This window comes from Haliea sp., from assembly GCF_041395985.1.
Lineage (GTDB): Bacteria > Pseudomonadota > Gammaproteobacteria > Pseudomonadales > Halieaceae > Haliea.
The window spans coordinates 327940-383498 of the sequence record NZ_JAWKZJ010000002.1 but is presented as its reverse complement, the minus strand read 5'-3'; the positions used below and the strand labels follow the sequence as shown (position 1 = coordinate 383498).

At 62.2% G+C, this 55559-nt stretch carries 56 protein-coding genes and 3 tRNA genes (1 of these 59 running past the window's edge); 26 read left to right on the top strand and 33 right to left on the bottom strand.

Annotated elements, in window-relative coordinates; genetic code table 11:
- Positions 1-9: 9 nt before the first annotated feature.
- The 3 genes from R3E49_RS05375 (at position 10) to R3E49_RS05365 (ending at position 2521) form a co-directional block, all read left to right on the top strand.
- A complete protein-coding gene (locus R3E49_RS05375; RefSeq protein WP_371294090.1) occupies positions 10-729 on the top strand; it encodes a VacJ family lipoprotein in 720 nt (239 codons plus the stop codon).
- Positions 730-852: 123 nt separating this feature from the next.
- A complete protein-coding gene (locus R3E49_RS05370) occupies positions 853-2037 on the top strand; it encodes a PP2C family protein-serine/threonine phosphatase (protein ID WP_371294089.1) in 1185 nt (394 codons plus the stop codon).
- A 1-nt stretch (position 2038) separates the two neighbouring features.
- Complete coding sequence (locus tag R3E49_RS05365) at positions 2039-2521, top strand: STAS domain-containing protein (RefSeq protein WP_290738918.1); 483 nt, start codon at positions 2039-2041, stop codon at positions 2519-2521.
- A gap of 6 nt (positions 2522-2527) precedes the next feature.
- On the opposite strand, the gene R3E49_RS05360 is transcribed toward R3E49_RS05365, so the two are convergent.
- From R3E49_RS05360 to dusA, 3 genes are all read right to left on the bottom strand, one after another.
- Entirely contained in the window at positions 2528-2971 is a 444-nt protein-coding gene (locus R3E49_RS05360) for a TerB family tellurite resistance protein (protein ID WP_371294088.1), read from the bottom strand.
- Positions 2968-3921, bottom strand: coding sequence for a transaldolase (tal, locus tag R3E49_RS05355; RefSeq protein ID WP_371294087.1), 954 nt, complete (start codon positions 3919-3921; stop codon positions 2968-2970). The genes R3E49_RS05360 and tal overlap by 4 nt, the downstream gene beginning before the upstream one ends.
- 91 nt (positions 3922-4012) lie before the next feature.
- The gene (gene dusA, locus R3E49_RS05350) at positions 4013-5026 is read right to left on the bottom strand and encodes a tRNA dihydrouridine(20/20a) synthase DusA (protein WP_371294086.1); all 1014 of its coding nucleotides are present in this window, start codon (positions 5024-5026) and stop codon (positions 4013-4015) included.
- Between the two features lie 97 nt (positions 5027-5123).
- On the opposite strand from dusA, the gene R3E49_RS05345 reads away from it, so the two are divergent.
- Complete coding sequence (locus tag R3E49_RS05345; protein WP_371294085.1) at positions 5124-5435, top strand: antibiotic biosynthesis monooxygenase; 312 nt, start codon at positions 5124-5126, stop codon at positions 5433-5435.
- Positions 5436-5439: 4 nt separating this feature from the next.
- Here the strand turns inward: R3E49_RS05345 and R3E49_RS05340 are convergent, their stop codons facing one another.
- The gene (locus R3E49_RS05340) at positions 5440-6591 is read right to left on the bottom strand and encodes an HDOD domain-containing protein (protein ID WP_371294084.1); all 1152 of its coding nucleotides are present in this window, start codon (positions 6589-6591) and stop codon (positions 5440-5442) included.
- Positions 6592-6775: 184 nt separating this feature from the next.
- Here R3E49_RS05340 and R3E49_RS05335 point away from each other — a divergent pair, with 184 nt between their 5' ends.
- Entirely contained in the window at positions 6776-7657 is an 882-nt protein-coding gene (locus R3E49_RS05335; RefSeq protein WP_371294083.1) for a phytanoyl-CoA dioxygenase family protein, read from the top strand.
- Here R3E49_RS05335 and R3E49_RS05330 read toward each other — a convergent pair.
- From R3E49_RS05330 to R3E49_RS05320, 3 genes are read right to left on the bottom strand one after another with little or no spacing between them, the layout of a single operon-like run.
- Positions 7654-8706: an ABC transporter ATP-binding protein gene (locus tag R3E49_RS05330; RefSeq protein WP_371294082.1), complete on the bottom strand. Its 1053-nt coding sequence runs from the start codon at positions 8704-8706 to the stop codon at positions 7654-7656. The genes R3E49_RS05335 and R3E49_RS05330 overlap by 4 nt on opposite strands.
- Positions 8703-10334 carry an ABC transporter permease gene (locus R3E49_RS05325; RefSeq protein WP_371294081.1) on the bottom strand — a complete coding sequence of 544 codons (1632 nt, stop codon included), beginning with the start codon at positions 10332-10334 and terminating at the stop codon, positions 8703-8705. The genes R3E49_RS05330 and R3E49_RS05325 overlap by 4 nt, the downstream gene beginning before the upstream one ends.
- Before the next feature lie 29 nt (positions 10335-10363).
- Positions 10364-11401 carry a Fe(3+) ABC transporter substrate-binding protein gene (locus R3E49_RS05320; protein WP_371294080.1) on the bottom strand — a complete coding sequence of 346 codons (1038 nt, stop codon included), beginning with the start codon at positions 11399-11401 and terminating at the stop codon, positions 10364-10366.
- A gap of 179 nt (positions 11402-11580) precedes the next feature.
- Here R3E49_RS05320 and gltX point away from each other — a divergent pair, with 179 nt between their 5' ends.
- The 4 genes from gltX to R3E49_RS05300 all read left to right on the top strand — a co-directional run bounded on the left by gltX (position 11581) and on the right by R3E49_RS05300 (position 15441).
- A complete protein-coding gene (gene gltX, locus R3E49_RS05315) occupies positions 11581-13077 on the top strand; it encodes a glutamate--tRNA ligase (protein WP_371294079.1) in 1497 nt (498 codons plus the stop codon).
- A gap of 5 nt (positions 13078-13082) precedes the next feature.
- Positions 13083-13820 (top strand): sulfotransferase, encoded by a 738-nt coding sequence (locus R3E49_RS05310; RefSeq protein ID WP_371294078.1) that lies wholly within the window; start codon positions 13083-13085, stop codon positions 13818-13820.
- A gap of 69 nt (positions 13821-13889) precedes the next feature.
- Positions 13890-15293 (top strand): L-serine ammonia-lyase, encoded by a 1404-nt coding sequence (locus tag R3E49_RS05305; protein ID WP_371294077.1) that lies wholly within the window; start codon positions 13890-13892, stop codon positions 15291-15293.
- Between the two features lie 72 nt (positions 15294-15365).
- Positions 15366-15441: transfer RNA gene (locus tag R3E49_RS05300), tRNA-Ala, on the top strand.
- A 62-nt stretch (positions 15442-15503) separates the two neighbouring features.
- Here R3E49_RS05300 and R3E49_RS05295 read toward each other — a convergent pair.
- The 13 genes from R3E49_RS05295 to R3E49_RS05235 form a co-directional block, all read right to left on the bottom strand.
- Entirely contained in the window at positions 15504-16520 is a 1017-nt protein-coding gene (locus R3E49_RS05295) for a hypothetical protein (RefSeq protein ID WP_371294076.1), read from the bottom strand.
- A gap of 117 nt (positions 16521-16637) precedes the next feature.
- Positions 16638-18326: a Na(+)/H(+) antiporter subunit D gene (locus R3E49_RS05290; protein WP_371294075.1), complete on the bottom strand. Its 1689-nt coding sequence runs from the start codon at positions 18324-18326 to the stop codon at positions 16638-16640.
- Positions 18319-18567: a hypothetical protein gene (locus R3E49_RS05285; protein WP_290738957.1), complete on the bottom strand. Its 249-nt coding sequence runs from the start codon at positions 18565-18567 to the stop codon at positions 18319-18321. The genes R3E49_RS05290 and R3E49_RS05285 overlap by 8 nt, the downstream gene beginning before the upstream one ends.
- Entirely contained in the window at positions 18564-20033 is a 1470-nt protein-coding gene (locus R3E49_RS05280) for a monovalent cation/H+ antiporter subunit D family protein (RefSeq protein WP_371294074.1), read from the bottom strand. Before R3E49_RS05280 ends, R3E49_RS05285 begins: the two co-directional genes overlap by 4 nt.
- A complete protein-coding gene (locus R3E49_RS05275; RefSeq protein ID WP_371294073.1) occupies positions 20033-21523 on the bottom strand; it encodes a monovalent cation/H+ antiporter subunit D family protein in 1491 nt (496 codons plus the stop codon). The genes R3E49_RS05280 and R3E49_RS05275 overlap by 1 nt, the downstream gene beginning before the upstream one ends.
- Positions 21520-21879, bottom strand: a complete 360-nt coding sequence (locus R3E49_RS05270; protein WP_371294072.1) for a cation:proton antiporter subunit C — start codon at positions 21877-21879, stop codon at positions 21520-21522. The genes R3E49_RS05275 and R3E49_RS05270 overlap by 4 nt, the downstream gene beginning before the upstream one ends.
- 6 nt (positions 21880-21885) lie before the next feature.
- Positions 21886-22863, bottom strand: coding sequence for a DUF4040 domain-containing protein (locus R3E49_RS05265; protein ID WP_371294071.1), 978 nt, complete (start codon positions 22861-22863; stop codon positions 21886-21888).
- Positions 22860-23195, bottom strand: coding sequence for a monovalent cation/H(+) antiporter subunit G (gene mnhG / locus R3E49_RS05260; RefSeq protein WP_371294070.1), 336 nt, complete (start codon positions 23193-23195; stop codon positions 22860-22862). Before mnhG ends, R3E49_RS05265 begins: the two co-directional genes overlap by 4 nt.
- Positions 23192-23494 carry a monovalent cation/H+ antiporter complex subunit F gene (locus tag R3E49_RS05255; protein WP_371294069.1) on the bottom strand — a complete coding sequence of 101 codons (303 nt, stop codon included), beginning with the start codon at positions 23492-23494 and terminating at the stop codon, positions 23192-23194. The genes mnhG and R3E49_RS05255 overlap by 4 nt, the downstream gene beginning before the upstream one ends.
- A complete protein-coding gene (locus R3E49_RS05250; protein WP_371294068.1) occupies positions 23494-23928 on the bottom strand; it encodes a Na+/H+ antiporter subunit E in 435 nt (144 codons plus the stop codon). The genes R3E49_RS05255 and R3E49_RS05250 overlap by 1 nt, the downstream gene beginning before the upstream one ends.
- A gap of 35 nt (positions 23929-23963) precedes the next feature.
- Positions 23964-24101: a hypothetical protein gene (locus tag R3E49_RS05245; protein WP_371294067.1), complete on the bottom strand. Its 138-nt coding sequence runs from the start codon at positions 24099-24101 to the stop codon at positions 23964-23966.
- A 136-nt stretch (positions 24102-24237) separates the two neighbouring features.
- Entirely contained in the window at positions 24238-24432 is a 195-nt protein-coding gene (locus tag R3E49_RS05240) for a transposase (RefSeq protein ID WP_371294296.1), read from the bottom strand.
- 613 nt (positions 24433-25045) lie between these two features.
- The gene (locus R3E49_RS05235; RefSeq protein WP_371294066.1) at positions 25046-25171 is read right to left on the bottom strand and encodes a hypothetical protein; all 126 of its coding nucleotides are present in this window, start codon (positions 25169-25171) and stop codon (positions 25046-25048) included.
- A 302-nt stretch (positions 25172-25473) separates the two neighbouring features.
- On the opposite strand from R3E49_RS05235, the gene R3E49_RS05230 reads away from it, so the two are divergent.
- Genes R3E49_RS05230 through R3E49_RS05220 form a run of 3 tightly spaced genes read left to right on the top strand, consistent with a single transcriptional unit; the run spans position 25474 to position 28457 of the window.
- Entirely contained in the window at positions 25474-26328 is an 855-nt protein-coding gene (locus R3E49_RS05230; RefSeq protein WP_371294065.1) for a PA4780 family RIO1-like protein kinase, read from the top strand.
- 3 nt (positions 26329-26331) lie between these two features.
- Positions 26332-27669 carry an MFS transporter gene (locus R3E49_RS05225; protein WP_371294064.1) on the top strand — a complete coding sequence of 446 codons (1338 nt, stop codon included), beginning with the start codon at positions 26332-26334 and terminating at the stop codon, positions 27667-27669.
- Positions 27670-27707: 38 nt separating this feature from the next.
- A complete protein-coding gene (locus R3E49_RS05220; protein WP_371294063.1) occupies positions 27708-28457 on the top strand; it encodes a transporter substrate-binding domain-containing protein in 750 nt (249 codons plus the stop codon).
- 3 nt (positions 28458-28460) lie between these two features.
- Here R3E49_RS05220 and R3E49_RS05215 read toward each other — a convergent pair whose 3' ends face one another.
- Entirely contained in the window at positions 28461-29366 is a 906-nt protein-coding gene (locus R3E49_RS05215; RefSeq protein ID WP_371294062.1) for a VOC family protein, read from the bottom strand.
- Positions 29367-29617: 251 nt separating this feature from the next.
- On the opposite strand from R3E49_RS05215, the gene R3E49_RS05210 reads away from it, so the two are divergent.
- The 4 genes from R3E49_RS05210 to R3E49_RS05195 all read left to right on the top strand — a co-directional run bounded on the left by R3E49_RS05210 (position 29618) and on the right by R3E49_RS05195 (position 33627).
- Positions 29618-31246, top strand: a complete 1629-nt coding sequence (locus R3E49_RS05210) for an acyl-CoA synthetase (RefSeq protein WP_371294061.1) — start codon at positions 29618-29620, stop codon at positions 31244-31246.
- A 31-nt stretch (positions 31247-31277) separates the two neighbouring features.
- Entirely contained in the window at positions 31278-32096 is an 819-nt protein-coding gene (locus R3E49_RS05205) for a crotonase/enoyl-CoA hydratase family protein (RefSeq protein ID WP_371294060.1), read from the top strand.
- A gap of 84 nt (positions 32097-32180) precedes the next feature.
- Positions 32181-32861, top strand: a complete 681-nt coding sequence (locus R3E49_RS05200) for a nitroreductase (RefSeq protein WP_290738998.1) — start codon at positions 32181-32183, stop codon at positions 32859-32861.
- A gap of 4 nt (positions 32862-32865) precedes the next feature.
- Complete coding sequence (locus R3E49_RS05195; RefSeq protein WP_371294059.1) at positions 32866-33627, top strand: enoyl-CoA hydratase/isomerase family protein; 762 nt, start codon at positions 32866-32868, stop codon at positions 33625-33627.
- Between the two features lie 13 nt (positions 33628-33640).
- On the opposite strand, the gene ribB is transcribed toward R3E49_RS05195, so the two are convergent.
- From ribB to R3E49_RS05180, 3 genes are all read right to left on the bottom strand, one after another.
- Positions 33641-34753, bottom strand: coding sequence for a 3,4-dihydroxy-2-butanone-4-phosphate synthase (gene ribB, locus R3E49_RS05190; RefSeq protein ID WP_290739004.1), 1113 nt, complete (start codon positions 34751-34753; stop codon positions 33641-33643).
- 42 nt (positions 34754-34795) lie between these two features.
- Complete coding sequence (locus R3E49_RS05185; protein WP_290739007.1) at positions 34796-35977, bottom strand: acetyl-CoA C-acyltransferase; 1182 nt, start codon at positions 35975-35977, stop codon at positions 34796-34798.
- Positions 35978-36077: 100 nt separating this feature from the next.
- The gene (locus R3E49_RS05180) at positions 36078-37136 is read right to left on the bottom strand and encodes a GlxA family transcriptional regulator (RefSeq protein ID WP_371294058.1); all 1059 of its coding nucleotides are present in this window, start codon (positions 37134-37136) and stop codon (positions 36078-36080) included.
- A 125-nt stretch (positions 37137-37261) separates the two neighbouring features.
- On the opposite strand from R3E49_RS05180, the gene R3E49_RS05175 reads away from it, so the two are divergent.
- Positions 37262-39109, top strand: coding sequence for a beta-ketoacyl synthase (locus R3E49_RS05175; RefSeq protein WP_371294057.1), 1848 nt, complete (start codon positions 37262-37264; stop codon positions 39107-39109).
- A 76-nt stretch (positions 39110-39185) separates the two neighbouring features.
- Here R3E49_RS05175 and R3E49_RS05170 read toward each other — a convergent pair whose 3' ends face one another.
- Positions 39186-41438: a TonB-dependent receptor gene (locus R3E49_RS05170; protein ID WP_371294056.1), complete on the bottom strand. Its 2253-nt coding sequence runs from the start codon at positions 41436-41438 to the stop codon at positions 39186-39188.
- Between the two features lie 327 nt (positions 41439-41765).
- Here R3E49_RS05170 and R3E49_RS05165 point away from each other — a divergent pair, with 327 nt between their 5' ends.
- Complete coding sequence (locus R3E49_RS05165; protein ID WP_371294055.1) at positions 41766-42323, top strand: NAD(P)H nitroreductase; 558 nt, start codon at positions 41766-41768, stop codon at positions 42321-42323.
- Positions 42324-42358: 35 nt separating this feature from the next.
- Complete coding sequence (locus tag R3E49_RS05160) at positions 42359-43174, top strand: crotonase/enoyl-CoA hydratase family protein (protein ID WP_371294054.1); 816 nt, start codon at positions 42359-42361, stop codon at positions 43172-43174.
- 24 nt (positions 43175-43198) lie between these two features.
- Here R3E49_RS05160 and R3E49_RS05155 read toward each other — a convergent pair whose 3' ends face one another.
- Positions 43199-43984, bottom strand: a complete 786-nt coding sequence (locus R3E49_RS05155; RefSeq protein ID WP_371294053.1) for a hypothetical protein — start codon at positions 43982-43984, stop codon at positions 43199-43201.
- Positions 43985-44047: 63 nt separating this feature from the next.
- Between R3E49_RS05155 and R3E49_RS05150 the strand changes: the two genes are divergently transcribed.
- Together R3E49_RS05150 and R3E49_RS05145 are read left to right on the top strand one after the other, a co-directional pair.
- The gene (locus tag R3E49_RS05150) at positions 44048-44818 is read left to right on the top strand and encodes an alpha/beta fold hydrolase (RefSeq protein ID WP_290739040.1); all 771 of its coding nucleotides are present in this window, start codon (positions 44048-44050) and stop codon (positions 44816-44818) included.
- 33 nt (positions 44819-44851) lie between these two features.
- A complete protein-coding gene (locus R3E49_RS05145; protein ID WP_371294052.1) occupies positions 44852-45178 on the top strand; it encodes a DUF3301 domain-containing protein in 327 nt (108 codons plus the stop codon).
- Here R3E49_RS05145 and R3E49_RS05140 read toward each other — a convergent pair.
- Positions 45175-45819 carry a LysE family translocator gene (locus R3E49_RS05140; protein ID WP_371294051.1) on the bottom strand — a complete coding sequence of 215 codons (645 nt, stop codon included), beginning with the start codon at positions 45817-45819 and terminating at the stop codon, positions 45175-45177. The genes R3E49_RS05145 and R3E49_RS05140 overlap by 4 nt on opposite strands.
- A 431-nt stretch (positions 45820-46250) precedes the next feature.
- Positions 46251-46607 (bottom strand): 6-carboxytetrahydropterin synthase QueD, encoded by a 357-nt coding sequence (queD, locus tag R3E49_RS05135; protein ID WP_371294050.1) that lies wholly within the window; start codon positions 46605-46607, stop codon positions 46251-46253.
- A 191-nt stretch (positions 46608-46798) separates the two neighbouring features.
- Between queD and R3E49_RS05130 the strand changes: the two genes are divergently transcribed.
- A tRNA-Val gene (locus R3E49_RS05130) sits at positions 46799-46874 on the top strand.
- A gap of 17 nt (positions 46875-46891) precedes the next feature.
- Positions 46892-46968, top strand: a tRNA-Asp gene (locus tag R3E49_RS05125).
- Between the two features lie 50 nt (positions 46969-47018).
- Here R3E49_RS05125 and R3E49_RS05120 read toward each other — a convergent pair.
- The 4 genes from R3E49_RS05120 to R3E49_RS05105 form a co-directional block, all read right to left on the bottom strand.
- Entirely contained in the window at positions 47019-48251 is a 1233-nt protein-coding gene (locus R3E49_RS05120) for an acetyl-CoA C-acetyltransferase (protein WP_290739051.1), read from the bottom strand.
- Between the two features lie 41 nt (positions 48252-48292).
- Complete coding sequence (locus R3E49_RS05115) at positions 48293-49060, bottom strand: crotonase/enoyl-CoA hydratase family protein (RefSeq protein WP_290739054.1); 768 nt, start codon at positions 49058-49060, stop codon at positions 48293-48295.
- A 107-nt stretch (positions 49061-49167) separates the two neighbouring features.
- Positions 49168-49575, bottom strand: coding sequence for a Zn-ribbon domain-containing OB-fold protein (locus tag R3E49_RS05110; RefSeq protein WP_290739057.1), 408 nt, complete (start codon positions 49573-49575; stop codon positions 49168-49170).
- Entirely contained in the window at positions 49572-50825 is a 1254-nt protein-coding gene (locus R3E49_RS05105; RefSeq protein ID WP_290739060.1) for a thiolase family protein, read from the bottom strand. Before R3E49_RS05105 ends, R3E49_RS05110 begins: the two co-directional genes overlap by 4 nt.
- Positions 50826-51120: 295 nt before the next feature.
- On the opposite strand from R3E49_RS05105, the gene R3E49_RS05100 reads away from it, so the two are divergent.
- Positions 51121-52113: an aromatic ring-hydroxylating dioxygenase subunit alpha gene (locus R3E49_RS05100; protein WP_290739063.1), complete on the top strand. Its 993-nt coding sequence runs from the start codon at positions 51121-51123 to the stop codon at positions 52111-52113.
- Between the two features lie 42 nt (positions 52114-52155).
- Here R3E49_RS05100 and R3E49_RS05095 read toward each other — a convergent pair whose 3' ends face one another.
- Complete coding sequence (locus R3E49_RS05095) at positions 52156-53559, bottom strand: MBL fold metallo-hydrolase RNA specificity domain-containing protein (protein WP_290739066.1); 1404 nt, start codon at positions 53557-53559, stop codon at positions 52156-52158.
- 167 nt (positions 53560-53726) lie between these two features.
- Here R3E49_RS05095 and lipA point away from each other — a divergent pair, with 167 nt between their 5' ends.
- Both lipA and R3E49_RS05085 read left to right on the top strand, forming a co-directional pair.
- Positions 53727-54722, top strand: coding sequence for a lipoyl synthase (gene lipA, locus R3E49_RS05090; protein ID WP_371294049.1), 996 nt, complete (start codon positions 53727-53729; stop codon positions 54720-54722).
- Positions 54723-54841: 119 nt separating this feature from the next.
- Positions 54842-55559, top strand: partial view of an NAD(+) kinase gene (locus R3E49_RS05085; RefSeq protein WP_371294048.1) — the 5' portion only. It continues 167 nt past the right edge of the window; the window shows 718 of its 885 coding nt (coding positions 1-718); its start codon is at positions 54842-54844; the stop codon falls past the right edge of the window.

Genomic DNA, 55559 nt, shown 5'->3' with positions numbered 1-55559 from the left:
GGCTCGCCCATGAGATTTCTGCGTCCGACATTGCTGTTGCTTTGCCTGCTGAGCGCCGCTCCTGTGATGGCCTCGGAACCTGTGAATCCGGATCCCCTGGAAGCCATCAACCGGCCGATCTTCATCTTTAACGAGCGCATGGACCAGTACCTGCTGAAGCCCGCGGCCCGCGGCTATCACGCGATCACACCGGATCCCCTGGAAGTCGGTGTCGATAACTTCTTCCGCAACCTGCGCGACGTCAATACCACCCTGAACTCTCTTCTCCAGGGCAGATTCGGCGGAGCCGCACAGGCCGGTGGCCGTTTCCTGCTCAACTCCACCATCGGCATCCTTGGCCTGTTCGATGTGGCAACGCGCATGGGCGTCGAGCCCTTGAGGACCGATTTTGGACAGACCCTGGCGGTGTGGGGAGTTCCCGAGGGCCCATACCTGATGGTGCCGCTTTTCGGCCCACGCACCATGCGCAGCGGCGTGGGCACCATCTTTGACGCCTATACCTCCGTGGAAGTGGCAATCGACGATGTGCGGCTGCGAAACTCATTGATCGGCCTGGAGTTGGTCAGCTCCAGGGTCGAGCTGTTGAAAGCGGAAGACCTGATTTCCGGTGATCGCTACATTTTCATCCGCGATGCCTACCTGCAGCAGCGGCGCGCCCTGGTCAACGACGGTGAGGTGGAGGACACCTTCTCCGACTTCGGTGATGAGGAATGGCCAGACGAACTGTAGCCGGATGAGGCGTGCGAAAGTTTGCACCAAAACTGTGAAATCCTGCCCAAACCCGGTGCAAATTGGTTGCTCCACCCATGCCAAGGGCGTACTGTCCCTCAGCACACGCCCCGCAAAAGCCGCATGATGAATTCCAAAGGTTATGTGTTGCTCATCGATGACGATGCCGCTCGTGCAGGCGAACTGGCGCAGACGGTCATCGGTCAGGGGTACCGTGTTGAGGTGTTTACCGATGTGCTTGAGGCCTACCATTTTCTCGCTGGTAACCAGGACCTCGATGTCATCCTCTGTGAACTGGATCTCGAGGAGGTCTCCTGGCAGGAGGCGCGCCGCTCCCTGCGCGAGCTGGACCTGCAGGTTCCCGCGATTATTTTCAGCGATCGCGCCGAAGTGGACAAAATGATGACAGCCTTGCGGTTGGGTGCCAGCGATTTTTTCGTGCGCCCGATCGAGGACGAAGAGGCGCTGTTCAAGTCCATTGAGCGCTGCGTACGGCAACGCCAGATGCGCCGCGAGTTGCGTGAGTCACGCCAGCGCCTGGAGCAGGCCAATACGGAGCTGCGCGGCACCGTGAAAATGCTTGAGCAGGACCAGCAGGCCGGGCGCCAGGTTCAGTTACGCATGCTGCCCGTCAGCCCCATGGTGCTGGAACCGTATGTGTTCAGCCATACGGTTATCCCCTCGCTGTACCTCAGCGGCGACTTCACTGATTACTTTACGGTGGGCCAGCATCACGTCGCGTTTTTCATGGCAGACGTGTCCGGTCACGGCAGTTCTTCCGCTTTTACCACGGTGTTGCTGAAAAATCTCTTTGCGCGCAAGCGTTCGGATTTCCTGCATCGGGACGATGATACCCTGCTGAGCCCGGTGGCCATGCTGAAGCGGGCAAATCAGGAGTTGCTCGACCTCGGTGTGGGCAAGTTTGCCACCATGGTCGTCGGCTTGCTGGATACCCAGGCGAATACCCTGCGCTACAGCGTGGCGGGGCATTTGCCGCAGCCGGTGCTGGTCTCCAAAGAGGGTGCCCGTTACCTGCGCGGCGAGGGTTCGGCTGTGGGCATCATGGAGGATGCGAGCTACGAGGAGCACCTGGTGGATTTGCCAGAGCGCTTCATGCTGGCGCTGTTCTCTGACGGCATACTTGAAATCCTCCCTCCCAAAAACCTGATCGAGAAAGAAAAGTATTTCCTCAAGGTGTTCGAGGAGTCGGCGGAGTCGCCGGATGAGATCGTCAACAGGCTGGGCCTGGACCGTGTCGAGACGGCCCCCGACGATATTGCTGCCCTGTTTATCAGCAAGCGGAGTTGAGATGGAAGAGGGCCGGATACTTGCAGCAAGCCAGGACGGAGCCTACGTCGTGCGCCTGACCGGGGACGTGCGGCTTACTCTCTGCACGACCATTGACGACTATTTGCAGCGCATGCTGAACAGCCCGGATTTCGCCAGTGTGTGGGTTGACCTCTGTGATGCCGAAGGCATTGACAGCACCACGCTGGGACTGTTGGCCAAACTGGCACTGGAGGTGCGCGCACGCTACGGTTTCATGCCGGCCATCTACTCCTCCAACCCCGGTATTACCCGGTTGATCAAGAGCATGGGCTTCCAGCGCCTGTTTGATGTGCACGAAGACGCCTGTGCCAATCCCGAGTGCATAGACTGCATACCGCTGGTAGAGGGCAGCGAGGCGGCTGTGCGCGACAAGGTGATTGAAGCACACCGGGTACTGATGGGATTGTCAGAAGAAAACCGCGCGCGTTTCAAAGACCTGATGGTCGTGCTTGAGCGAAGCTGACGACGCTCAGCGCTGCATCGCCGCCAGTTTGCAGCGTATGTAGTCCTGGTGCGGAACATAGGTGAGTTCAGCGACCTGGCGGATCAGGTGTTCTTCGTACTTGTCGAGATTGCCATCTGCGTAGGCTACCTGCCACATGCCAGCGATCAGCGTCAGCTTCTCTTCGGGCCCATAGTGGTCGTTGATCACGCGCGTGAATTCGTACAGGGATGTCGCCTCCTCGACGCGCGTGCTGGCCGCGTCGATCAATGCCCTGACCTCGTGCCGTGGTAGCCCCAGTGAGTTGCTCAGCATCTGCTCCAGGGCGGTTTCTTCACTGGCATCCTGGGTAAAATCCGCGCGTGCGGTTTCAATCAGAAGTGCCGCAGCCGCAAGGTGTACCCGCTGTTGCCGGCCTTCTTCCGAGTCCTCTCCAGGCAGGATGAACAGGGCTTTCAGTGCGTTGATCATGCGGCGCTGATAACCGCTTCGAGGCGGCTCTGGTCGGCGATAAAGTTGCGGATACCCTCGGCCAGTTTTTCCGTCGCCATCGCGTCTGCATTCAACGCGAGGCGGAAGCTGCCCTCGGTGTGCTGTGCTTGTGGATCATCTGAGCCGCCGTCTTGTGGGCTGAGTTGGCGTGGGAGAGCACCGTGGTCCGCTGCCAGCGATTCCAGCAGCGCGGGGCTGATGGTCAGCCGGTCGCAGCCGGCCAATGCCTCGATTTCGCCGACGTTGCGGAAGCTCGCGCCCATGACCACGGTCGGGTAGCCGTGGGTCTTGTAGTAGCGGTAGATACGGCGCACCGACTGTACGCCCGGATCGTCATCGGGGTGGGCGACCTGGGTTTCGGTGTTCGCCAGGTACCAGTCGAGAATGCGCCCGACAAAGGGGGAAATCAGGTACACGCCGGCATCGGCGCAGGCCGCGGCCTGGGCGAAGCCAAATAGCAGGGTCAGGTTGCAGTTGATGCCCTCACGTTCGAGGTTGCGTGCCGCGCTGATGCCTTCCCAGGTAGCGGCAATCTTGATCAACACCCGGTCCCGGCCGAGTCCGGCCTCCTCGTACAGGCGAATGAGCTTGCGCGCGCGCTCCATGGTTGCCTGGGTGTCGAAAGACAGTCGCGCATCGACCTCGGTGGAAATGCGCCCCGGGATGATACCCAGAATTTCGCGCCCGATGTCGACCGCGAACCGGTCGCAGCAGTTGGCCATCTGCTCCTCACTGCTGCCGCCGGCTTTGCTCGCCCAGTTCTGTGCCCCGGAGAGCAGGCTCTGGTAGTGGGGCAGGGCGGCGGCTTTCAACAGCAGTGATGGATTGGTTGTGGCGTCCTGGGGTTGAAAACGGCGAATCGCTTCGATATCACCGGTGTCGGCGACCACGTCAGTCATCGACTTCAGCTGGTCGAGTTTGCTGCTCATGCTGGAGAGATCCTTGTAAAGCGTGCGGCTGACGGACTGCCGCGAGGTTACGGATTGCGGCTACAAGTGTGCAGCATAATCAGCCCCTGTGCTACCCGCAGGCCCGTTCCCGCCCGGACGCGGCGCCCTCATCGTCGCCGACGACCTTTTGCAGGGCATCCTCCAGCACCGCAATGCCCGCGCCCTTGCGGTGTGCGTGCTCGCTCAGGTGGCGCCGGAACTGACGGGCACCGGGCACACCCTGATAGAGGCCGAGCAGGTGGCGCGTGATGTGGTTCAACGCAGTGCCCTGCTGCAGTTCCTGCGCCACGTAGGGCAACAGCTTGCGAAGGGCGTCGTGTTTGCTGGCCACGGGGTTGTCCGCGCCGAACAGTGCTGCGTCGACATTCGCCAGCAGCCAGGGATCATGATAGGCCGCCCGCCCGAGCATCACTCCGTCTACCTGCTGCAGGTGCTCATGGCAGCTCTCCAGGTTGGTGATGCCGCCGTTGAGGACAATCGTCAGCGCCGGCAGGTCGCTTTTCAGCCGGTACACCCAGGGGTAGTTGAGGGGCGGAATTTCCCGGTTCTCCTTTGGCGACAGACCCTGCAACCAGGCTTTGCGGGCGTGCACGATAAACACATTGCAGCCGGCATCGGCACTGGGGCCGATGAAGTCCAGCAGTTGCTGGTAGCTCTCCATGCTGTCAATGCCAATACGGTGCTTGACCGTCACCGGGAGGTCACAGGCATCACGCATCGCGGCAACACAGGCGGCAACCTGCGCCGGATGTGCCATCAGTGAGGCGCCAAAGGCCCCGGACTGTACGCGATCCGAGGGGCAGCCGCAGTTCAGATTGACCTCGTCGTAGCCCCACTGCGCGGCCCACGCGGCACAGCGTGCCAGATCCGCCGGGTCGCTGCCGCCCAGTTGCAGCGCAACGGGCGCTTCGATGGGGTTAAAGCGCAGAAAGCGCTGCCGATCGCCGTGAATCAGGGCGCCGGTGGTGACCATTTCGGTGTACAGGCGGGCGTGTCGGCTGAGCAGCCGCCAGAAGTACCGGCAGTGGCGGTCACTCCAGTCCATCATGGGGGCAATACAGAAACGGTGGCTGTTCACGATCATGCGCAGGGAATGTGGCGGGCGAAAGCCGCATTGTACCGGAGATAGAGGGTGAATTCGCTATACTGGCAGGCAGAGCAAGCGGCTTCAGGAGGCGCCAGTGCATTATATCTTCGAAGTGACCCTGAGCCCGGGGTACACCGCCGAGGCCTACGCCGAGGCCTGGATTCGTGCCAGCAGGATCATTCAGCAGGCCCCCGGGGCACAGGGTACCCGCCTGCACCGAAAAATCGGTGACCCCAGCCGATTGCTGGCGATTGCGACCTGGGAAAGCAAAGCAGCGCGCGATACCATGGAATCGCGCTTGCCGGAGCGGGTCATGGAGATCATCGCCGAGCAGACGCCCTACGTGGAGATTACCCTGCTGGGTGAGTTTGAGGCGCCCGAATGGGAAGTCGTGCCGGAACCCTGAGGCCTCAGCTGCGCGCCGCGGCCAGTATGCGGTTCAGGGCACGACGCGTTGCATTGTCCTGCAGGCTGGCGTGCAATCGCTGCAGCGCCGCTGCCTCCAGGTACTCAGGGAGATAATGCAGCTCTACCGGGCGCCCATCATCCAGCGGCAGATCGACGATATCCTGCAGTCCGCCGAATACCGCGGCATCACCGATGCGGCCTGCGAGGTAGACCACGGTGGCCGCAGCCAGGTCGCCACCGTGCAGCGGATGCTCGTCTGGGGGCACGGTCAGCGGCAGTAGTGATAGGTCCAGTGTCCCCTTGATCGTGCCGGGCAGGCCCCAGCGCTCCGCCAGCAGGCCCGCCAGCATGGCGCTATTGGCACCAAGCTCTGCCTGTTGCCCCTGCACCCGCTCCAGCAGGGAAACCTTCGGTGCGTAGAGGTGGGCCAGCTCGGGGCGCAGTGAGACCAGATTGATATCCCCCAGGTTGGCCAACAGTGCCTGCGTAGAGACCACCGAGGGATTTTCCACACCGAGGTTTCGCGCCAGCAGAAACGCGCTGGCGCTGGCGATCTGGCTGGACTTCCACAGCCGGTGCATCGCCGTCTCCTGGTCCGACCCGGGTGTACTGGCAGGGAGCGTACGCGCCAGCGCGGATTGCGCGATCAGGCCCTTGACGTAACTGACGCCCAGATAGGCGATGGCGTGGTGCACACTGGAAATCGGGGTAGTGAGGCCGAAGGCGGCGGAGTTCACGGTGCGCAGTACGTCTGCAGCCAGTGCCGGTTCATTTTTTACGGCAGCAGTGATTTCGTCGATGTCATCCAGTTCCCTGGTCACCTGCAGGAACATGGAATGGGGCTCGGGCAGGGCGTCCGCCAGCTCCAACAACGTCTGTGGCGTGGGTGTGTCCGCGGTGTCAGTGCGCAGCAGGACAAATGACTGCAGCGCCGTTGGTAGCACTGGGCTGGCGTCAGCGGCTGTCTCGGCCTCGGCTTCCGCCTGGCCCGCGTTGGCGGAGAACGACTGGATCGCGGTGCGTACGCGAGGCGTGGCCTCAGCTTGTGCCTGCGGTGCGGTTTCCGCCTTGCCCGGCGAGCGGCGCAGCCAAAGCAGAGCGCCGACGGCACTGGCACCGAGAATGCAGAGTAGAACGGTCATCAACGTTGGCATGCAGGTGCTCCGATGGCTCGCATGTTGCTGAATCGCCCTCTTCGGAGGTGCGGATACGGGTGGCCGCATAGTAACAAACCGAAACAAAACTGTGACGAAAAATATGCGTGTTTTTGCGGATTGATCTACGCTGCGACATGAAGACGTTCTCAGCAGGTCCCATTCGCATACGGAGCACAGCGTCATGACTGAAGGTCTCGTTTTACGTCTCCCCACGTCCGAGGAGGTAGATACATTCTGGACGGATGGGGTGGTCTGCCTGCGCGGCGCACTGGATCCGGCAGCGGTGCTGGCGATGGCGCCAGCGGTGGAACGCCTGCTGCGGGGGTCGGTCGGGGAAACCATGCACGATATGTCAGCCCTGGGCGCGGGGCTTGCAGCGGCGGGGAGCACGGTGCTGACCGGTGGCATGCAGGGTGAGGGGCGTTTCGTGTCGGGGACGGACCATTGGCGGATAGACGAGGACTGTCGGGCATTTGCCCTCGAAAGGGGACTGGCAGCGCTGGCGGGTACGCTGTTGCGCAGTCGCCGCGTCTATCTGTGGGAAGACAGTATTCTGGTAAAAGAGCCGGATACGGCCGAGCGCACGGCCTGGCATCAGGACATGGGTTACTTTCACGCCAGCGGCGAGCAGGTTTGCACCACATGGATCCCGCTGGATGTCGCTGATGCAGAGACTGGCGCCATGAGTTTTGTGCGTGGGTCCCACCGCGACGGCGCGCTGTATCGCCCCAACTGGTTCGTGTCGCAGCAGAGTATGGAGGGAACGGAAGGCCTGGATGTGCCGGATGTCGAGGCGCTGGCACGCGCAGGGCGGGCGGACCTGGTGCAATATGCGCTCGGCCCCGGTGACCTGACCGTGCACCATGCCCGCACCCTGCACGCTGCGGGGGGAAATCTCAGCAAACAGCGCCGCCGTCGCGCGATCAGCATTCGCTATTGCGGAGACGACGCACGCTACCATTTCCGGCCGGGTGCACCCCGCAAGCCGCACCACGACCGTGTGCAGGAGGGTGATCCGCTGGGTGACCCGGATTGTCCGCTCGTCTGGCAGCGTTCGCTCTAGCGGGAGCGCGCAAGCCCGGCGCCGTCAAAGGCCAGATGGGGCTGCAGCTTCACGGTGACCGGTAGTGTGCCGCCCGCAGGAACATCGATGTGTCCCGGAGCAAGGCACGGCACACGTTGCCCGTCTGGCAGCGTGAGCTCGTAGAGGAAGTGTGCACCGCGAAAGGTCTTGCGCGTCACGCGCAGCAGCAGCGCGCTGCTCGCGTCGTAGCTGACATCGCCGGGGCGCACGAGCACCTGGTGGCTGGAGGCGCCATCGTGCCCGGCCCTCGTGCCCGTGATGAGGGGCGCCAGCTCACCGCTGCCGGTCATTGTCGCCGATATTATGCTGCCCTCGCCGATGAAGGCCGCGACAAACGTGTTGGCCGGGCGGTGGTAGAGTTCGTGGGGGGAGCCTGTTTGCGCCACACGCCCCTGGTGGAGCAGGGTGATCTGATCAGCCATGGCAAAGGCTTCGTGCTGGTCATGGGTCACCAGCAGGGCAGTGATTGCACTGCGCTTGAGCAGTTCACGAATGTCAGCGGCGAGCAGCGTGCGCAGCTCTGTATCCAGGCTCGAGAAGGGCTCGTCCAGCAGCAGGATGTCGGGTTTCGGCGCCAGCGCACGGGCAAGGGCGACCCGCTGCTGCTGCCCGCCGGAGAGTTCGTGCGGCCAGGCATCGGCGTACTCGCTGAGCGCCACGAGCTGCAGCAGGCTCTCCACCCGTTCCTGGCGCGCTTTGCGCGGCAGTGTCGCGAGGCCGAAACCGATGTTGTCACGCACGTTCAGGTGTGGGAACAGGGCGAAGTCCTGGAACACCATGCCGACCCTGCGCTGCTCGGGTGGGAGCCGACGCTGGGGCGTGCTGAGCGTGACACCGCGCAGTGTAATGCGCCCGGCGCTGACCGGTTCAAACCCGGCGATGGCGCGTAACAGGGTGGTTTTGCCGCAGCCGGAGGGACCCAGCAGGCAGCCAATAGCGCCGGGTTGGAGCGTCAGAGAGGCGTCCTCCACCGCGGTCACCTCACCATAGCGCACACAAACCTGGTCCAGCTCAAGTTGGTTGCTCATGAATCGACCGCCGCTTTCGTCATATTGCGGGTGAGCAGAATAACAGGGATAAGCCCGATCAGCACAATGGCCAGTGCGGGCAGTGCCGCCTCGGCCAGTCGCTCGTCCGAGGCCAGTTCGTGGGCCCGCACGGCCAGCGTGTTGAAGTTGAAGGGGCGCAGAATCAGGGTCGTTGGCAGTTCTTTTAGCACGTCGACAAAGACCAGCAACAGCGCGGTGAGCAGGCTGCCGCGGAGCATCGGAAGGTGTATGCGCCGCAGCACGCCCAGGGGCGTGTGCCCAAGCGACCGCGCAGCCTCGTCCAGGTCGGGGCGGATACGCGTCAGGCCCGCTTCCACGGATTGCAGGGAAACCGCAAGAAAGCGCACGACATAGGCGAATACCAGTGCGCCCAGCGTCCCGCTGACAAGCAGCCCCGACGACACGCCAAAGCTCTGTCGCAGCCAGTGGTCGAGGGTGTTGTCGGCCCAGGCAAAGGGGATCATGACACCCACGGCGATCACGGTGCCCGGAACCGCATAGCCCATGCTCGCCACACGGGTAGTGACAGCCTCCAGACGGCCCGGATGGGCGCGTTTCCCGTAACCCAGCAGCAGGGCGAGGAGCAGGCAGCACAGGGACGCCAGTGCGGCGAGCAGGAAACTGTTGCCAAGCAGTGCGAGGAAGGCTGTTGTGAATGCACTCTGGTAGTGCTGCGCAGTCCAGGCAGCCAACTGGGCGGCAGGCAGAAGGAAGCCGGCGGTGAGCACCAGCAGGGCAGCCGCCAATGCCGTGAATGCGCGCCAGCCCTGCAGCCGGACGCGCTGTGTTGACCGGCCGGTACCCAGTCGGTGGAAGCGCAGACGCGACCTGGAGCGGCGCTCCAGGGCGAACAGGGCGATAACGAACAGCAGCAGGCATGCCGCCAGTTGTGCGGCGGTCTGCAATTCGCCCAGGCCATACCAGGTGCGGAAAATGCCGGTGGTAAACGCGCTGACGCCGAAGTAGGCCACCGTCCCATAGTCTGCCAGGGTCTCCATCAGCGCCAGGCTGACGCCGGCCGCGATGGCGGGTCGCGCCATCGGCAGCGTTACCCTGAAGAAGGTTTGTGAGGCAGAGTTGCCAAGGCTGCGGCTTGCCTCGCCAAGTGCGGCGGATTGGTCCACGAATGCAACCCGGGTCAGCAGATAGACGTAGGGATACAGCACCAGCGACAGCATGCAGATCGCGCCGCCCAGGGAGCGTATTTCGGGAAACCAGTAATCTCCGTGCTGCCAGTCAAATCCTGCGCGCAGGCTGCTCTGCACGGGGCCGGCGACATCGAGCAGCCCGGTGTAGGTGTAGGCAATGATGTAGGCGGGCATGGCCATGGGAAGCAATAGCGCCCAGGAAAACAGGCGCCTTCCCGGAAACTCGCAGTGTGCTGTCAGCCAGGCTGTACTGACCCCCAGCAGCGCGGTGCCGACACCAACACCGAGCATCAGCAGCAGCGAGTTCACCACATAGTCCAACAGCACCGTGTCGAACAGGTGCCGCCAGGCTGCGCTGTAGGGCCCCAGCAGACTGGCGACGATGACCACAACCGGCACCGCGACGACCGCGGCGCTGATCACCATCGCGAGCCGCCACAGCCAGGCGGCTGAGGTCACTGCCTCACCGCGAGTTGATACCGCGTGGTTTATCGCCAACCGGCACGGTCCATGGCTTTCACGGCTTCGGCATTGAGTCGCCCGAGTTCACTGACATTCAGTTCGTCTGCCCGGAACGGACCCCATGACTGCAGCAAGGCAGAGGGCTCAACATCCTCGCGCACCGGGTACTCATTGTTGACTTCGGCGTACCAGCGCTGGCTCTCCTCACGCAGCATGAACTCGATCAGTTGACGAGCCTGCTCGGGCTTGCTCGCGGCGCGTGTGACGCCTGCCCCGCTAATGTTGACGTGTGCGCCGCGGCCAGTCTGGTTGGGCCAGAACAGGGTGACCTGCTGTGCGGCTTCGCGCTCTCCGGCGTCATCGGATTGCAGCATGCCGCCGAGGTAATAGCTGTTTACCAGCGCGACATCGCACTGCCCCGCGGCCACAGCCTTGATCTGGTCGCGGTCACCGCCCTGGGGGGTGCGGGCGAAGTTGGCAACAAAGCCTTCCAGCCAGGCGGCGGTGGTATCGGCGCCGTCATTGGCCAGCATGCCTGCGACCAGAGACTGGTTATAGATATTGCCCGAGGAGCGCACACAGATGCGACCGCGCCACATCGGGTCGGCCAGCGCGGCATAGTCGCTGAGCGCGGCCGGGTCGACACGATCCGGCGCATACACCAGCACACGCGCGCGCACCGACAGGCCGTACCAGTAGTTTTCATCACTGCGCAGGTGGGGCGGTGCCGCTGATTGCAGGGTGGGCGAGGTGACAGGCTGTAACAGGGCATCCGCCTGCGCCCGGTACAGCTTGCCGGCGTCGCTGGTGAGGAACAGGTCTGCAGGTGAGTTGTCGCCCTCGTTGCGCAACCGCTCCAGCAGCGCGTCGCCATCACCGGTCACCAGGTTGATCGCGATGCCGGTTTCCTCTGTGAATTGATCCAGCAGCGGCTTGATCAGCGCTTCCTGGCGAGCGGAGTAGACGTTCACCGCATCCGGCGCGCCGCAGGCGACCAGCCCCCCCACAGCGGTCAGCATGGAGAGCGCAATAGCCCTGATGAGTCGTTGATGGAGCCGTGGCATACAATCCTCGCGATAGCTGCAATCTGAAAACGCTAATTATTCGCATTTAGTGCCTCCATGGCAAGGGTCCGCGTCATTCGGCCATACGCCACCAGCCCTGTCGCTACGACCCCGGTGGGCATCGCGTCGACGAGACCGTATAATCTCGCTCCTGTTATCGCTCTTGCCCCGGAACTCCCATGACTGTTCGCACACGAATCGCGCCCTCACCGACCGGTGATCCGCATGTCGGCACGGCGTATATCGCCCTGTTCAATTACTGCTTTGCACGTGCGCACGGGGGCCAATTCATACTGCGCATCGAAGATACCGATCAGGCGAGAAGTACGGCCGCTTCCGAGCAGGCGATTCTGGATTCCCTGCGCTGGCTGGGCCTGGACTGGGATGAGGGCCCGGATGTCGGCGGTCGTTGCGGCCCGTATCGGCAGAGCGAGCGCATGGAGATCTACGGAGAATACGCCCTGCAGCTGGTTGCCGAGGGCAAGGCATTTCTCTGTTATCGCACACCGGAGGAACTGGATGCGCTGCGCGAAGCGCGCCGGGCCGCCGGCAACAGCACCGCTTTGAAGCCGGCTGATCTCGCCTTGCCGGAAGATGAAGTGGCACGCCGGGCGGAAGCGGGCATGCCCTATGTCGTGCGCATGGTGGTGCCCGATGAGCCGGGTGCCTGCGTGGTCAATGATCTACTGCGCGGTGACATCGAGCTGGACTGGAGCATGGTGGATGCGCAGATCCTGCTGAAATCGGACGGCATGCCAACCTATCACCTGGCGAATGTCGTCGATGACCACCTGATGGGCATAACCCACGTATTGCGCGGCGAGGAGTGGATCAACTCGGCGCCCAAGCACAAGCTGCTGTACGCGTATTTTGGTTGGGAGATGCCGGTGCTGTGCCACCTGCCGCTCTTGCGCAACCCCGACAAGTCGAAGCTCAGCAAGCGCAAGAACCCCACCAGCATTCTGTACTATCAGCGCATGGGCTTTCTCCCCGAAGCGTTACTGAATTACCTTGGCCGCATGGGCTGGTCCATGCCCGATGAGCGCGAAAAGTTCTCCCTTGTAGATATGCAGGCGCATTTCGATATCAGTCGCGTATCGCTGGGTGGCCCGACTTTCGATCAGGAAAAGCTGCGCTGGTTGAATGGCTTGTGGATTCGCGAGGACCTCAGCGAGGAGGAACTCGCGGCGCGCCTGATCGACTGGGCCTATAACGCCGAGAACCTGCGCAAGGTGTTGCCACACGCGCAGAAGCGCATGGAAACCCTCAGTGATTTTGCACCCCTCGCCGGGTTCCTCGTGTCCGGCACGCTACCCATCAGCGAAGCGTCCTTCGACGGCATCAAGCTGGAGCGCGACGCGCTGTTGGCCAGCCTGCAGTTTTCCCTCTGGTGTCTCGAGGGCATCAGCGACTGGAGTCGTGATACGGTGTGGGAGGCACTGAAGGCACTGGCGGACGCACAGCAAATGAAGATCAAGGACATGCTGGCACCGCTCTTTGTGGCCATCGCGGGTTCCAGTGCTTCGTTCTCTGTGGTGGATTCCATGGCGTTGCTGGGGCCTGATATGAGCAGGGCACGCCTGCGGCACGCGATTGAGGTGTTGGGCGGTGTCTCTAAAAAAGCGGCCAAGCGGCTGGAAAAAGCCTACGCCGATTTACCCACGGCGGGCAACTGACGCCTGTGGCACGCGCAGCCGGTTCTAGTTTTCGTTTCCTGATTGTGGGCGCCGGGCGCTCCGGTACCAGCCTGCTCACCGCATTGCTGGACCAGCATTCCCAGCTTGAAGTCGGCTTTGAGGTCGGCAGCATCGCCTACCTCCGCGGGCGCGAGCTGGACGATGAGCCAGACCGCCTGTTCGAACAGCGCAGCAGTGCTTTTCTCGACTGTTGCCTGCAGTCTGCGGCTGCCAGTGATGCCGCGCTCTGGGGTAACAAGGTCACCACCGAGCAGCTGGCAGGCCTCAACAAACACAATCTCTACCACGTGCCGCCCCTGAACGTGCTCGACGCATTTTTTAACGGCACGCTGGCCGGACTCAAGGTGATCTACCTGCTGCGGGACGGGCGTGCCTGCGTGCAGTCCAAGCTGTCGCGCACCCCACAGGGACTGGAGCAGGCCTGTGACAACTGGCGGTACGCGGTCGAGGTTTACGAGTTTCTGCAGACGCGGCCGCAGACCCTGTTCCTGCGCTTCGAAGAACTGGTGGCGGATCCGCAGCGGGAACTGGCACGGGTGCTGGACTTTCTGGACCTGAGCTTCGAACCCGGCATCGTGTCGCCTGACAGCACCATGCACCCGGGCATGCCGCCTGCGTATCGTCGCGCGGGGATAGATCCCGCCCGCGGCCGCGATATCGACGTCGATCACCCCTGTGTTCCCTTGATTCGGGATGCCCTGCAGCGCGCCGGGTACGCCTAGCATCGCGTGTACTGCCCGCCCTGAATAGGGCTACACTCAATGCAGTGCAGCAACACCGGGAGCCGCAGCGTGGCCATCAGCACATTCGACCTTTTCAAGGTGGGCATCGGGCCCTCCAGTTCGCACACGGTTGGCCCGATGCACGCGGCCAAGCGCTTCGCCGACGCCCTCGAGAACAGCGGGTCCCTGGACCGTTGTGCGCGGATCAGCGTCGAACTCTACGGCTCGCTCGGTGCGACGGGCGCCGGTCACGGCTCACCCAAGGCGATTATTCTCGGCCTGGAAGGAGAAGCGCCCGATACGGTCGTGGTGGAGGGGATTGCGCCGCGTGTTGCAGCCGTGCGCGAGGGCGGGGAGCTGCGCGTGCTGGGTCGACACGCTGTCCCTTTCAGCTACCGCGATGACCTTATCATGCACCGCACCGAGACCCTGCCGCAGCACGCCAATGGCATGCGCTTCCGGGCCTTTGACGCGCAGGGTGAGACGCTGCAGCACGCGGTGTATTATTCGGTGGGCGGTGGGTTTGTGGTGGATGAGGCTGCAGCAGAGTGCGGGGAGCTGATCGTCGATGACCCGACTCCCGTGCCGTACCCGTTTACGACCGGGGCAGAACTGCTGCGTCGCTGTCGCGAGAGCGGGCTGTCTATCAGTCGCCTGATGCTGGAAAACGAGAAAGCCTGGCGCTCCCGGGAGGAGATCCACGATGGGCTGCTTCATCTGTGGCGGGTGATGGATGCCTCCATAGCCCGTGGCTGTGAGGCGGAGGGCATCCTTCCCGGCGGCCTCAAGGTCAGGCGTCGTGCAGCGCAGCTGTATCGGCAGTTGAAGGGGCGTCAGGGCGGCCTCGGGGACGACTCGCTGAACACCATGGACTGGGTGACGCTCTACGCGCTGGCCGTCAATGAGGAAAATGCGGTGGGGGGCCGTATCGTTACTGCACCGACCAACGGTGCGGCGGGTATCATCCCTGCGGTACTTAAATACTATCTCACGCGCTGTCAGGGGGCGGTGGAGGAGGACGCGGTGCGCTTTCTGCTCACCGCCGCGGCGATAGGTACACTTTACAAAATCAATGCCTCGATTTCGGGCGCCGAGGTAGGTTGCCAGGGCGAGGTGGGTTCCGCCTGCTCGATGGCGGCTGGCGCGCTTGCTGACGCACTGGGCGGAACGCCGGAGCAGGTGGAAAATGCGGCCGAGATTGCCATGGAGCACAATCTCGGCCTGACCTGCGACCCGATCGGTGGACTGGTGCAGGTACCCTGTATCGAGCGCAACGCCATGGGTGCGATCAAGGCGATCAGCGCGGCGCGCATGGCGTTGCGCGGCAGCGGTGAACACTATGTGTCTCTGGACCAGGTGATCAAGACCATGCGCGACACGGGCCGGGATATGCAGGAAAAATACAAGGAAACAGCGCGGGGCGGCCTGGCCGTGAACGTGCTGGAAGTGCCCGTTAACTTTGTCGACTGCTGAGCGCACTTTCCCTGCTGCCAGCGCTTGACAGGGTTAGGCTGCCTCTCTAGAATTCGCGTCCTCAGAGTTTACGGGGCTATAGCTCAGCTGGGAGAGCGCTTGCATGGCATGCAAGAGGTCGACGGTTCGATCCCGTCTAGCTCCACCAAACAAACCCTCTGCACCGCGCGGTCCAGAGGGTTTTTTTATGCCTGCGTGCAAGCCCCAGCGTTAGATGCTGGCACCGTTGATGCTCGCCCTCAGCAGCACCGTGGTGTCTCCGTCAGCGGTCGATTTCAGCAGCATGCCGTTGTCCACACCGAACCACTCCTCGCTGAGCGCTGTGCCGGCGCTGCCCGTTTCCCGTGTCTGGAAGCGACAGGCCTGGAACTGGCCTGCGGGGACACTGACTGATTCAATGCCGACAAATGTGGTACGCCGGTCCACGGTGTTGCTGTCATTGAGCGTGAAGCCCCGCACGCGGGTACGAAGATTGACGGTGTAGCGTTGTTCAAAGGACTGTCCCGCACTGAGGTCGTAACGTTCCAGTTGTTGCGGCGCAAACACGACGCGGCTTTCGGAGGCTTCAGGCGTGAAAGACTCCACTTCCACACCGTACTCAAGCACGCGGAACTGACTGGCCTGGGGCTGGAAGTAGGCCTCGCTACGGGAAGTGGAGGGCGCCGCGCCACTCGCGCGGGTATTGGTGGTCGCTTTCAGCGCGTTCTTCCCCTCGAAGCTCGCCCCGCCGGTGATCACCTGATCGTACTCGAAGGGTACCACAGCGCCGCTGGCGTCGGTGGTGCGATAGCTTGCGACCACCGTGGTGTTTACCGTCACCAGCGTGGTGTTGTAGCAGCGACGCGCATCACCGCTACCGCTGGCGATGCGGGTGAACACCGGTTCCAGGTAGAACACTTCGTTGGGTCGGGCCAGGAACCCCAACAGGTCATCGTTGCCGGCAAAGCCAGAGGTGAACAGGCGGCAGTTCTTGGTGCTGCCTCCGCACAGGCCGCGCTGGCGCTTTTTCCAGCCGGTGAACTCGTAGCCGGCGGCCGGCCTCGCGATGAAGGTTTCGTCAAAGAATATGTCGTTGACATCGATAGGTGGGCAGTTGGCATTGGCGGCGCAGCTGTAGTTGCCTGACACCGTGGCGATGGAGCCACCGGTGGGGCTGGACAGCTGCACTTTGCAACCGGCAAGGGCGGAACAGGAGGCAAGAATGGCGATACCGATGAATTTGTACATGGCAGGGTCGAACGCTCTCGTTGGTTAGGTAACAGAGCGTAACAGTGTAGTCCTGACCGTTTCCGCCACGAATCACGGCGCACATGATCTGTGCGCCAGTTCACAGTGCTTGATGGCTTAGAACAGGTAATAGGCGAATACGTAGACCATCAGTAACAACACGATCCAGAGCGCGGTGGTACCGATTTCCCAGGAACGTCCCAGTGGGCCCGTGTGCCCCATGGTGTGTCGAGCCGAGGCGGTCAGCAACCCGGCGCCCTGCTGCAGGCGGCTGCGCAATGCGCTTACGGGTGGCTTGCCGACGCGCGCCACGTACTTCACCAGGAGCGGCAGACCGCGGCGCCACAGCCAGTCCACGTCAAGCGAAATGGTCAGTGTGCGCTTCATCCACGGCAGCAGCAGGAAGAAGGCGAGCCCGGAGAACAACAGCAGTTGCAGGTAGAACAGCACCTTGCCGGGTTTGTACGGGTGGTAGTCCATCGCGTAGGGCAGCAGTGGGTACAGCAGCTGTGGGTAGACGCCGATCAGAATGCAGAGAAAGGCAAAGAAGAGCATCGCAATGCGCATGTTCCAGGGTGCATCCTTGGGGCGCAGGCCAGAGTCTTTCTGGAAAAAGACAAACCAGGGAAACTTGATGCCCGCGTGCAGAAATACACCGGCGGAGGCGGCTGCGAGCAGGAAGTAGACGGTGGTCAGACCTTCCCCCACAGCAGCCTGGGAAATCAGCGTCTTGGTGGTGAAGCCCGACGTCAGCGGAAAGCTGGAAATCGCCAGCGCGCCCACGACACCACACCACATGGTCACCGGCATGGTGCGGAAGAGACCACCCACGTCCGTGCAGAGGTGCTTGCCGGTGCGCATCACAACAACCCCGGCACTCATGAACAGCAGCGCCTTGTAGATGATATGGGCAAATGCGTGGGCTGAAGCGCCGTTGATGGCCATCTCCGTGCCGATGCCCACCGCCACCACCATGAAGCCCACCTGGTTGACGATAGAAAACGCGAGAATGCGCCGAATATCGTTTTCCAGCAGCGCGTAGAAAATCCCGTAGAACACCATGAACAGCCCGATACCCACCAGGATCGACTCCCCCGGGAACAGCAGTATCAGGGCCAGGATGGCGGTTTTTGTGGTGAACGCCGAGAGGAAAACCGAGCCGGTCGGACTGGCGGCAGGGTAGGCGTCCGACAGCCACGAAGAGAGCGGCGGGGCGGCGGCGTTGATCAGAATACCGATGAGAATCATCCAGGTGCTGAAGTCATGCGCTGAAAGCGGGCGGATATCCAGCGAGCCCGTGGTCACGAGCAGGCCTTCGATGCCAACCTTCAGGATCACGCCGCCCAGCAGGTGCATAATGGCGTAGCGCACACCGGCGGCCCGGGCGCTTTCGGTGCCGCCACACCAGACCACGACGGTGGAGAACAGTGCCATGATCTCCCAGAACACGAACAGGGTGAGCAGGTCACCGGCAAACGAAACGCCCACAGCGCCCGCTGCATACAGCTGGGCGGCCACCAACTCGGTGCGCCGTGCATGGTTGAAGGCGAAAACGGCACCCGTCGCGGACATGATGGCGAAGATCGTGGCAAACAGACGGCGCACGGGGCCGCCCTCCACCAGTTCCAGCGGGTAACCGAGAAATGCGCCGCGGACCACGACACCATCCGGCACTTGCCAGATCAGGTACAGGCAGATCAGTGGGGCAATGATAACCACAACTGCACGCAGCTGCCGCGAACTGATCAAGGCAGTCAGCAGGGCGCCGCCGATCAGCGCAAGTGCGGGGGGGAACATCTCAAACATCGTAGTAGTCGTCCGGCCGCTTCAGCAGCTTCCCGATGAACTTGGCGCCAAACACCATCAACACACAGCTCAGGAAACCAAACAGGGCACCGAAGCCGAACCAGCCGTCAATGCCGAAATAGCCCTTGACGGGAATGACCAGCTGCAGCAGCACGGTGATCGCGAGCACGCTGTAGCCGATAATCCACAGCCAGCGGATCGTGGTTGGCCGGATCAGCCAGTGGTCGTCAGGTTGTGTCATAGCGGCAGGCTCTCCACCAGCTGGCTCTCAAGGTCCAGAAGCGGCTGGTTAAAGAAGAAAAACACAATGGTGAGCGCTGCGGTCACCGACAGCGCGAGCAGGATAGCTTTCGGGGCCTCACCGTGGTTCATGTCCACACCGTCCGCCGGCGGAGCCAGCCAGGCAAAGTAGATGATGGGCAGGAAGTACATGGCATTGAGTACCGTACTGCCAATAATCGTAAAGATGGCGATATAGTTCTCCGCCTGGAAAGCACCGGCGAGAATGAACCACTTGGAGACGAAGCCGGCCGTCGGTGGCACGCCGATCATGCTCAGTGCGCCAATGGTAAACGCGGCCATGGTGATGGGCATCCGTCGACCAATGCCGGCAAGTTGCCAGAGTTCCGTTTTGTGCGCCGCGGTATAGATCGCGCCGGCCGCAAAGAACAAGGTGATTTTGCCGAACGCGTGTGCGGCGATATGTACCGCGGCGCCCACCTCGGCCAGCGGCTTGAGAATCACTGTTGCCATGATGACGTAGGAGAGCTGGCCAATCGTGGAGTAGGCCAGCATGCGCTTCAGGTTGGTCTGGTAGAGCGCGATGATGCTGGCGGTCAGGATGGTGAACGCGGCGGCAAACTGCAGCCACTGGGCGCTCGGTTCATTGAACAGGAAGTCGACGCCGAAAATGTAGATGATGATTTTGGTGATGCTGAACACACCGGCTTTGACCACGGCGACTGCGTGCAGCAGCGCGCTGACCGGTGTGGGCGCCACCATGGCTGCGGGCAACCAGCGGTGCACTGGCATCACCGCCGCCTTGCCGATGCCGAATACGAACAGGCCCAGCAACAGGCCTACAGCGGGCCCGGCAAGCTTGCCTTCAATAATGCCGCCCAGTGTGAAGGTCGTGCTGCCGGTGGCAACCCAGGTCCAGATAATGGCCGGCAGCAGCAGACCGATGGAGGTGGCGAGCAGTACCCCCAGGTAAACGCGCGCCGAGGCAATGGTTTTGGCATCGCCCTTGTGCGCCACCAGCGGGTAGGTGGACAGGGTCAGCAGTTCATAGAACAGGAACAGGGTAAACAGGTTGTCGGCCAGGGCAATGCCCATCGCGGCTGCGATTGCGAGCGCGAAGCAGATGTAGAAACGGGTCTGGTGTTTCTCATCGTTGCCGCGCATGTAGCCAATCGAGTAGATAGTGTTAATGATCCACAGGAAGGAGGCGATGCAGGCGAACATCATGCCCAGTGGTTCCAGCGACAGCGCCAGTGTCAGGCCGGGAAGCGGCTCGGAGAGCACGAAGCGTGGACGCGCACCGCCAGACACCTCCGGAAACCAGGAAAATACCAGAACCGCAAGGGTGATGGCGGTCAGCAGGCTGATCGTTTCGCGCAGGTTGGGCCAGCGCCCGACACAGGCAATGGCGATGGCGCCAAGCAGGGGCAGTATCAGTATCAGGGGCAGTGTCGAGGTACTCAGCATTACAGCAGTCCCCCGAGCAAGGTGCTGGTGCCGCTCTCAGCAAGCGCGATGGGCAATCTGGGCGCCAGGCCGAAATAAATATTGGCGAGGGCAGCGAACCAGATCAGTACCCGCAGCGGCAGCGGGACTTCCATGGCTGAGACGTCGCCGTCCGGCGGCGTCCCGTAGTAGGCGGTTTCGACAAACTTCCAGAGATAGACGACGGCCATCAGTGAACTGATGATGATAGCGATTACCAGCGGTACCCCCCAGCCAGGCACGCCCATGACAGCGACCACCAGGTACCACTTGCTGATAAACCCCGCTGTGCCGGGGACGCCAATCAGGCTCAGGCCGGCGATGACAAAGGCGCCCATGGTCCAGGGCATGCGCCTGCCAATGCCCGCCAGCTTGGTGATATTGGCGCTGCGGCTTGTCAGCACGAAAGCGACGACGCACAGGAACAGGGTGCCCTTGGCCAGAGCATGGTTGAACATATGCAGCTGTGCGGCCATCAACCCTGCCTGCGTGGCGAGACCCGCGGCCAGGGCGATATAGCCGATCTGCGCGACGGACGAAAAGGCCAGCAGCTTCTTGATGTTGCCCTGGTAAATGGCGATCGCCGATGCCAGCAGAATTCCGGACAGGGCCAGCGGCACGATGAAAACACTGAACAGGTCAGAGTGGCCGAGCAGGTTGCCGTGGAAGACGCCGTAGTTGAAGCGCAGCAGCACATAGATGGAGACCTTGGTGGAACAGGCAGCGATGAACACGGTCACGGCATTGGGCGCATAGGTATAGGCCCGCGGCAGCCAGATATGCAGCGGGAACACGGCCGCCTTCAATGCGAGGCCGATGGTAATGAATCCGGCGGCAATGATAATCGGCCGCGTTTCGATCACATCCCCCAAACGCAGTGCCATATCGGCAAAATTCAGCGTGCCGGTCATCATGTAGATGAAGCCGACGCCGATGAGGTAAAAGGTGGCGCCGATGGTGCCGATGATCAGGTACTTGAACACCGCCGACAGGGCCCGCCGGTCGCGGCCGGCGGCGATCAGGATGTAGGTGGCGAGGGAGGAAATTTCCATGAAGACAAAGACGTTGAAGGCATCACCTGCCACGGCGATGCCGCACAGTCCGGCCAGTGCGATCAGCCACGCGCCGTAGAACATGGGTGCGCGGCGGTTGTCGATGTCGCGCCGCAGGGACAGGCGTCCACCGGCCAGGCCCAGCGTCGACGCTCCGGTCACCAGCAGTAGCACGAGGGCGCTGAGACCGTCGACGTTCAGCGAGATCCCGAAGGGCGGCTGCCAGCCTCCAACGGCATATTCCGGCACACCGGGGCCAAGCACGGCCTGCGTCAGCAGGATGGCCAGGCCAAGCGAGACGCCACTGGCGACCAGCGCGGCCAGCCAGGCCAGGAAGCCGTTGCGCAGGAGTATAACCAGTGGCGCGGTGAGCAGCGGCAGTGCGACCTGCAGTGCCGGGAGATGATCTGCCAGATTCACGATTCGCGATCCATCGCCAGAATTTCGTCATCCTCCACGGTGCCGTACTCTTCATACAGGCGCACGACAATGGCAAGCCCCAGCGCGGTCGTCGAGATGCCGACCACAATGGCGGTGAGGATCAACACCTGGGGAAGCGGGTTGGAAAAGATCTGGTCTGGCACGCCCGCCTGGATGATGGGCGCCGTGCCCCCATCGACGCGACTCATGGTGATGAAAAAGAGAAACACGGCTGACTGGAAAATCGCCAGCGCCATGATTTTTTTCACCAGGTTCTTTTTGCTGATCAGTGCGTAGAGGCCAATCATGAGCAAAACGGCAAAAACCCAGTAGTTGAAAAGGCCTAGAAGCTTCATGCTGAATCAGTCCCGGGCGGCGAATGCATGGAAAATGGAAAGCAGGACTCCAGTGACGGTAAGTCCGACACCGAGTTCAATGACGATAATGCCGATGTGCTGGCCGGTCACCGGATTCTCGGACAGTACCGAGTACTCCAGAAACTGTCCGCCCATGACGATGCCGGCAAGCCCGACTGAACCGTAAAGCAGCGCGCCACCGGCACTCATCCAGAGCAGCACCCGGGGCGGGATGACAGCAAGTGCAAGTCCTTCGCCGCGCACCAGGGAGTAGAGAATGATGCCGGCGACGAAAATTGCGCCCGCCTGAAACCCGCCGCCCGGGCTGTACTCACCGTGGAACTGTACGAACAGGGCGAACAGGAGGATAAAGGGAATCAGCAGCCTCGCCATCACTTTGGGTATCAAGTGTCCGCTCAAGCCCTCTTCAACATGGCTGTCGAGGCGTGAGAACGGTTTTCCACGTCCTCCGCCGAGCAGGAACATCACCCCGATGCCGGCCGTCAACACCACAAACACTTCCCCCAGTGTGTCATAGCCGCGAAAACTGCTGAGCACCGCTGTGACGATGTTTGGAATGTCGATCAGTTCCGGCGTTTTCTCGATATACCACGGCGCAACGTGTTGCTGTGCGGGTGCCATGGGATCACCGAGGGTGGGCTGGCCGAAGGATGCGTAAATCATCAGGAGCGTCGTTACAGCAATCACGACAACCGACAGTTTGCGCAGCGATCGCCCCTTGGCCTCCGTGGGTGGAGTCAGCTTCAGTCCTGCCAGCAGCAGCACCGTGGCCACACCGGCACCGACGGCGGCCTCGGTGAGTGCAACGTCCGCTGCGTCGAGCAGAAAGAAATTCAGCGCCATCAGCAGGCTGAAAATGCCGCTCAACATGACGGCAGAGAACAGGTCCTCAGACCGCACGATGGCCACGGCTGTAATCACCAGCAGGGACAGCAGGAAGATGCCAATCAATAACGTGGTCACACGCCGTCCTCCGAGTCTGCGGGCATGCGGACTACGCCCTCAGGTTTCAATCCTGCCAGCAGTGCCGCATTGGCCAGTGCATAGGTGGCAGTTGGCGAAGTGACCAGCAGAAAGAGCATGACAGCCGCCAGCTTCACCGTGATCAGGGAGAGGCCTGCGTAGATCATCAAGCCACCGAGCACGAGCACCGGACCCAGCGAATCGGTCAGGCTGGCACCGTGAATCCGCGTATAAAAGTCGGGCATCCGGAGTGCACCGATGCCACCGGCGAGCACGAACAGACTGCCGGATATCACCAGCAGGCCGGCAATGACCTCAAGAATGCCATTCATTCCATGTTGCTCTCTGTGGTCGTCTGCGCGCTGTTCCCTGACGGATGCCGCTTGCGGCTTTCCTGCACGAACCAGAGCACGGCCAGAACACCGATAAAGTTGATCAGGGCGTAGGCCAGGGCCAGGTCCAGGAAATCGGTACGGCCCATGATGAATGCCATGACGGCAATCAGCAGCACCGTCTTGGTGCCGAACATGTTCACCGCCAGGACGCGGTCATAGACGCTGGGACCCAGGAGCGCTCGGGCAAGTGCGAGCGCCATGGTAACGAGAATAGCGATGGCAGCAACCAGTAGCATCAGTCAGGATCCACGGCGGCGACGCGACGGGCCATGGCGCCATCGCGCAGATCTTTGGCAGCGGCGCGAGTGAGACAGTGGGCCGTGAGCCGGGTGTCATCGATATTGATGGTCAGGGTGCCCGGCGTCAGCGTGATGGAGTTACCGAGCAGGGTCAGGGCGAATTTGCTGGAGGCACTGGCGTCTACCTCCACAATGGTGGGGGACAGTGCTGAACGCGGACCCAGGACCAGCCGCAGCACCTGAACGTTGGTCACGACCATTTCCCAGAGCAGCCACAGCCAGTAGAGGGGAACCCGATAGAGCAGCGCAAGGCGATGCTCCTGCTGGTCGGGTAGCGCCATACGGTAGGTGAGCCAGACAACCAGCACGCAAGACACAATGCCCAACTGCAGGACCGGCGTTTTGTATAAACCGCCCCACAGTAACCACACGAGTTATTGTCAATTCTGGTGTTCAGAGGCCTGAATCAAGCGGCGGCCTGGTCTGATTTTGTTACCTCAATTCCATCTCTGAATTTCACTCCGGTGATGACCTTCGCCAGGTAGTTGAAACCCCGTTGGCGGCGCCAGTTCTGCTGGGCACACTGCCCCAGCTTGAACATCATATGCAGCATCCCGTCCCGCGTCAGGCAGCCTTTTGATCGCTTCGTGCGATGGCGGATAGTAGCAGCAGCGTGTTGAGGCGCTGTCTGGCCCCTGATGCGCTGCCAATGCTGCGACCGGAAGTCGCTCAGAAAGCCATCAATTCATCTCCGGTCTTTTTGTAGGCGCCACGCGTGGCGTCGCATGAGATCTCAGGAACAGAGCCCTCGGTTCTTGCGACCTTCGGGGTGCACGTCGGACCAGACTTTCATGCAAATGCTGGTTGACCAGACGAATGACGTGGAATCGGTCGGCGACAATCTTTGCGCATGGGGACCGCTGCTGCCGAGCGATGTTCCGGATAGGTTTCCGACAGGTCCATGACGATGAGTTTCACGTTGTCCTTCCCCGGCCATCGCCGCAAATAGCCGTTGGGGGAGCTGGCATCTCGCGGGACTTCAGCTTCAGCAACATCACGCCAGACTTTGTTGGGCGAGATCCACGAGGGTCCTCAATCGCCCGTTTGCGGGTGAAGAAGCGCTCATTCATGCCGAGGACCACCAGGGCGCAGAGCTTGGCCGGTTCGGCCCTGAGGATACGCCGTCGTTGGCACACATGATACCCAGCGATCCTGGTCGCCGCGCTGCGCCTGCGTGCGTGTCAGTTTGCGCCCAGCTGACGCCGCCGTCGATGGGTACTCGGATAAACCTTTGGCCTCCGGGCTTCCAGAAGCCGCGCCCATAGCGCGGCCGCAGTGCGGCCTCCAGCGGTGGCGGAAGTCTAGCGCACATACGGGGGGGATCGGTGCTTTGAGATACGGAACGTCATCAGCTCGCCGGTCTTCGCCCTGACGTGGGATCTTCACCGTCACCGGGCCAATGCCTTGGTCCGGATCTTCGCGTTCCGGCAGTGCATTGCGCACCACACCGGTTCTGCCGTCTTCCAGCACGCATAGAGTGCGATCGCATCATTCCTGTACCTCAGCCTCGATGGCTTGCTGGAGAAGCTGTCTGGCGCCTGAACGCAGTAGCGCTGTCAACGGATCAGCGCTCTCTGCTCGACCTTCAAATTCAATGACGTTACTCTTACTCATAGTGGCGTATCCCTTTGGTTGATTGACTTGTTTCGCAGCAACAAATCAACCAGATACGCCGCTTCTTTTCAAATCCTCAAACACCAGATTCAGTTATAACTCTAACCACACTGCGAACAGGGCGATAACTGCGAGTAATGGCCGCATCAGGCGCATATCAGGTTAGCTCTCCAGGACTTGGCCCGAATCATACCTTAACGCCACGCGCAATTGCCACAGCCGGGGAGGTGACGACGCGGGCTGAGTGGCAGCGCGGTGTTTCATGCTAGACTGCGGCGAACCAATGTACCGGATACTACCCTATGAAAGTACCGCCTCGCCTGCAGCCCCTGGTGGAGGACGGCCTGATTGACGAGGTGCTTTTTCCATTGATGAGCGGCAAGGAAGCCGACATTTTCGTGGTTCGCTCCGGCACCCGAACGCGCTGCGCAAAAGTCTACAAAGAAGCTTACAAGCGCAGCTTCAAGAAAGCGGCTGCGTATACGGAAGGACGCAAAGTGCGCAATACCCGCCGTGCCCGCGCCATGGAGAAGGGCTCGCGCTACGGCCGCAAGCAGCAGGAAGAAACCTGGCAGAACGCGGAGGTTGACGCCCTGTATCGTCTCGACCGGGCGGACGTGCGCGTGCCTGAACCCTATGGCTGCTACGACGGCGTTCTGCTCATGGAACTGGTGACCGATGAGGCTGGCGATGTCGCGCCGCGGCTCGCCGACGTGATGATGTCGGAGGAGCAGGCCCTGGAGGACTATGCCCAGGTGTTGCGCTATATCGTTCGCATGCTGTGTGCCGGGCTGATTCACGGCGATCTGTCTGAGTTCAATATTCTCGTGGACCCGGATGGCCCCGTCATCATTGACTTGCCCCAGGCGGTGGATGCCTCCGCCAATAACAATGCGCGTGCGATGCTCCTGCGCGATGTGCAACGGGTGACCAATTATTATGGGCTGTTCGCCCCGTCCGTGCTCGATACGCGCTATGGCGAGGAAATTTGGCAGCTGTTTGAGGACGGGGAGCTAACGCCCGAACACAACCTGACCGGTCTCTTTGCCGATGCCGAACACGCCGCGGATGTCGACAGTGTCATGCTGGAGATTCGCGCAGCGCTGCGTGAAGAGGAAGAGCGCTTGCAGCGCCTGCGGGACGAAGAGGACGATTGACGCGTGACACGCAGCACTGCAAACGGCTTGCCGGACAGGGTGTACAGCTTGCTGGTGGAGGATGAGGACGCCCGCGTTTGTCGTGATATTCCCGATGCCGCCTGCGATGAGCAACCCCGGGCATTTCTGCTGCAGTGGTTGGCACAGACCCTGACCAAGGTGGGCGATGCCCTCACCAGCAGCCGGCTGGTGCTGGCCTGGATGTTGTCGGCATTGGGTGCACCGGCGGCTTTTGTGGCACTTCTCGTGCCGGTACGCGAGTCGCTCTCGTTGCTGCCGCAGCTTTTCGTGGCGCAGTGGGTTCGTGAGCATGCCTTGCGCAAATATTTCTGGGTCTTCGGTAGTGTCGTGCAGGGCCTGGCGCTGTGCGGCATGGTGGCGGCCGTGCTTGTGTTGCAGGGCGCGTCGCTGGGGTGGGCGATTATCGTCTGCCTGGCCTGCTTCAGCCTGGCGCGGGGCGTGTGTTCGGTAGCGGCCAAAGATGTCCTGGGAAAAACGGTATCCAAGGCCCGGCGAGGCCGGTTGACCGGCCTCGCCGCCTCCGCAGCCGGGGCAGTCACCCTGCTGGTTGCGATCGTCCTGATGCTGTTTCCCGACGTGAGCGGACGCAGCGGCGATGCCGGTGCGGGTTTGTTCGCGCTTATTCTTGCGCTCGCAGCAGGGCTCTGGTTTCTTGCCGCCGCTGTGTTTGCAGCAGTACCAGAGGTGCCGGGTGCCACGGAGGGAGGTGGCAATGCCTTTACGGAGGCACTGCGCAGCCTTGGGCTGCTGCGCACGGACAAACAGTTCCGTCGTTTCGTGGTCGCCAGAGCGCTGCTGATTGGCACGGCCTTCGCCATTCCCTATCTTGTTGTGCTGTTGCAGCAGGCGGCGGACGCCCAGCTGCTCAGTTTTGCGGCCCTGTTGCTGGCGGAAGGGGCGGCGGGCCTGTTGTCTGCCGCGTTCTGGGGGCGCTGGGCAGACCGCGCAGCGCATCACGTCATGGCGGCGGCAGCCGCATTGTCCACTGGCGTGGTGGCCGTGGCGGTGGCACTGCAAGCAGTCCACCCTGCTGCCCTGGGCCACGGTGTGACCGGTGCTGTTCTGGTCTTCACGGCAGCTGTCGCGCACCAGGGCGCGAGGGTAGGGCGCAAGACCTACCTTGTGGATATGGCGTCCGGTGAAAACCGGGCCCAGTACACCGCGGTCAGCAATACAGCCATCGGCGTGCTGTTGTTTGCGGGTGCCGGGCTCGGTCTTGTTGATGCCGCCTTTGGCACCGCAGCCGTGCTTGCACTGTTGATCGCCCTGGGCGCCCTGGCGAGCTACCGTTCTCTGTCCCTACCCTCGGTGTCCGGATGAATCCGGCCCTATTGATGATGACCCTTGTGAGGCCCGCAATGAAAAGACTGCTGATGCTCCTCTGCTCCATGGCGCTGTTCGGCGCAGCCGCATACGCCGATCCGCTGCGGGTGGGTGTGGCGCCGGATCGGCCGCCCCTCGCCTACTACGATGGCGAGCGCATCGTCGGCGTGGAAGCGGATAGCGCCAGGGCTCTGGGTGAGATTATCGGCCGTCCGGCGCAACTGCTGGCGATGCCTTTTGACGGATTGCTGGAGGCGCTGCAAGCGGGGCGCATAGACATCATCATGTCCGGGATGAGCTATACCCCCGAGCGCGCACAACAGGTGACGTTCCTCGACCCGTATCTGCAAGCCGGTCAGATGGCCATCATGCGCATCGATAGCGTTGCCCGTTTCGGCCAGCCATGGTCCGTTTTCCGTGAGGACACCCGGGTGGGTGTGGAGGCTGCGACCACCGGTGAGGACTGGGCGCGCGCCGAGCTGACTGCGGCACAGATTACGCCCTTCAAGGATGTGGCAGCGGGCCTCGCCGCCCTGCGCGCGGGGTCGATTGACCTCTTCGTACATGACGCACCGACCAGCTGGCTGCTGGCCACCTCCGACGATTACCCTGATCTGATCAGCCAGTACCACTTTCTGACGGAAGAACAGCTGGCCTGGGCGGTGCGTAGCGATGCACCGGCCCTGGCCGCGGAGTTGAACCGCGCGCTGGCGACCATGCGCGCGAACGGCACCCTGGAATACATCATCGACCGGTGGATACCGGTGACGGTGGAGGTGCCCTGAGGGTCAGCCCGGGAAGTTGTACTCGTGGCCCCAGTAATCGCCTTCTGTGCTGACCGTTGGGGTATAGGTCTCCCAGTCGACCAGCAGGCCGTCGTAGCCGTATTCCACGGCGATACCGCCAGGGGCGACCACGTAGAACGAGCACATGTTGTCGTTCACGTGCCGGCCCAGGCTGGCGAGGATGGGGTGGCCTCCGGCCTTTGCCCGATCCATCGCGCGCCCGACTTCGTCTAAGCTGCTCACCTCGACCATGATGTGCACAACTCCGCCGGTGTACGGGTGATTGTACAGCGCGAGCGAATGCTGTCGCGGGTTGTCAGCGTGCAGAAACAGGATGGTGGTCTCGGGGGCGCCCTCCGGCAGCGGTGGATACAGGGTGTCGCTGACGCCCAGACCGAGCAGCTCCGTGTAGAAGTGGGCCGCTGCCTCCAGGTCAGGCGTCGGCAGCACGGCATGTCCAAAACCCATGTCGCCGGTGTACTCGTCGCCGGTGATGAACTGCTTGACCCCCGTAGGGGAAATTAGCGGCGCATAGTCCAGGCGACGGCCATAGTAGAGTTCGAGGGTATTCCCGCAGGGGTCCTCCACGGTAACGTACTCAGTCACGCAGCGCCGCGCCGCCTGATCGGCGGGGCCTGCCTGCAGTGTGTGTCCGGCGCTGCCCAGGCGTTCGCACAGTGCCAGCCATTCGCCGCGACCGCGGCACTCAAGGCCTGCGGCGATCAGGCCATCCTTGCTGGCGGGTTCGATCATGAAGCGGAACGGGTGGTTGTCCATGCGTAAGAAGCGCGCTCCGGCTGCGTCTTTGCGCGCCGCGTCCATGAGGCCCAGTACGCCCGTACCGAAAGCCATCCAGGCGTCCGTATCGGTGGCGGCGATTCTCAGGTAGCCAATGGCAGCAATACTCATGCGGTGTTCTCCTCGGAGTGAAAGACATCTTCTCCGTCCATAGTAAGGGCGAATCTGTCGCAGGCACAGTGCAATGTCGCGAGACAGGGTGGCTGGTATAAGCAGGGAAACCCCAGAGCCCGATGGCACCCCAGAGCAAGAATGTCACTGACAGTTGCCCCTGGGTCATTGAGCTGGCGCCAGCACTGTAGAATACTCAGCAGGGTGTTCACGGACGGTGGACAACAACCGAATAATAGCGGAGACACAGCATGCCCCGTCACTTCAATATCGCCGACCTGTTTGAACTGGTGGCGGACCGGGTTCCGGACCGCACTGCGCTGATCTGTGGTCAACAGCGCTCCACCTACCTGCAGCTTGAACAGCGCGCCAACCGCCTCGCGCATTTTCTCGCCGGGCAGGGTGTTCAGGCCGGCCAGCATGTCGGCTTGTACCTGTATAACTGTAACGAATACCTGGAGGGTATGCTCGCCTGCTTCAAACTGCGCGCGGTGCCGATCAACATCAACTACCGCTACGTTGAAGAGGAACTGGCCTATATCCTCAGTAACGCCGATCTCGTGGCCTGTATCCATCATCGCGAGTTTTCGCCGCATATCGCGGCAGTGCGTGGGACGGCGCCGGCCCTAAAGACGTTTATCCACGTGGACGACAGCAGCGGCGGCGCCACCGATGCCATCGGCAGCATCGCCTATGAACAGGCGCTGGCTGGCCAGAGTGCCGAGCGGGATTTCCCCGAACGCGCTGACGACGACCTGTTCATTCTCTATACCGGTGGCACCACAGGGATGCCCAAGGGCGTGATGTGGCCACACAAGCATGTGTTCTATGCGGCGATGGGCGGCGGCGGCTATTTTCACCCCGACGGCGTCATCACACAGCCCGAACAGATCGCTGAGCGCATCGGCGACTTTGCCATTGTCGGTATTGCCCTGGCACCGCTGATGCATGGCGCCTGCTGGTGGTATGCCTGTATCCAGTTGCTGTCGGGCAACGTTCTGGTGCTCAATCCGGCGCATCACCTGGTAGCCGAGGAGGTCTGGGATATTGTCGAGCGTGAGCGGGTTAACTCGTTGACCATAGTCGGAGATGCCATGGCTGTACCGTTGCTGGATGCGCTGCAGGCAAATCCGGGGCGCTGGGACCTGAGTTCCGTGTTTGCTGTGGGGTCGGGCGGCGCTGTGTTCTCTGCCAGCAAGCAGGCGGCATTTCGCGAGCTGTTGCCGAACATCATGGTTATGAACAGTTTCGGTTCATCAGAGTCGGGGGCAATGGGTGCCGATGGCGGTGGCAAACCCGGAGAGGGGTTGGGCAATGTGGCGCGCAGCGAGTTCATGTCGGTGCTCGCCCGGGCTGAGGACGGGAGCTATCGTGAAGTCACGCCGGGCGAGAAGGGGATCTTTTCACGCAGTGGCCACATCCCGATCGGGTATTACAACGACCCTGCAAAGACCGCCGCAACGTTTGTTCCGGTCAATGACACGCTGTGGTTGCTGACCGGAGATGAAGCGCGACTGGAGCAGGACAATACCATCACCGTGTACGGTCGCGGCTCCAATTGCATAAACACCGGTGGCGAAAAGGTGTTCCCGGAAGAGGTTGAGCAGGCATTGAAAAACCATCCTGCGGTGTTTGACTGTCTGGTGGTTGGCACACCCGACGAGCGGCTGGGGAGCAAGGTCACGGCGGTGGTGGCGTTGCGTGACGGACACGCACTGAGCCTGTCTTCACTGCAGGAGGAGGCCCGCAAGCATGTGGCTGGCTACAAGGTGCCGCGGGAAGTCCATGTGGTCCCTGAAGTGCCGCGCGCGCCCAGCGGCAAGCCGGCCTACCCGAAGGCGCTGGACATTGCGCTCTCCGGTGAGCATCGCGTCAATTAGCCAAACTGGCCACAGACCAAGGAGAATAACCGTGCAAGAACTGGCTATCAGCACCTCAAGCTGCCTGGTGCAGCAGGATGGCGGTGTGCTTATCGTTACCCTGAATCGCCCCGAGGCCAAGAATGCGTTCAATCCGGCCATGCTGCTGGGCCTCTACCGGGCCTGGCGTCTGCTGGACGAGGATCCCGCTTTGCGCTGTGCGATTCTCACCGCGCGTGGCGATACGTTCTGTGCGGGCATGGACCTGAAAGCCGGGGCCGAGGGTGACCAGGGCGCCAGTGACGAGTTCATGGCGTTGATGGCCGACGTCCCCAACCTGCACTGGCAGGCCCTGTTGCGCGACAACCGGCCGGCAAAACCGCTGATACTCGCCGTGGAGGGCTACGCCCTGGCGGGAGGAACAGAAATACTGCAAGGTACCGATATTCGGGTGGCGGCAGAAGACGCCGTATTCGGTGTCACCGAAGTGGCACGGGGCTTGTATCCGATGGCCGGTTCAACCGTGCGCCTGCGCCGTCAGATTCCCTACTGCCTGGCGGCTGAAATGCTGCTCTGCGGTGAGCACATCAGTGCCCGGCAGGCGTTGGAGTGGGGCCTCGTGAACAAGCTGGTTGCGCCGGGCACCACGCTGGCGGCAGCCCGTGATTATGCGGCCAGAATCTGCGCCAATGCACCGCTGGCCGTTGCCGCCGTCACGCGTTCCCTGCGCGAGCATCAGGAGTGCATGTCCGAAGACGATGCCATGCGCGCCTCGGATGCCCTGGCCGGCCCCGTGTTTGCTTCCGCCGATGCGAAAGAGGGAATGCGGGCTTTCAAGGAAAAACGCCCGGCGCATTTTCGCGGTGAGTGATGGCGCTATGGGCCGCCCGACTGGTTCGGTGGCCTTTTGCTGCGCATAATGACGCGCTTTAACCGATTAGCCCGAGGCCTTTGTATGTCAGATCACGCATCCACCTTCAGCACCCTGGTGCGCCAGCGCCGCTCCCTGCGCGCTTTTCTGCCCAAGCCCGTGCCTGAGCCGGCGTTGCGCCAGATTTTTGCCGATGCCGCCTGTGCGCCGAGCAACTGCAACACGCAACCCTGGATCGTGCACGTGGCGTCGGGTCCAAAACTGGAGACGCTGCGGGCACTGCTGCCTGCCGAGTTCATGGCGGGGCGTATCAGCATGGACTTCCCCTATGATGGCGTCTACGAGGGCGAGTACAAAACACGCCAGTACGCTGCAGCGCAGGCGCTGTATGATGCCATGGGCATTGCACGGGAGGACAAGGCGCGTCGGCAGGAGGCTTTCATGCGCAACTTTACTTTCTTTGATGCGCCGCACGTTGCCTTCCTGTTCCTGCCAGAACCGTTTGGCCTACGCGAGGCCTGCGATCTCGGGATGTTTGCGCAGACCCTGATGTTGAGCATGACCGCACAGGGTTTGGGTTCCTGCCCGCAAACGGCGCTCGGCTTTCAGGCTGAGCAGCTGCGCACGGCGTTGCAGGTCGATCCGGCGCACAAGCTCATGTTCGGTATCTCCTTCGGCTATCCGGACCCGGAGGCCGCCGCCAATCGCTGTATCACCGAGCGCGCAGCGGTTGACGATTTTGTTGTATTCCACAGTGAGGCCTGAGGCCATGGGTAGTGATGTCCTGTTGCAGGAACAGCGGGGCCGGGTGCGCCTGTTGACGCTCAATCGCCCTGCCAAGAAAAATGCCATCAACGACCCACTGTGGATTGCGCTGCGTGAGGCGTTCACGGCGGCCTCAGAGGATGATGGCGTGGCCTGTGTGGTGCTTGCCGGTGCCGGCGACAGTTTCAGTGCGGGTGTTGACCTGGCCAGCTTTGGCGGTAGCGAGGCGGATACGCCACACCCCTTCGAGAGCGCCGCTCGGGCCGTGGCCAGCTTCGACAAGCCACTGGTGGCGGCTCCCCGGGGCGTCGCGGTCGGAGGCGGGGCTACGGTACTGTTCCATGCCGACGTCGTTTATGCCGGAGCGAGTTTTCGCATGCGACTGCCGTTTGCTGCGCTGGGCCTGGTCCCGGAGTGGGCGAGCAGTTACATGCTGCAGGCCAATATCGGTGCGCAGCGCGCTGCAGAGCTGTTTTACACCGCGGAATGGATTGACTCGGCCCGCGCCCTGCAGCTGGGCGTTGTCGCTGCGGTGCTGCCAGACGAGGATGTGCTTGACCACGCTTTGCAACGGGCCGCGGCGATTGCGCAGTGGCCGGTCAGCTCCCTCCGCGAAATCAAACGCACCCTGCGCCTGCACCACGAGCCGGCCATTGAGGCAGCCTTCGTGGCCGAGCAGGCGGCGATGGCCCGTCAAGCCGGGTCAGCCGATAACCTGGAGGCGCTGACTGCATTCTTCGAGAAACGTCCACCGAGATTCAATTAGGCCTGGCCGCGACTCAGGGCTGCACGAACTCTGTGACTTCCAGGCTGAACCCCGACAGCGCATTGAAGCGGATGGGGGCTGACATCAGGCGCATTTTCCCCACGCCGATACGTTTCAGAATCTGGGCGCCAGTGCCGATGACCCGGTAATTGCCGATGCCACCGTTTTTGCTGTTGGTGACCGTGGGTGCGTTTGGATACTGGATCACGTCGGCAAGTGCCTGGGCGGAGGCAACCGGCTGACCGATCAATACCAGTGCGCCGAGATTCTCGCTGGCGATACGCTCAAGTGCCCGACGCGATGACCAGCCCGGTACCGCATCACCGATCAGCGTGCCGACGACGTCGCGCAGCAGGTTAACGGTTTGCACGCGCACCAGTGCCGCCGTGTCCTCCCGCAGTTCGCCGCGAGTCAGGGCGAAGTGTAGCGTGTCGTCAATGAGGTCGCTGAAGGTGTAGAGCGTGAACTCACCGAACTCGGTGTTGACTGTTTTGGTGTCCCGCAGCTCAACCGATTGCTCGTGCAGGGAGCGATACTCGATAAGGTCGGCGATGGTGCCCATGCGCAGCCCGTGGCGCTCGGCGAAGACCTCCAGCTGCGGGCGCCGCGCCATGGTGCCGTCCTCGTTCATGATTTCCACGATGAGCGATGCGGGCTCGAAGCCGGCCATGCGCGCCAGGTCCACACCCGCCTCGGTATGCCCGGCGCGGCGCAGCACACCGCCGGGCTTGGCGACCAGCGGGAATATATGCCCGGGCTGAATGATGTCAGACGGCCTGGCGTCAGCGGCAACCGCCTTGCGGACCGTGTGCGCACGCTGTACGGAGCTGATGCCGGGCCCCAGCTTTTCTGCGGCATCAATGGACACCGTGAAATTGGTCTCGTGCTGGGAGCGGTTGTCGCGCACCATCAGGGGTAGTTGCAGCCGGCGTGCGCGCTCTTCGGTGATAGGCATGCAAATCAGACCGCAGGCCTCACTGGAAAAGAACGTGATGATCTCCGGTGTCACCGCCTCAGCGGCAACAATGAGATCGCCTTCGTTTTCGCGGTCCTCGTCATCCATCAGGATAACCATCTTGCCGGCGCGGATGTCGTCGAGGATGTCCGGAATGCTACTGAGTGCCATGCTGTGCCTCTGGAAGCGGCGGGCGATCCCGCCGGATCGGTGTCAGATCATTTCGATGGCAACGGCGGTGGCCTCGCCACCCCCGATGCACAGTGCAGCAACACCGCGCTGTTTGCCCAGTTTACGCAAGGCGTACATCAGGCTGACGATGATACGCGAGCCGGTCGACCCGATGGGGTGGCCCTGCGCGCAGGCGCCGCCGTGGATGTTGACCCTGGCGTGATCCAGGCCGAGGTCCTGGATGGCCAGCATAGTGACCATGGCGAAGGCCTCGTTGATTTCGAACAGGTCGATATCGTCAATCTGCCAGCCGGTTTTCGCCAGCAGCTTTTCCACGGCGCCAATCGGCGCGATGGTGAACTCTGAGGGGTGCTGGCTGTGGCGTGAATGCGCCACGATGCGCGCCATCGGCTGCAGGCCCCGGGCCTCTGCGGTGCGCTCGTTCATCAAGATCAGGGCGCTGGCCCCATCCGAAATCGAGCTGCTGTTGGCTGCGGTAATCGTGCCATCGGCGGCGAAGGCCGGACGCAAATTAGGGATTTTCTCGACGGCTGCCTTGTGTGGCTGTTCGTCATCACTGACCACGGTGTCGCCCTGGCGGCTGGATACAGTAACCGGCGCGGTTTCCGCCTGCAGCGAGCCGTCCTCAATTGCGCGCTTGGCCCGGGTCAGAGATTCCACGGCAAAAGCGTCCATTTGCTCCCGAGTCAGCCCGCGCTGATTGGCGGTCTCCTGGGCAAAACTGCCCATGGCGCGTCCCGTGTCGGCATCTTCAAGGCCATCGACAAACATGTGGTCCAGCAGTTTCGCGTGGCCTGTGCGCACACCGCCGCGCGCGCCCGGAATCAGGTGGGGTGCGTTGCTCATGCTCTCCATGCCGCCGCAAACGACCGTCTGGTTGGTGCCCGCCGCGATGCTGTCAAACCCAAAAATCGTAGCCTGCATGCCGCTGCCGCAGAGCTTGTTCAGGGTAACGGCGCCTGCACCGTCCGGAATGCCGGCACCCCGTGCAGCCTGGCGCGCGGGGCCCTGCTTGAGGCCGCCAGGCAGCACACAGCCCATGAAGATCTCGTCGATATCAGCTGCTGCGACACCGCTACGTTCCAGGGCTGCCGCGATCGCGGTGCTGCCGAGCTGTGCTGCGGTGAGTGACGCAAGGCTCCCCTGCAAACCACCCATGGGGGTGCGGGCACCGTTGACGATGACGACTGATTCTTTGCTCATGATGATATTCCCGACTGCTGGTTACGGCGGTGGTGTTGCCCGCAGGCCTGCGGACCCTCGATAAAGCGGGCGCACATTAGGCCACAGTCGGGGACTGGACTCAAGGACGCGGCCGGGCCTCGGGTGACGCGGACTGACGCAACCCGCTCCTGCCCGGCGCGGTCTGCGACTGCTCGGGCGGATCGAAGAGCTTGCCGCGCACGGCCTCGCGGTATTGGCCAGGGGTGACGCCGTTGCTGCGTCGAAAACGCTGGGAAAAATAGCTGGCATCCTGCAGCCCCAGTTGCCAGGCAATTTCCGCAATGCTGAGGTTGCTGCGGCGCAGCAAGTCGCGAGCAGCGTTCATGCGCAGTGCATTCAGGTAGGCCTGCGGGCTCATGCCGGTCGCCTGTCGGAAGCGACGGTGCAGGGTGCGTGGACTGACGCCCAGTGCGGGTGCCATGTCCTGCAGCGACAGGGGCCCCGGCATGCGGTCGCGCAACCACTGTTGCGCCAGCAATACGGTTTCATCATGGTGGCGTCCCCGCGGCGCATCCTGCCATGCGGCAGCCTGGAAAGGCTGGCGTATTTCGGGAGAAAACTGGTGTTCGACGGCGCGCGCGATGCGGCTGCCGAACCAGTCCTCTACCAGGTGCACACACAGGTCGGCGATAGAATTGACACTGCCTACGCAATAAATGTTGTCGCTCTGCGTGATCAGGTGCCGGGTTTTCAGTGCGACCCGCGGGTAGCGCCGGGCAAAGCGCTCGAAATAGTTCCAGTGTGTGGTGGCGGGCCGTCCGTCGAGCAGGCCGGCCTCTGCCAGCAGGCTGCTCGCCGTCCCGACGCTGCAGATGCGTGTGCCCGATGCCGCAATCGATCGCAAGGTATCCATCCAGGGGGCACAGGCCCGGATCGTGGGCTGCGGTGTGCGCCAGATAGCGGGGAGAATCAACAGGTCCAGCGCGGGCAGGTGCCACTGTGACAGTTGCCCGTGCAGGGTCAGGCCGTTAGTCAGGGTCACCGGCCCGGCCTGCTCTGCCGCGAGCTGGTAGATCACGCCCGGGGCGCGGCGATCCTGGCTGCGCGCTGTTTGCGCGGCGGCAGCAAAGATCTCCATGGGGAGCGTGACACTGGTGGCAAGGGCATCGGGGTAGAGCAGGGCGGCTACGGTGTACATGGTGTGGGCTTCCTTATCGTGTGGCCAAAATACCACGATACTTGGCGGAATAAACATATTTATCCCGGGGGAGCGGCACCTACACTGCGCCGCTGAGGTACAGGCTATCTACAGAGGAGAGTGGTATGGGGCAGGCGCGTTTGCCGGTGATTGTCGGGTTTGGCGGTATCAACGGCGCAGGGCGTGCGTCGTCGCACCATGCCTATCGTCGGCTGGTGCACGATGTCCTGCCGGCGGTGACACGAACTCGCACGTTCTCCGCGCTCGCCCGGTTGATGGGAGTGGATGCAGCAGCGGCATCGGAGGAGTACCTGCTGGCCCACACGCTGATCCGTCGCGTGGAGCCGCAGCATTTCGACCCGGATGCGGTGGGTTGGAACCAGCGACTCACGGCGCGAGCCGGCAGCGGCCCCCTGGTGCTAAGGCTGCGTCGGCAGCAGCTTCCGGCCGTGTTGCCACCAGGCTGGCAGATTGTGCCAGTGAGCAGCGACGAGGTCGATGTCACCATGCCTGAACCGTTGGACGTCCTGTTGCCCACGGTGCGTGATTTTGAAGTCAAGGCCGCGGGACAACTGCCCACCGGGTTCGATCCCGGGACCCTGTACGCCTCGCGGAATCACCCTCGCGGCCTGCAAATGATGATCTACGCGGCGTCCGACGCGCTGCAGAGCATCGGGATTCCCTGGGAACAGATCCAGCAGCGCGTGCCTGCCGACCAGATCAGCGTCTATGCGGGCAGCGCCATGGGGCAACTCGATGGCGCGGGGGCAGGGGGAATGCTGCGTGCGCGGCACAACGGGCAGCGTGTCACGTCCAAGTTCTGTCCACTGTCCCTCGCCGAAATGCCGGCGGATTTTGTCAATGCTTACGTCCTGGGCAGCATGGGCGCGACCGGCGCAACCCTGGGGGCCTGTGCCTCGTTTCTCTACAATCTTCGCCAGGGCATCGAGGACATCCGCAGCGGCCGAGCACGGGTGGCATTTATCGGGTCTGCTGAAGCGCCGGTGAACCCCGAGGTGATGGACGGCTATGCCGCCATGGGCGCACTGGCCACGGACAAGGGGCTTCGGGAGTTGGACGGGTCAACCACCGCCGACCACCGTCGCGCCTGTCGCCCGTTCGCCCAGAACTGCGGCTTTACCATTGCCGAGTCGGCGCAGATGATTGTGCTGTTTGACGACGCGCTGGCGGTGGAACTGGGTGCCACAGTGTTTGGCGCAGCCACCGATGTATTCGTCAACGCGGACGGCTACAAAAAGTCCATTTCCGGCCCCGGCGTTGGTAATTACATCACCATGGCAAAGGCGACTGCTGCAGCGCGGGCCCTGCTGGGTGAATCGATCCTGCGGCGTGGAGGTCTGGTACAGGCACACGGCACGGGAACGCCGCAGAACCGCACCAGCGAATCACGCATACTGTCCGAGACTGCCAGGGCCTTTGGCATCAGCGCCTGGCCGGTGGCCGCGCTGAAATGCTACCTGGGCCATTCCCTGGGCTCGGCCTCCGGCGACCAGGTTACCGCGACGTTGGGGGTGTGGGCTGATGGCATCATACCGGGCATTACCACGATCGATGCCCTGGCAGAGGATGTGTGTCGCGAGAACCTGAACTTTGTCCTCCGCCATCAGACGGTAGATCCGGCGGAGCAGGCCTACGCGATCATCAACTCCAAGGGCTTTGGTGGCAACAATGCCTCTGCCACGTTGCTCAGTCCGGTCGTTGCGGCGAAGATGCTGCGTGCGCGTCACGGAGCGCGGGCGTGGCAGGACTGGCAGCAGCGCAATGAGGGTATCCTGCAGCGCCAGCGAGACTACGATGACGCATCCATTGACGGGCGTGTCGCGCCGACCTACCGCTTTGACTACGGCGTGCTGGGTGACGGGGACGTACAACACGGCGCTGAATCCATGCGCGTCGGCGAGTACGTGATCGATCTGAACCTCGACAATCCCTATCGCGATATGTGTGAGTGACTGCGGGCGACGTTACGGTGACCCAGAAACAGAAAAGGCGGCCCGAGGGCCGCCTTTTTTGCGTTCAGGAGGGTGCTTACAGGTTGTAGGTGACCTCCAGTCCGATACGGCGCCCTTTCGACAGGGGTGCGAATGTGCCGCCCAGCGGTACGCCCGACAGGGTATCGGGAAGCTGCGTATCGTTGCCGTTCAGTACTTCGTCCAGCAGGTTGCGGCCGTACACCGAGAATACCCAGTGACCGTCGTTGCTGTAGAAGTCGAGGCCTGCGTCAACGCGGTTCTGCTCGTTGATGAAGCCCAGGTTGTTGTCCGTATACGCGGACTCGTCGCGGTAGGAGTAGCTGATGCGCGAACCGAGGTAACCCCAGCTGCCAAGCTCCAGGTCGTGGTTCAGGCCCACGGTGTAGGTCAGGTCGGCTGCACGGGGCAGGTCCAGATCCTTGTCGGCGCCATCGACCACGCCGTCACCGTTGAGGTCTACCAGGACTTTGTCATAGCTTGCATCCAGCACACCGACGGAGGCAATAGCCACCAGGTTGTCGGTGAGGCCCCAGGTTGCATCAACTTCCAGGCCCATGATGGTCGCTTCCGCCGTGTTGCGCACCAGCTGGATCACGCCGATGGGGCCGGGGAGGTTGATTTCACGCTGCATGTCGTCAATCTTGTTGTAGAACACGGCCGCGTTGAGAATGCCGCGTCCGCCAAAGGACGACTTGTAGCCCAGTTCGATGCTGTCTACAGTTTCCTGGTCAAAGGGTCCGGGGGTGTCCGCCGGGTTGAACGACGTGTTGCGCATGTTGTAACCGCCGGAGCGGGTGCCCTGGCTGTAGTTGGCATACACGAAGGCTTCGTCCGACAGGGTGTAGGTCAGGCCGACTTTCGGGTTGAAGCTGCTCCAGCTGTCCTCATCCACAAAGTCGAAATCACAGTCGCCGAGTGTGACGATGTTGCAGGGGCTGTTGATGTTCTGGCTGAGGGAGGCGATTTCCACATCCTTGTCCTCTTCCGAGTAACGCCCGCCGAGGCTCAACACCAGTTTATCGTTCAGGTCGATATCCACCGAGGCAAAGACTGCCCAGGTTTCCGTGAGCAGGTTGCCGCCGCCATCGAACTGGGCCGCCGGTGCCACCCCGCCGGTTGCAACACCCAGCAGTTCGCGACGCTCGTGGTAGTTGATTTCGCTGTCGAAGTAGAAAACCCCGGTGGTGACGTTGAAACGATCGGCGAACAGTCCGTTGTAGCGCAATTCGTTGCTGACCTGGCGGTAGTCAATCCAGGACGGTGCGTGGAACAGCCACACCGGTTGAGCGTCGATGTCGCCGACCCCCTTGCCGTGGTAGTCGCGCACACCGTAGATGTTGGTGATGGTGCCGTCACCGAAGGCGACGTCGTAGTTCATCTCGATGGTCAACGCGTTGGTCTCGTTGTCCTGTGAGCCAGGTTCATCGATCGACACATCGAAGCTTTCGCGGTCGGCGTTAAACGGTGTGCCGGGTACGCCGGAGCCGTTGGTGTGGCTCTGGCCGACGGGGCCGTCGCCGGTGACCTTGCTGTACTCATAGCGCATGATCAACTCGAGGTCATCGGTGGGTGTAAAGACCACGACCGGACGCACCATGGTCTGGCGGATGGCGCCGATGTCCTCACCGTCGAACTGGTTCTCCACGAAACCGTCGTCGTCATTATGGTAGGCAGTGAAGCGTGCCGCGAACATGTCGTTCAGGGGGCCGCCCACACTGGCCATCGCATAGCGGCTGGGGCCGCCCTCCGGCCCCTGGTCAATGGCGGCACGGGCGCTGAATTCAAATTCTTCACCGGGCTTTTTGCTGTTCAGCAGCACGGCGCCGCCGGTGACGTTGCGGCCGAACAGAGTGCCCTGCGGACCACGCAGCACTTCAACGCTTTCCAGGTCGAAGGTGTCGAACAGAATGCCACTGTTGAGGCCGATGTAGACGCCATCCACTACAACACCCACGGTGGGGTCGATACCCGGGATCGAGCTGTTGACGCCCAGCCCGCGGATGGCAAAGTTTGCCGTACCGCGCGCTGTGCCGACATCGTCCAGTGCCACGTTGGGCAGGCGTACCGACAGGTTGGTGAGGTCGCGGATTTTCAGGGACTCCAGCTGGTCTGCACCCAGGGCGGAGATGGACAGGGGGACTTCCTGTGAACCTTCTTCACGCTTTCGCGCGGTGACAACCACTTCTTCCAGCAGGGCCGAGGTGCTGCGCCTTGCTTCTTCCTGTGCCTGGACGGTGGTTGAGAACGATGCCGCCATGACGGTGCCGAGCAGGGCGGATACGCCAACGGCGAGCGGGGTCCTTTTCATGCAGTGAGGTACATTAGTGCGTTTCATGTTGGTGCTCCTTTTAATTATACGTAGTCGTTCGCTACTGCTTGTGCGCATGTCCCCGTGCGTGCGCTGCGCTATCATTGTTTTCTCGCAGTGTCGTGGTTTAGCGGGCTGTGGACAACCGAATTATTACCGGTTTTGCCACCCTTCGACCCGTGAAGTTTACACCTGGCACATCGACGTTTCCGATGATACCTTCACCTCCGGAAAAATGCATCACCCAGTGCCCGGTTTGTCGTTTTGTCAGCGGGCTGTCGATTGCTGCTATCATGTGCGCCTGCAAAAAGCCGCCCGAGTTTTGCCATGAGTGATGTCCTGCACCACCTCCAGACCCGCAATTCTGCTCCACGCCTGACAACCCCGGCGCCCACCGGCGAGGAGTTGGAACAGATGCTCCAGGCCGGCCTGCGAGCACCGGATCACGCCTGGCTGCGCCCCTGGCGATTTATCATCATAGAAGGGGAGCGGCGCGAGGATTTCGGTGAGGTGCTGGAGCGCTGCCTGCTGCAGCGGGATCCGGGGGCGCACAGTTCGGCGCGGGAGAAGGCGCGCACCGCTCCACTGCGGGCGCCGTTGCTGGTGGTGGTGGTGGCCCGCCTGCAGGAGCATCCCAAAGTGCCGCTGTCGGAACAGCGCCTGTCGGCAGGGTGCGCCGCGCACGCCATTCTGCTCGCCGCCGAGGCGCTGGGTTACGCCGGCATCTGGCGCACGGGCGCTGCCGCTTTCGATCCTTATGTGGGCGCCGCGCTCGGGCTTGAGCCGGCGGAGGAGGTGGTGTCGTTCCTGTACATCGGCACCCGGGATGGCAGTGCCAAGACCTTGCCGGCTCTTGAGACGTCTGATTTCGTCATTCGCTGGTGAGTTCGGCGCGTTAGTTAACGAGGAGAAACGTACAGATGGTGATACCCGAATTTGAAACCCTTGCCCTGACGGTTGAACAGCAGGTGGCTACCGTAGCACTGAATCGTCCCGACAAGGCCAATTCGATGAATGCCGTGATGTGGCCCGAGTTGCAGGCCTGCTTTGAATGGCTGGATGCCGAACCCGGCGTGCGCGCGGTCGTGCTGTCAGGCAATGGCAGGCATTTTTGTGCGGGGTTGGATCTGGCCATGTTCAGCGATATCAAGGGCCACTCCAGCGACCCGGCGCGGCAGGCCGAGGAGTTCCGGCGCAATGTGCTGCGTATGCAGGACAACCTGAGTGCCATCGAGCAGTGTCGCAAACCGGTTCTGGCCGCCATTCACAATACCTGTATCGGCGGTGGTGTGGATCTCGTCTGCTGCTGCGACATGCGCTACGCCACCGAGGACGCGTGGTTCGCCATTCGCGAAATAGACATCGGCATGACCGCCGACGTGGGTACACTGCAGCGCATGCCGAAGCTGGTGGCCGATGGTATCGTGCGTGAACTGGCGTACACCGGCCGCAACATGGATGCTGAGGAAGCCCGTGAGGTGGGGTTCGTGAACCGGGTGTACCCGGACCAGGCCACGCTCCTGCGCGAGGTGACTGAGATTGCGCGCAGCATCGCGCGCAAGTCACCCCTGGCCGTGCGCGGCACCAAGGAGATGATTGTGTACGCGCGCGACCACAGCGTGCGTGACGGCTTGAATCACATCGCTACCTGGAACGCGGGGATGCTTAGCCAGGTCGACCTGATGGCCGGTGTTGAGGCTCAGGCAAACAAACGTCAGGCAACCTTCGAGGATTGATTGCGCGCAGTCTGCCCGGCGCCTTCAGGGATTGCCGGGCCAGTCGTCCATTTCCACGAAGGGGTGCAGCGCCAGGGCAATCCCCTCGTTGACGAAGGCATCGCTCTCCAGAATGTTGCGCCGACGCACGAAACGCCCGCCCGACGAGCGCGAGTCGATTGCATCCGTGACGTCGAGACCCCCGACACTGGCGAAAATACGCTTCAGTTCCATGTCATAGATGCTGATCTGCAGCGAGGCCACCGCGGCGCCCTGGTTCCAGTCAAACTCAGTGGACACACCGCTGCCGGGGCCCTGCAATGTCGGTTTGCGGGTGACACCGTGCCAGCGGGCTACACGATTCAGCCCGGAGGAAAACGGTACCTCGGACTCCAGCAGGTCGGTGAAAACGACCGCGTCTGCTTCAGTATTTTCCCGTAATTGATCGCGCACGCTTTGCATGATCTGTACGAAGGTGTTCATGTTCATGCGGCCGGTGGTCGGGTCGACCGGGTCACCGAAGGCGCGCACGGCCGTGTTCCAGTGCTGCGTGAATTCGCGCTGGGGAATCACCTTGTAGCCGTTGTCCTTGAGGTAGGTGGCTACCATGCCGTCGATGCGTGGGGCCTCTTTCTCAAGGTAGCTGCGCGAGGGCGGGCCGAGGTTGACGTGGGCGATCACTACAGTTTTCACTTTGGTCTGGGCGAGGCGCTCCTCATCCAGCTCGTAAGGGAATACAGTGGGGTTGTACGTGGCACCGCCGCAGGCCACGAGACCTGCGAGCAGTAGCAGTAGAGTGCCCAGACGGCGCGCGCTCCGGAAATAACGCATAAGGACTCCAGTTCGTTTATAGTGCGGCCATACTAGCAAAATCTCGAGGGAGAGGCAGCGATAATGACAGCTGAAGTATTCGACTCGGTGGCGGGTGACGGCCCCGACGTGGTGCTTTTGCACGGTTTGTTTGGCATGGGCAGCAATCTGGGGGGCGTGTCCCGGGCGCTGCAGGATCACTATCGGGTGCACAGTCTGGACCTGCCAAACCATGGGCGCTCGCGCTGGACCGACAGTATGTCTTTACCGGATCTGGCGCAGGCCGTGGACCGGTGGATGACCCACAGGGGCCTTGAAACGGCACACTTTGTCGGTCATTCCCTCGGTGGCAAGGTGGCGATGCAACTGGCGCTGGATTCACCCTACCGGGTCGACGCACTGGTCGTGGCGGACATCGCGCCGGTAGCCTATCCGCCCTCCCACCAGGCTGTGTTCGCCGCCGTCGCCGCGGTGGCGGAGGCAGGTTGCAGCAGTCGCGCCGACGCGGCGAAGGTGATGGCGCAACACCTGAAAGAAGACACGGTCATTCAGTTCCTGCTGCTTAGCCTGCAGCGCGATGAGGGCGGTGTTTACCGGTGGCGCTTCAATCACCGAGTGCTACGCGAGCAGTACCCGGCGTTGCTTGCCGCACCGGAGCCCGTCGCGCCCTTTGACGGCCGCACGCTGTTTATTCGCGGCGAGCTGTCCGACTACGTGCAGGACGCCTATCGCCCGCACATCGAGGCCCTGTTCCCGAATGCGGAAATCACGGCGCTCGCGGGGTGTGGGCACTGGTTGCACGCCGAACAGCCGACGCGCTTCAACCAGCGTGTGGTTGCGTTTCTTGACGGTTGACATGCAGCGCAGCTGCGGCAGGGGTCATTAAAGGTGCTGTTCACGCTGGGCGACGTCTTTGCATTGCTGCTGCTGGGGCTCCTGTGCACCTGGTTTCTGGCCTCGATCAGGGTGCGGGAGCTGGCGGTCGCCGCTGTGGACAGGGCGGGAAAGCGCGATGATTTCCAGCTGCTCGACCAGACTGTGCATCTCAATCGCATCTCCCTGAGCCGCGATGAGCAGCGTCGCTGGCGGGTCTGGCGCCAGTATCGGTTCGACTACAGCTTTGATGGTGTCGAGCGCCATGAGGGTTACGTCATCATGCTCGGGCAGCGCCTGCAGGCGATCATCGTGCGCGAACCGGAAACCACCCTGCATTAGCCTGTCAGGGCTTGCCGGGCGAGGTGCAGTAGCATCGCGGCACCGAGTACGGCCAGCAGGGTGTTGAGCAGCCGGTCAATCAGGGAGGCTCTGCTGCGCAGAATGGCCAGCCAGCGCGGTCGGCTCACCGAGAAGGCCACCAGGCAATACCAACCTGCGTCCGTCGCGATAACCGTGGCTGTCATCAGGGCCTGCGTCGCCATACCGGGGCTAGCGGGCAGGAACTGGCTGAACAGGGCGACCATGAAGAGTCCGACCTTGGGGTTCAGGAGGGCCACCAGAAACCCCTCGGATGCTGACTGTGCCAGCGACTGTGGGGCGGCCGCAGTGGCCTGCAGGGTCGCCGTGGCGCTGGCTGACCACTGGCGCAGGCCGCTAAGACCCAGATAGAGCAGCCATGCTGCGCCGGCGGTCTGTACGGCGGTGAACAGGTCTGGCGAGCGCTGCAGGGCCAGGGCGAGGCCGCTCACGGTCAATGCCGCATAGCAGCCGATGGCCGCTGCATGTGCCAGCGCCGCAGCGAGGCCGGCACGGCGGCCGGCGCGCGCGGTACAGCGCAGGATGACCGCCAGGCTGGGTCCCGGTGCCATGGCGCCCAGCAGGCAGATGCCCAGCAGCGATATCCACGTCACGGCATCCACTGAGGTCTTGCTCCAGGGTTGGGTAACAGGGTCATTTTTTCATCTTTTTTCCACAGATTCTGTGGATAACTCGGTGAGTAATTTGTTTAATCCCGGCCTCAGCCCAGTGGTCGGGCGGCATGTTACAGATTGGTTAAAAAACAATCAAACCTAAATTTAACTTTATTTACAATGACTTACAGAATATTCCTGATACTCGGCATTGGGTTCCCATGCTAAGCTTGCAGGGCACGACGGCAGTGCGGCCAATGTGCATAACCTTTTCCTTGTGTGCTACCAATGGTAACCCCCGGCCCGGCGCGGGAACAGCGCGGAGCGGTGTTCGCGGGTAACATCTGCATGACCCGCGACGGAACCCTTCGGCAATAGTGTCTTTGCAAACGTCAACCAAAAACTTTCATGTTACCGGGATGTAACGCGTTGGTGACACGCTATTGCCCGCGGTAGACGCAACCTGATGTGCAGGTTTCCCGGATTTCAACCTGCGCCAGTTCCGGTAACTCGGGTTTCAGGGCGTTCCATATCCAGCGCGCAATATTCTCGCTGGTGGGGTTTTCCAGCCCGGGTATGTCGTTCAGGTAGTAGTGGTCCAACTGCTCGAGAATGGGCTTGAAGGCGCTCTTGATGTCGCCGAAGTCCATGACCCAGCCACTGGGCTCGCTGGCCTCACCAGACACCACCAGGCGTACCTGAAATGAATGGCCATGCAGACGTGCACACTTGTGGCCTGCCGGTACGTTGGGCAAGCGGTGCGCCGCCTCGAAGTGAAACTCCTTGTAGATGTCCATGCAGCCAGAGCCTGTGGGTTGTGTTGCCATGCGTGACCAGAGCAGCCATAACGCGCAGCAAACGGATTGAGGAAACGCGAAATATTACTATCAAACACGGGTTTTTTCAGCGTTGGAAAAAATCCGCGATTTTTATTCCGGAACGTTTGACAGCCTTTTTTTTATCTCTATAATGCGCGTTCTCGGTCAGGGGGTGGTTAGCTCAGCTGGGAGAGCATCTGCCTTACAAGCAGAGGGTCGGCGGTTCGATCCCGTCACCACCCACCATCAACCGAGGACTTTCTGGAGCGGTAGTTCAGTTGGTCAGAATACCGGCCTGTCACGCCGGGGGTCGCGGGTTCGAGCCCCGTCCGCTCCGCCAATTACAAAAAAAGCCACCCTCGGGTGGCTTTTTTTGTGCCTTTCGCGCGTTCAGATGCGCTCGATGATAATTGCCGGGGCCATGCCGCCCGCGGCGCACATGGTGACCAGGCCAAACTGCTTGTCCTGGCGCTCCAGTTCGTCGAGCAACGTGCCGATCAGTATGGAACCAGTAGCGCCAATCGGGTGCCCCAGTGCCATTGCCCCGCCGTTGACGTTCACCTTCTCCCGATCGAGCTTGAGGTCACGGATAAACTTTTCCGCAACCACGGCAAACGCTTCGTTGATTTCGAACAGGTCGATGTCCGACAGCTGCAGGCCGGCTTTCGCCAGTACCTTGCGCGCGGCCGGTACCGGGGCATTGAGCATGAGCGTGGGAGAGTCACCCATGTTCGCCATGGCCACAATGCGGGCCCGGGGCTTCATCCCATGCGCCTGCGCATAGGCGGGAGATGCCAGCAGGATAGCCGCGGCACCGTCTACAACACCGGAGGAGTTGCCGGCGTGGTGCACGTGGTTGATCTTCAGGTCGGGGTAGGCCTGGTTGACCAGCTTGCGGAATGTGGTGCCGGCCTCGTCCAGAGGGTAGTCTGCCAGCGCTTCAAAGGAGGGTTTGAGTTCCGACAGGGTTGCCAGTGTGGTATTCGGGCGCGGGAACTCTTCATGGTCCAGCGCCAGGCTGCCGTCGAGACGATAGACGGGAATCAGGCTGCGTTCGAAGTGGCCGTTGCTGATGGCATGTGCCGCGCGCTGCTGAGACAGCGCGGCGAGGCTGTCGACCGCGTGTCGGTCGATGCCTTCCAGCGTGGCAATGGCGTCAGCACACACGCCCTGATGCGGCTGCGGGTGTTTCTCCCGCAGGCGCAGATTGTCGCTGTCGATAAAGGGTGACTGATTGGGGTCGCTGCCAAAGGTCGACATCATTTCACAGCCGCCGCCGATCACCAGGTCTTCCATTCCCGACATGATCGAGGCGGCCGCCATGCTCACCGAGGTGATGCCTGACCCACAGAACCGGTCCAGGGTCACACCGGAGGAGCGAACGTCGTAACCCGCGTCCAGAGCTGCCATGCGGGCGAGGTCCGCACCCTGCTGGCCGCGCTGGGTGCTGGTGCCGAATATAATGTCATCGACTTCGGCGGTGTTCAGTTGATTGCGCTCGGCGAGCGCGCGCAGGACGGTTGCCGCAAGGTGTTGCGGATGCTGGTCGGCGAGTGCGCCCTTGCCCTTTTTGCCGATGCCGCGTGGTGTTCGGCAGGCATCGATAATCCATGCTTCTGACATTGGTATAGTCCTCAAGTATCGTGGTTTCCGGGGTGCCGCGTTCAGCGGCCTTTCCACTGTGGCGCGCGCTTCTCCGCGAACGCGGTGGCGCCCTCGATGGCGTCCTCACTGGTGAAAATGGGTTGAATGATGGCCTGCTGTTTGGCGAACATTTCGTCGCTACTCCAGTCCTGGGCGCCGTCCACCACCTGTTTGCTCAGGGCGACTGCCAGCGGGCCGTTGGCGGCGATTTTGCGGGCGAGGGCTTTTGCAGCATCCAGCGCACTGCCAGCGGGCACCACTTCGTTGATCAGACCCAGGTCAAATGCGCGATGTGCGGAGATGAAATCGCCGGTCAGCGCCAGTTCCTTGGCAATGCGGGAGGGAATCTGCTTGGGCAGCTTGACCAGCCCACCGGCGCCGGCCGCGAGTCCGCGTTTCACTTCGGGAATGCCGAACTTGGAATCATCAGCGGCGACGACCAGGTCGCAACTGATCGCCAGCTCGAAGCCGCCGGCCAGCGCATAGCCCTCGATCGCGGCGATCAGGGGCTTGGCGGGTGTATATTCGCAGAGACCGGCAAATCCGCGTCCTTCAACGATGGGGAGTTCGCCGGTGACGAAGGCTTTCAGGTCCATGCCGGAGCAGAAGGTGCCACCTGCACCGGTGAGTATCGCCACGCGCAACGCCGAATTACTCTCAAGCTCGTCGATAGCGGCGGCTATGCCCTCGGCTACCGCTTTGTTTACCGCGTTTTTTGCGGCCGGACGGTTTAGCGTGATGGTCAGGACGCCATCGTCAATGTCGGTCATTACAACGTGTTCGGACATGTGTTCACTCCATGCGTGTCAATAGTTCAGGTTGCGTTCCAGCCTCAGTGATCGCCGGTGTCCGGATCATACTGCGCCGCGGCGCAAAGCGTAACCGGCCCGGTGCACTATGCGTAGGGCGTAAAGGCGGGGGCGAGATAGGGTGCCCCGTTGGTCTGCTGCAGGTAGACGAAGTCGACGCGGCCCGGCATATCGCAGCGCAGGGCGGGTGTCGTGTTCTCAGTCACCCGCATGACGATGCGAATATCCGGTGCTTCCAGCGGGCTCACCAGGGCACAGGTATAGGCTTCGCGGAACTGCGGGTTCAATCCTCCGGCGACCTCGCACCAGCTGATCAGCGACGCTTCACCGGACAGCCTGCGCCAGTGCAGGTTTCCGTCGCAGTGCGGGCAGTGTGGACGCGGGTACCAGACCGCGCGGTCGCAGGCGGCGCACCAGGTGACCTGCAGCTCCTTCCGGGCTGCAGCCGACCAGAATGGCCCGGCCAGCGGGTGGTCGAGATCGGGCCCGTTCATGCGCCCCCCCGGGACAGCACCAGTGTGGCCGCTTCGTCCGCGGTAAATCCTGCATATACAGCGCGTTGCGCATCGGTGACCTGGTTGGCGGCGCTACCACGCAGCTGTCGCACCAGTTCCACGACGTGGGAGGCACCGAGTAAATAGCCGTGGGACAGCAGCCCGCCGTGCGTATTGCAGGGTATGCCGCCCTGTCGCCGCGTGCGTGCATAGTGCAGGCGATCTTCCTGCACGAAGCTGCCGCCCTCGCCCTTGCGGCAGAAGCCCAGGTCCTCAATCTGCATCAGCGCCGTGCTGGAAAAACAGTCGTAGACGGCAATAACGTCGACCTCGGCAGGTGCCGTTTCCGCCATGGCGTAGGCCCAGGGTGCCGCGAAAACCTGCGGGGTAGCGGTCAGGTCCAGTTGCTGGCTGATGTAGGGCGCACCGGCGATTCGCCCGTGCCCCACACCATCGATATGGATCGGAATCCGGGGCATGTCCGCCGCGCGCTCCGAGGGACTCATGACCCAGGCCGCTGCACCGTCGGAAATCAGGCAGCAGTCTTCGCGTCGTAATGGGCCCGCCAGTGGTGGTCGGGCGAGGTAGGCCTCCAGCGTCAGGCCGCGATCCCGCATCACCGCGCCAGGATGTCCGTTTGCATGGCGGCGAAAGGTGAGCGGGATGGCGGCGAGCTGTGCCTCGGTGAGCTGATACTCGTGCATGTACCGCCGGGCGAAGGTGGCGAAATAGACAGGCTGTGGGTACCAGCCCAGAGGCACTTCAAGGTGTGCCTTCATGTCTTCCCCGGCGTGCCAGTCTCCCGGTGTTCCTGTGCCCGCGGCCCGGCGCGTGGCCCAGTCGACTGCGAACACATTGACGATATGCGTGGCCCGCCTGGCGCGCATGGCCATTGCCGCCTCATGCGCGCAGGTGGCAGCCCAGATCATAGCGCCGCCCTCGGTGCTGAACCAGAGAGGACCCAGGGTACCAAAGTGGCGGTGGAAGTCATCTGGCGTGATCTGGTCTGCGATGTGTCCGGACACCATCAGCCCATCAATGTCCTGCGGTTGTAAGCCGGCATCGGCTATCGCTGCTGCCACCGCTTCCAGTGCCATCTGCCGTGGGTCGCGGCCTGAGGGCCCGCTCACGGCGGTTTCTCCCACGCCGGTGATGGTTGCGATACCGCGGATATCCTCCAGGGGTTCCGCGGTCCCGCCCGCGGGCAGCGACGTGGCGCGCGCGAGCGACCGCAGCGATAATGCAGGCATCAGCGGCGGATCCGCTGTGCCGTCTGGAAGTTCTGCCGGGTTGTGCGCATGCGTAGCCTGCTGAAGTTCAGAGTCTGGCTGCGAAGACTAGCCCGGGGCGCGTTATCGGGGCAAGCCGACTGGTCAGCCTGCGTGTTCCTCCGGGCGATTCGCCAGCCTTCGCGCCACCGGGGTGCGAGTCGGTATAAGCACTTGCACCGCGCCGTTTAAGCGCGCGGGCAAAAACGTCTATCATCGGTTGTTGAGTTTTAGTGAGCCGGGCCGCAGCGTCCGCACGGTTGCCAAGGAGTTTGCAATGCCGAAACCACGTCCCCCGATGCCGATACCCTTCGGCTGGTTTGTTGTCTCCTACAGCGATGAGCTCGCAGTAGGGCAGTCTCGCGCGGTCAATTACTTCGGCCGTGAAATGGTGCTCTTCCGCACCGAATCGGGCCGTGCGGTACTGCTCGATGCGTACTGTCCCCACCTCGGCGCACACCTGGGGTACGGCATCAATGAAAGCAGTGGGCAGGGCGGGCGCATCGAAGGCGAAAGCATTGTCTGTCCCTTTCACGCCTGGAAGTTCGACGCCGCGGGTTACTGTACCGATGTCCCGTACGCGAAAAACATGCCGCCCAAGGTTGTTGGCAAACAGTGCCTGGAGTCCTATCCCGTGGTAGAGGACAATCAGGTGATCTACGCCTGGTACCATCCCGAGGGGGTTGCACCCCTGTGGGAGGTGGAGTCCTTTGAAGAGGCCAACAGCGCTGAATGGGCGCCTCTGCAGCGCTTTGAATGGGTTATCAAAACGGCCTGCCAGGAGATGGCGGAGAATGGTGCCGATTCTGCCCACTTCCGTTATGTACACCAGACCGCGACCTTCCCGGAAACTGAGCTGACCTATGATCAGCACTACTCGCTGGGTGTGCAGCGTGCGGATATGAAAACGCCCCGGGGTATGGTGAAAGGCAGCATAACCTCCAAGAATATCGGTCCGGGGCAGGGCTTCACGCGTTTCGAGGGTATCGCCAGCACGTTTCTGATGGGTAATGTGACACCCATCGACGATGAAACGGTACATGTTCGCTTTGCTTTTACGCAGCCGCTGGTGGATGGCGAGGTCAAGGCTGGTGGTGTCAACGCAGCGATCATCCGGGATATCTGTAAGCAACTGGATGAAGACAAACCCATCTGGGAAAACAAGATGTTCCGTCCGCAACCGGTACTCTGCGATGGCGACGGCCCGATTGCGCGGTTCCGCAAGTGGTACGGCCAGTTTTACGCAGAGCCCTTCACGACCGCCGCGTAATCTGGACTGGCCGCGGTTCTCGCGGCCAGCATCAGAAAGGCCTCAGAATGCAATACTGTCACCTTCGGCGGGTATCGCTGCCCGTCGTTGGTGTCGCTCCCAAAGCAGCGATGCGAGGGCGTCCTGGGCGTCCGGTTCGCCGTGTACCAGCACCAGTCGCGCCGACTCCTCAAAATTCGCGGCCCAGGCCAGCAGCTCGCTCTGTCCGGCGTGCGCCGAGAAACAGCCCAGCGTCTCTATGCGCGCCTTGACGGCATACTCTTCACCGAACAGCTTGACGGTCTGCATGCCATCGACCAGTAGGCGGCCGAGTGTCCCGCGGGCCTGAAACCCGGCGAATATCACGGTATTGCGATCGTCCCAGATACGCTGTTTGAAGTGATGACGGATACGACCACCCGTGCACATGCCGCTGCCGGCAATGATGATCGCGCCACCCTTGATGCGATTGATGGCCATCGACTGCTCCGTATCGGCGGTCAGCTGCAGGCGAGGCAGGAAGTCGGCTAATGATTCCTTGTGTACGTCCGACAGCTCGCGGATATCCTCCCCGTCCATGATGTCCAGCCAGCGGTCGTAGACCCGGGTGACCTCGATGGCCATTGGGCTGTCGAGAAATACCTGCCAGTTGTCGAGTTGGCCCGCGTGGTGCAGGCGCCCGAGGTGGAACAGAATTTCCTGCGTGCGACCGACGGCAAAGGAGGGGATCATCACGCTGCCACCCTGGTTCCAGGTCTCGTGAAGTATCTGGGCAAACTCCTCCATGGAATCATCCTCGTAGCGATGATCCCGGTCGCCATAGGTGCTTTCCATGAGCACGATATCGGCTTTCTCCAGCGTGGCGGGGTCGTTCATCAGTACCGAACCCTTGCGCCCGAGGTCACCGGAAAAGACCAGCCGCTTTTCGGTGGCATTCTCCGTGAGCACGATTTCCACGACCGCTGAACCGAGAATGTGTCCGGCATCGTGCAGGGTAACGCTGCAATGCTGGCCAAGTTTGAACGGTTTGCGGTAGCGACTGGGCTCCAGTTGTTTGAGAACCCGCTCGACATCCTGCTCGTCATACACCGGTTCGCGGGTTTTTCGACCCCGTCGCGCGGCCCGCAGGTTTTCACGCTCAAGGTCGCGCAGATAGAGGCCGACGGCGTCGTGCAACATGATGGGCAGCAGATCCGCCGTGGCGCGGGTGCAGTGAATCGGCCCGCGGAAACCCTGGTGTACCAGCAGCGGCAACATCCCGCAGTGATCCAGATGGGCGTGGGACAGGACGACAGCGTCAATACTGTCGGGGCGAAAGCTGAAGCGTTCGTTGTGGATACGCTCGACCGCATCGCCGCCCTGGCGCAGGCCGCAATCCAGAAGGACCCGCCCGCAGGCCTTGGATTCCAGCAGGTGACAGGAGCCCGTGACTTCCTGCGCGGCGCCGTAAAATGTGAGGGTTGCCATAATCGCTCTCTTTGCACTACGTTGCGCTGATTGTACCTCGGGCCACATGCAGGCGTCTGCTCCCTCTGCCCCTCGCAAGGGGCCCTGCGCGGGATGCAGGAGTCGGCTATAATTGTTGGCTTGCGGGCAGGGCCAGGCCGCTCAAGCACAGGCGACAGGACAGCAACATGGCAGATAACAAACTGATACCCCTGGTGCAGGTGCCCAGCGGTGGCAAGTACGTCAATGAACGGGGCATTACCGCCATCAAAGACGGTATCAAAACCGCTGCAACCGCCGGCGCTCGCCTGCCCAAGCCGGAGTGGTTGCGCATTCGCGTGCGCGGCGGTGCCACCTACGACCGCGTAAGGTCCATCGTGCATGAGCACCGGCTCGCTACCGTCTGTGAAGAAGCCAAGTGCCCCAACATGAGTGAGTGCTGGAGTGCCGGCACCGCCACCATCATGCTGATGGGTGACGTGTGCACCCGTGCCTGTCGCTTTTGCGCGGTCAACACCGGTAATCCGCGAGGCTGGCTCGACCCTGAGGAGCCCGCCAACACCGCCCGTTCCGTGCAGCTGATGGGCCTCAAGTACGTGGTACTGACGTCGGTGAATCGTGATGATCTGCCGGACGGGGGAGCCGGGCACTACGCCGCCTGCGTACGCGCGGTGAAGTTGGAGAATCCAGAGACTGCCGTGGAAGCCCTCACCCCTGACTTTCTGGGTGTACTCGCCGATGTGGAGACGGTCCTCGATTCGGGCATCGAAGTCTTCGCACAGAACGTCGAAACGGTGCGTCGACTGACCCACCCGGTGCGTGATCCCCGGGCCAGCTATGAACAGACCATTGCCGTGCTGGCCCACGCCAAGCAGTATCGGCCTGATGTGCTCACGAAAACCAGCCTCATGCTCGGTCTTGGGGAAAGTGAAGACGAGATCCTCGAGGCGATGGATGATTTGCGCGCAGCCGGCGTGGATATTCTGACTTTCGGGCAGTATCTGCAGCCCACGATCAATCACTACCCCATCGAGCGCTATGTGTCGCCACAGGATTTCGAGAAGTACCGCCAGTGGGGCCTGGACAAGGGCTTCCTCGAGGTGGTGTCCGGTGTGTTCGTGCGCTCCAGCTATCGCGCGGAGCAGGTTCTGGAAAAAAACAACGTGGGGCTCAGCCGGCCCTGAGTCTGGTAAAGCGGGCAGCGGCGTCTCCGCGAGCCTGCGCCGGTTTTCCGTGGTTATCCCGCGCCGATTTTACGTGGGTATAATGTTGCCCGCGTAGCACAGGGCAGGTAGGGGTGGTCATGCACACGAAATTCGACAGGATTGGGCTGGTTGGCCGCAGCCAGCAGGAGGGGCTGACCGACGTTCTGGACGAGCTGGTGCATCTGCTGCAGGCGCTGGGCAAGGATCTGGTGCTGGAGTCGCGTCTTGCCGAGCTGGTGGCAGACCAATCCATCCCCCGCGCCAGCCTCGATGCCATCGGTGAGGACAGCGATCTGGTCATCGTGGTCGGGGGCGATGGCAGCCTGCTGAGCGCGGCGCGTACCCTGGCCAAATATGAAACACCGGTGCTCGGGGTCAACCGCGGGCGCCTCGGCTTTCTGACCGATATCAGCCCTGACGACATTGCCCAGCAGGTCCCCGCGGTGCTGGCCGGCGAGTACACCCGCGAAAGCCGCTTTCTGCTCGATGCCCGCGTGGTGCGTGACGGCAAGACGGTAGGGCGGGCGGATGCGCTCAATGACGTCGTGGTCAACTCGGGAACATCCGCGCAGATGATCGAGTTCGAATTGTCGATCAACGGCGTTTTCGTGTACCGGCAACGGGCTGACGGCCTGATCATTTCCACACCCACCGGGTCAACGGCCTACTCGCTGTCCGGGGGTGGTCCCATCATGCACCCCACGTTGGACGCGGTGGTCCTTGTCCCGATGTTTCCTCACGCGCTCAGCAGCCGGCCCATCGTCGTGGACGGGAACAGTGAGATTCGCCTCGATATTCTCGAGCGCAACCGGATTC

Bases quoted from the DNA above. Each gene is read 5' to 3' on its own strand.
- R3E49_RS05235 (WP_371294066.1), bottom strand. From the start codon at position 25,171: ATGAGTAAGAGTAACGTCATTGAATTTGAAGGTCGAGCAGAGAGCGCT.
- R3E49_RS05340 (WP_371294084.1), bottom strand. From the start codon at position 6,591: ATGCCAACGTTGATGACCGTTCTACTCTGCATTCTCGGTGCCAGTGCC.
- R3E49_RS05120 (WP_290739051.1), bottom strand. From the start codon at position 48,251: ATGTCAGAAGCATGGATTATCGATGCCTGCCGAACACCACGCGGCATC.
- R3E49_RS05170 (WP_371294056.1), bottom strand. From the start codon at position 41,438: ATGAAAAGGACCCCGCTCGCCGTTGGCGTATCCGCCCTGCTCGGCACC.
- R3E49_RS05320 (WP_371294080.1), bottom strand. From the start codon at position 11,401: ATGCCACGGCTCCATCAACGACTCATCAGGGCTATTGCGCTCTCCATG.
- R3E49_RS05100 (WP_290739063.1), top strand. From the start codon at position 51,121: ATGCCGAAACCACGTCCCCCGATGCCGATACCCTTCGGCTGGTTTGTT.
- R3E49_RS05180 (WP_371294058.1), bottom strand. From the start codon at position 37,136: ATGTACACCGTAGCCGCCCTGCTCTACCCCGATGCCCTTGCCACCAGT.
- R3E49_RS05360 (WP_371294088.1), bottom strand. From the start codon at position 2,971: ATGATCAACGCACTGAAAGCCCTGTTCATCCTGCCTGGAGAGGACTCG.
- R3E49_RS05245 (WP_371294067.1), bottom strand. From the start codon at position 24,101: ATGATGTTCAAGCTGGGGCAGTGTGCCCAGCAGAACTGGCGCCGCCAA.
- R3E49_RS05370 (WP_371294089.1), top strand. From the start codon at position 853: ATGATGAATTCCAAAGGTTATGTGTTGCTCATCGATGACGATGCCGCT.
- R3E49_RS05255 (WP_371294069.1), bottom strand. From the start codon at position 23,494: ATGCTACTGGTTGCTGCCATCGCTATTCTCGTTACCATGGCGCTCGCA.
- R3E49_RS05160 (WP_371294054.1), top strand. From the start codon at position 42,359: ATGGTGATACCCGAATTTGAAACCCTTGCCCTGACGGTTGAACAGCAG.
- dusA (WP_371294086.1), bottom strand. From the start codon at position 5,026: ATGATCGTGAACAGCCACCGTTTCTGTATTGCCCCCATGATGGACTGG.
- R3E49_RS05220 (WP_371294063.1), top strand. From the start codon at position 27,708: ATGAAAAGACTGCTGATGCTCCTCTGCTCCATGGCGCTGTTCGGCGCA.
- R3E49_RS05200 (WP_290738998.1), top strand. From the start codon at position 32,181: ATGTCAGATCACGCATCCACCTTCAGCACCCTGGTGCGCCAGCGCCGC.
- R3E49_RS05335 (WP_371294083.1), top strand. From the start codon at position 6,776: ATGACTGAAGGTCTCGTTTTACGTCTCCCCACGTCCGAGGAGGTAGAT.
- R3E49_RS05175 (WP_371294057.1), top strand. From the start codon at position 37,262: ATGGGGCAGGCGCGTTTGCCGGTGATTGTCGGGTTTGGCGGTATCAAC.
- R3E49_RS05295 (WP_371294076.1), bottom strand. From the start codon at position 16,520: ATGTACAAATTCATCGGTATCGCCATTCTTGCCTCCTGTTCCGCCCTT.
- tal (WP_371294087.1), bottom strand. From the start codon at position 3,921: ATGAGCAGCAAACTCGACCAGCTGAAGTCGATGACTGACGTGGTCGCC.
- R3E49_RS05285 (WP_290738957.1), bottom strand. From the start codon at position 18,567: ATGACACAACCTGACGACCACTGGCTGATCCGGCCAACCACGATCCGC.
- ribB (WP_290739004.1), bottom strand. From the start codon at position 34,753: ATGGCACTCAGTAGCATTCCGGACATCCTCGACGACATCCGCGCCGGC.
- queD (WP_371294050.1), bottom strand. From the start codon at position 46,607: ATGGACATCTACAAGGAGTTTCACTTCGAGGCGGCGCACCGCTTGCCC.
- R3E49_RS05195 (WP_371294059.1), top strand. From the start codon at position 32,866: ATGGGTAGTGATGTCCTGTTGCAGGAACAGCGGGGCCGGGTGCGCCTG.
- lipA (WP_371294049.1), top strand. From the start codon at position 53,727: ATGGCAGATAACAAACTGATACCCCTGGTGCAGGTGCCCAGCGGTGGC.
- R3E49_RS05165 (WP_371294055.1), top strand. From the start codon at position 41,766: ATGAGTGATGTCCTGCACCACCTCCAGACCCGCAATTCTGCTCCACGC.
- R3E49_RS05290 (WP_371294075.1), bottom strand. From the start codon at position 18,326: ATGTTTGAGATGTTCCCCCCCGCACTTGCGCTGATCGGCGGCGCCCTG.
- R3E49_RS05280 (WP_371294074.1), bottom strand. From the start codon at position 20,033: ATGCTGAGTACCTCGACACTGCCCCTGATACTGATACTGCCCCTGCTT.
- R3E49_RS05105 (WP_290739060.1), bottom strand. From the start codon at position 50,825: ATGCCTGCATTATCGCTGCGGTCGCTCGCGCGCGCCACGTCGCTGCCC.
- R3E49_RS05115 (WP_290739054.1), bottom strand. From the start codon at position 49,060: ATGTCCGAACACGTTGTAATGACCGACATTGACGATGGCGTCCTGACC.
- R3E49_RS05330 (WP_371294082.1), bottom strand. From the start codon at position 8,706: ATGAGCAACCAACTTGAGCTGGACCAGGTTTGTGTGCGCTATGGTGAG.
- R3E49_RS05375 (WP_371294090.1), top strand. From the start codon at position 10: ATGAGATTTCTGCGTCCGACATTGCTGTTGCTTTGCCTGCTGAGCGCC.
- R3E49_RS05150 (WP_290739040.1), top strand. From the start codon at position 44,048: ATGACAGCTGAAGTATTCGACTCGGTGGCGGGTGACGGCCCCGACGTG.
- R3E49_RS05215 (WP_371294062.1), bottom strand. From the start codon at position 29,366: ATGAGTATTGCTGCCATTGGCTACCTGAGAATCGCCGCCACCGATACG.
- R3E49_RS05110 (WP_290739057.1), bottom strand. From the start codon at position 49,575: ATGAACGGGCCCGATCTCGACCACCCGCTGGCCGGGCCATTCTGGTCG.
- mnhG (WP_371294070.1), bottom strand. From the start codon at position 23,195: ATGAATGGCATTCTTGAGGTCATTGCCGGCCTGCTGGTGATATCCGGC.
- R3E49_RS05185 (WP_290739007.1), bottom strand. From the start codon at position 35,977: ATGAGCAAAGAATCAGTCGTCATCGTCAACGGTGCCCGCACCCCCATG.
- R3E49_RS05095 (WP_290739066.1), bottom strand. From the start codon at position 53,559: ATGGCAACCCTCACATTTTACGGCGCCGCGCAGGAAGTCACGGGCTCC.
- gltX (WP_371294079.1), top strand. From the start codon at position 11,581: ATGACTGTTCGCACACGAATCGCGCCCTCACCGACCGGTGATCCGCAT.
- R3E49_RS05155 (WP_371294053.1), bottom strand. From the start codon at position 43,984: ATGCGTTATTTCCGGAGCGCGCGCCGTCTGGGCACTCTACTGCTACTG.
- R3E49_RS05270 (WP_371294072.1), bottom strand. From the start codon at position 21,879: ATGAAGCTTCTAGGCCTTTTCAACTACTGGGTTTTTGCCGTTTTGCTC.
- R3E49_RS05365 (WP_290738918.1), top strand. From the start codon at position 2,039: ATGGAAGAGGGCCGGATACTTGCAGCAAGCCAGGACGGAGCCTACGTC.
- R3E49_RS05210 (WP_371294061.1), top strand. From the start codon at position 29,618: ATGCCCCGTCACTTCAATATCGCCGACCTGTTTGAACTGGTGGCGGAC.
- R3E49_RS05230 (WP_371294065.1), top strand. From the start codon at position 25,474: ATGAAAGTACCGCCTCGCCTGCAGCCCCTGGTGGAGGACGGCCTGATT.